The sequence below is a fragment of the Devosia chinhatensis genome, from assembly GCF_000969445.1.
GTDB classification, from domain to species: domain Bacteria; phylum Pseudomonadota; class Alphaproteobacteria; order Rhizobiales; family Devosiaceae; genus Devosia; species Devosia chinhatensis.
In genome coordinates this window covers 283,516-341,186 of the sequence record NZ_JZEY01000054.1, presented here as the reverse complement: position 1 = coordinate 341,186, position 57,671 = coordinate 283,516, and the positions used below count along the sequence as shown (strand labels likewise).

General features: G+C 60.4%; 47 protein-coding genes and 1 riboswitch (2 of these 48 only partly in view). Of the genes, 29 read left to right on the top strand and 18 right to left on the bottom strand.

Annotation, left to right across the window (positions count from 1 at the left end):
- Positions 1-604, top strand: the 3' portion of a protein-coding gene (locus VE26_RS01760; RefSeq protein ID WP_046104899.1) for a chromosome segregation SMC family protein. 2,861 nt of this gene lie to the left of the window's left edge; the window shows 604 of its 3,465 coding nt (coding positions 2,862-3,465); its start codon lies beyond the left edge, outside the window; it ends in the stop codon at positions 602-604.
- A gap of 386 nt (positions 605-990) precedes the next feature.
- Here the strand turns inward: VE26_RS01760 and VE26_RS01755 are convergent, their stop codons facing one another.
- Positions 991-1,260, bottom strand: coding sequence for a hypothetical protein (locus VE26_RS01755; protein ID WP_152658677.1), 270 nt, complete (start codon positions 1,258-1,260; stop codon positions 991-993).
- Positions 1,261-1,342: 82 nt separating this feature from the next.
- Between VE26_RS01755 and VE26_RS01750 the strand changes: the two genes are divergently transcribed.
- The 9 genes from VE26_RS01750 (at position 1,343) to VE26_RS01710 (ending at position 10,519) form a co-directional block, all read left to right on the top strand.
- Complete coding sequence (locus VE26_RS01750; RefSeq protein ID WP_046103507.1) at positions 1,343-1,888, top strand: metallophosphoesterase; 546 nt, start codon at positions 1,343-1,345, stop codon at positions 1,886-1,888.
- 20 nt (positions 1,889-1,908) lie between these two features.
- On the top strand, positions 1,909-3,063 hold the full coding sequence (locus VE26_RS16940) for a hypothetical protein (RefSeq protein ID WP_152658676.1): 1,155 nt from the start codon (positions 1,909-1,911) through the stop codon (positions 3,061-3,063).
- 130 nt (positions 3,064-3,193) lie between these two features.
- On the top strand, positions 3,194-3,646 hold the full coding sequence (locus VE26_RS01740) for a LexA family protein (RefSeq protein ID WP_244465603.1): 453 nt from the start codon (positions 3,194-3,196) through the stop codon (positions 3,644-3,646).
- The gene (locus VE26_RS01735) at positions 3,643-4,905 is read left to right on the top strand and encodes a Y-family DNA polymerase (protein WP_046103506.1); all 1,263 of its coding nucleotides are present in this window, start codon (positions 3,643-3,645) and stop codon (positions 4,903-4,905) included. The genes VE26_RS01740 and VE26_RS01735 overlap by 4 nt, the downstream gene beginning before the upstream one ends.
- Positions 4,906-4,997: 92 nt before the next feature.
- The gene (locus tag VE26_RS01730) at positions 4,998-6,794 is read left to right on the top strand and encodes a DUF262 domain-containing protein (protein ID WP_046103505.1); all 1,797 of its coding nucleotides are present in this window, start codon (positions 4,998-5,000) and stop codon (positions 6,792-6,794) included.
- Positions 6,795-6,841: 47 nt separating this feature from the next.
- The gene (locus tag VE26_RS01725; protein ID WP_084619848.1) at positions 6,842-7,363 is read left to right on the top strand and encodes a thermonuclease family protein; all 522 of its coding nucleotides are present in this window, start codon (positions 6,842-6,844) and stop codon (positions 7,361-7,363) included.
- The gene (locus tag VE26_RS01720; protein WP_152658675.1) at positions 7,357-7,617 is read left to right on the top strand and encodes a hypothetical protein; all 261 of its coding nucleotides are present in this window, start codon (positions 7,357-7,359) and stop codon (positions 7,615-7,617) included. Before VE26_RS01725 ends, VE26_RS01720 begins: the two co-directional genes overlap by 7 nt.
- Positions 7,604-8,170 carry a hypothetical protein gene (locus VE26_RS01715; RefSeq protein ID WP_046103503.1) on the top strand — a complete coding sequence of 189 codons (567 nt, stop codon included), beginning with the start codon at positions 7,604-7,606 and terminating at the stop codon, positions 8,168-8,170. Before VE26_RS01720 ends, VE26_RS01715 begins: the two co-directional genes overlap by 14 nt.
- A gap of 90 nt (positions 8,171-8,260) precedes the next feature.
- Positions 8,261-10,519 (top strand): hypothetical protein, encoded by a 2,259-nt coding sequence (locus tag VE26_RS01710; protein ID WP_152658674.1) that lies wholly within the window; start codon positions 8,261-8,263, stop codon positions 10,517-10,519.
- On the opposite strand, the gene VE26_RS01705 is transcribed toward VE26_RS01710, so the two are convergent.
- Positions 10,516-10,818, bottom strand: coding sequence for a hypothetical protein (locus tag VE26_RS01705; protein WP_046103501.1), 303 nt, complete (start codon positions 10,816-10,818; stop codon positions 10,516-10,518). The two genes, VE26_RS01710 and VE26_RS01705, sit on opposite strands and share 4 nt — an antisense overlap.
- Positions 10,815-11,246 (bottom strand): hypothetical protein, encoded by a 432-nt coding sequence (locus tag VE26_RS01700; RefSeq protein ID WP_046103500.1) that lies wholly within the window; start codon positions 11,244-11,246, stop codon positions 10,815-10,817. Before VE26_RS01700 ends, VE26_RS01705 begins: the two co-directional genes overlap by 4 nt.
- A 183-nt stretch (positions 11,247-11,429) precedes the next feature.
- Here VE26_RS01700 and VE26_RS01695 point away from each other — a divergent pair, with 183 nt between their 5' ends.
- A complete protein-coding gene (locus VE26_RS01695; protein ID WP_046103499.1) occupies positions 11,430-12,587 on the top strand; it encodes a hypothetical protein in 1,158 nt (385 codons plus the stop codon).
- Between the two features lie 352 nt (positions 12,588-12,939).
- On the opposite strand, the gene VE26_RS01685 is transcribed toward VE26_RS01695, so the two are convergent.
- The 7 genes from VE26_RS01685 to VE26_RS01655 form a co-directional block, all read right to left on the bottom strand.
- The gene (locus VE26_RS01685) at positions 12,940-14,481 is read right to left on the bottom strand and encodes an Eco57I restriction-modification methylase domain-containing protein (RefSeq protein ID WP_160297779.1); all 1,542 of its coding nucleotides are present in this window, start codon (positions 14,479-14,481) and stop codon (positions 12,940-12,942) included.
- A gap of 23 nt (positions 14,482-14,504) precedes the next feature.
- Positions 14,505-15,320 carry a phospholipase D-like domain-containing protein gene (locus tag VE26_RS01680; protein ID WP_160297778.1) on the bottom strand — a complete coding sequence of 272 codons (816 nt, stop codon included), beginning with the start codon at positions 15,318-15,320 and terminating at the stop codon, positions 14,505-14,507.
- Between the two features lie 14 nt (positions 15,321-15,334).
- Complete coding sequence (locus VE26_RS01675) at positions 15,335-17,446, bottom strand: hypothetical protein (RefSeq protein ID WP_244465602.1); 2,112 nt, start codon at positions 17,444-17,446, stop codon at positions 15,335-15,337.
- Between the two features lie 100 nt (positions 17,447-17,546).
- Entirely contained in the window at positions 17,547-21,752 is a 4,206-nt protein-coding gene (locus VE26_RS01670) for a DEAD/DEAH box helicase family protein (protein WP_046103494.1), read from the bottom strand.
- Positions 21,745-24,210 carry a hypothetical protein gene (locus tag VE26_RS01665; RefSeq protein WP_152658673.1) on the bottom strand — a complete coding sequence of 822 codons (2,466 nt, stop codon included), beginning with the start codon at positions 24,208-24,210 and terminating at the stop codon, positions 21,745-21,747. Before VE26_RS01665 ends, VE26_RS01670 begins: the two co-directional genes overlap by 8 nt.
- A 1,416-nt stretch (positions 24,211-25,626) precedes the next feature.
- Entirely contained in the window at positions 25,627-25,977 is a 351-nt protein-coding gene (locus VE26_RS01660; RefSeq protein WP_046103493.1) for a hypothetical protein, read from the bottom strand.
- Positions 25,978-25,993: 16 nt separating this feature from the next.
- Entirely contained in the window at positions 25,994-26,959 is a 966-nt protein-coding gene (locus tag VE26_RS01655; RefSeq protein WP_046103492.1) for a hypothetical protein, read from the bottom strand.
- A 397-nt stretch (positions 26,960-27,356) separates the two neighbouring features.
- Between VE26_RS01655 and VE26_RS01650 the strand changes: the two genes are divergently transcribed.
- From VE26_RS01650 to VE26_RS01615, 7 genes are all read left to right on the top strand, one after another.
- Positions 27,357-29,330, top strand: coding sequence for an AAA family ATPase (locus VE26_RS01650; RefSeq protein ID WP_052715595.1), 1,974 nt, complete (start codon positions 27,357-27,359; stop codon positions 29,328-29,330).
- Positions 29,323-29,550 (top strand): hypothetical protein, encoded by a 228-nt coding sequence (locus VE26_RS01645; RefSeq protein WP_046103491.1) that lies wholly within the window; start codon positions 29,323-29,325, stop codon positions 29,548-29,550. Before VE26_RS01650 ends, VE26_RS01645 begins: the two co-directional genes overlap by 8 nt.
- 439 nt (positions 29,551-29,989) lie before the next feature.
- Positions 29,990-30,691 (top strand): hypothetical protein, encoded by a 702-nt coding sequence (locus tag VE26_RS17710; RefSeq protein ID WP_152658672.1) that lies wholly within the window; start codon positions 29,990-29,992, stop codon positions 30,689-30,691.
- Positions 30,688-33,003 carry a Mu transposase C-terminal domain-containing protein gene (locus VE26_RS01630; RefSeq protein WP_046103488.1) on the top strand — a complete coding sequence of 772 codons (2,316 nt, stop codon included), beginning with the start codon at positions 30,688-30,690 and terminating at the stop codon, positions 33,001-33,003. The genes VE26_RS17710 and VE26_RS01630 overlap by 4 nt, the downstream gene beginning before the upstream one ends.
- Positions 32,990-34,060: a TniB family NTP-binding protein gene (locus VE26_RS01625; RefSeq protein WP_046103487.1), complete on the top strand. Its 1,071-nt coding sequence runs from the start codon at positions 32,990-32,992 to the stop codon at positions 34,058-34,060. Before VE26_RS01630 ends, VE26_RS01625 begins: the two co-directional genes overlap by 14 nt.
- A complete protein-coding gene (locus tag VE26_RS01620) occupies positions 34,057-36,084 on the top strand; it encodes a TniQ family protein (protein WP_046103486.1) in 2,028 nt (675 codons plus the stop codon). The genes VE26_RS01625 and VE26_RS01620 overlap by 4 nt, the downstream gene beginning before the upstream one ends.
- A gap of 108 nt (positions 36,085-36,192) precedes the next feature.
- Positions 36,193-40,137, top strand: coding sequence for a PIN domain-containing protein (locus VE26_RS01615; RefSeq protein ID WP_046103485.1), 3,945 nt, complete (start codon positions 36,193-36,195; stop codon positions 40,135-40,137).
- Here the strand turns inward: VE26_RS01615 and VE26_RS01610 are convergent.
- Complete coding sequence (locus VE26_RS01610; protein ID WP_046103484.1) at positions 40,108-40,689, bottom strand: hypothetical protein; 582 nt, start codon at positions 40,687-40,689, stop codon at positions 40,108-40,110. The genes VE26_RS01615 and VE26_RS01610 overlap by 30 nt on opposite strands.
- 162 nt (positions 40,690-40,851) lie before the next feature.
- Complete coding sequence (locus tag VE26_RS01605) at positions 40,852-41,172, bottom strand: hypothetical protein (protein ID WP_046103483.1); 321 nt, start codon at positions 41,170-41,172, stop codon at positions 40,852-40,854.
- A 316-nt stretch (positions 41,173-41,488) separates the two neighbouring features.
- Between VE26_RS01605 and VE26_RS01600 the strand changes: the two genes are divergently transcribed.
- From VE26_RS01600 to VE26_RS01555, 10 genes are all read left to right on the top strand, one after another.
- Entirely contained in the window at positions 41,489-41,878 is a 390-nt protein-coding gene (locus VE26_RS01600; protein ID WP_052715594.1) for an AtpZ/AtpI family protein, read from the top strand.
- A gap of 8 nt (positions 41,879-41,886) precedes the next feature.
- Positions 41,887-42,657 (top strand): F0F1 ATP synthase subunit A, encoded by a 771-nt coding sequence (locus VE26_RS01595; RefSeq protein ID WP_046103482.1) that lies wholly within the window; start codon positions 41,887-41,889, stop codon positions 42,655-42,657.
- Between the two features lie 66 nt (positions 42,658-42,723).
- A complete protein-coding gene (locus tag VE26_RS01590; RefSeq protein ID WP_046103481.1) occupies positions 42,724-42,951 on the top strand; it encodes a F0F1 ATP synthase subunit C in 228 nt (75 codons plus the stop codon).
- Positions 42,952-43,051: 100 nt separating this feature from the next.
- Positions 43,052-43,696 carry a F0F1 ATP synthase subunit B family protein gene (locus VE26_RS01585; protein WP_052715593.1) on the top strand — a complete coding sequence of 215 codons (645 nt, stop codon included), beginning with the start codon at positions 43,052-43,054 and terminating at the stop codon, positions 43,694-43,696.
- 5 nt (positions 43,697-43,701) lie between these two features.
- Positions 43,702-44,190, top strand: a complete 489-nt coding sequence (locus VE26_RS01580) for a F0F1 ATP synthase subunit B family protein (RefSeq protein ID WP_046103480.1) — start codon at positions 43,702-43,704, stop codon at positions 44,188-44,190.
- 355 nt (positions 44,191-44,545) lie between these two features.
- Positions 44,546-44,634, top strand: a riboswitch (glycine riboswitch).
- Between the two features lie 147 nt (positions 44,635-44,781).
- On the top strand, positions 44,782-45,942 hold the full coding sequence (gcvT, locus tag VE26_RS01575; RefSeq protein ID WP_046103479.1) for a glycine cleavage system aminomethyltransferase GcvT: 1,161 nt from the start codon (positions 44,782-44,784) through the stop codon (positions 45,940-45,942).
- An 11-nt stretch (positions 45,943-45,953) separates the two neighbouring features.
- Positions 45,954-46,319, top strand: coding sequence for a glycine cleavage system protein GcvH (gene gcvH / locus VE26_RS01570; protein WP_046103478.1), 366 nt, complete (start codon positions 45,954-45,956; stop codon positions 46,317-46,319).
- Positions 46,320-46,321: 2 nt separating this feature from the next.
- Entirely contained in the window at positions 46,322-47,665 is a 1,344-nt protein-coding gene (gcvPA, locus tag VE26_RS01565) for an aminomethyl-transferring glycine dehydrogenase subunit GcvPA (protein WP_046103477.1), read from the top strand.
- Positions 47,662-49,206, top strand: a complete 1,545-nt coding sequence (gene gcvPB / locus VE26_RS01560; RefSeq protein WP_046103476.1) for an aminomethyl-transferring glycine dehydrogenase subunit GcvPB — start codon at positions 47,662-47,664, stop codon at positions 49,204-49,206. Before gcvPA ends, gcvPB begins: the two co-directional genes overlap by 4 nt.
- 90 nt (positions 49,207-49,296) lie before the next feature.
- Entirely contained in the window at positions 49,297-51,087 is a 1,791-nt protein-coding gene (locus tag VE26_RS01555; protein ID WP_046103475.1) for a hypothetical protein, read from the top strand.
- A 5-nt stretch (positions 51,088-51,092) separates the two neighbouring features.
- On the opposite strand, the gene VE26_RS01550 is transcribed toward VE26_RS01555, so the two are convergent.
- From VE26_RS01550 to VE26_RS01540, 3 genes are all read right to left on the bottom strand, one after another.
- Entirely contained in the window at positions 51,093-51,683 is a 591-nt protein-coding gene (locus tag VE26_RS01550; protein ID WP_152658671.1) for a hypothetical protein, read from the bottom strand.
- A 16-nt stretch (positions 51,684-51,699) separates the two neighbouring features.
- On the bottom strand, positions 51,700-52,188 hold the full coding sequence (locus VE26_RS01545; RefSeq protein ID WP_046103473.1) for a peroxiredoxin family protein: 489 nt from the start codon (positions 52,186-52,188) through the stop codon (positions 51,700-51,702).
- A gap of 98 nt (positions 52,189-52,286) precedes the next feature.
- The gene (locus VE26_RS01540; RefSeq protein ID WP_046103472.1) at positions 52,287-53,018 is read right to left on the bottom strand and encodes a protein-disulfide reductase DsbD domain-containing protein; all 732 of its coding nucleotides are present in this window, start codon (positions 53,016-53,018) and stop codon (positions 52,287-52,289) included.
- Between the two features lie 233 nt (positions 53,019-53,251).
- Between VE26_RS01540 and VE26_RS01535 the strand changes: the two genes are divergently transcribed.
- On the top strand, positions 53,252-53,827 hold the full coding sequence (locus tag VE26_RS01535; protein WP_046103471.1) for a YqgE/AlgH family protein: 576 nt from the start codon (positions 53,252-53,254) through the stop codon (positions 53,825-53,827).
- 49 nt (positions 53,828-53,876) lie between these two features.
- Here VE26_RS01535 and VE26_RS01530 read toward each other — a convergent pair whose 3' ends face one another.
- From VE26_RS01530 to VE26_RS01520, 3 genes are all read right to left on the bottom strand, one after another.
- On the bottom strand, positions 53,877-56,756 hold the full coding sequence (locus VE26_RS01530; protein ID WP_046103470.1) for an EAL domain-containing protein: 2,880 nt from the start codon (positions 56,754-56,756) through the stop codon (positions 53,877-53,879).
- Between the two features lie 180 nt (positions 56,757-56,936).
- On the bottom strand, positions 56,937-57,560 hold the full coding sequence (locus VE26_RS01525; RefSeq protein WP_046103469.1) for a GNAT family N-acetyltransferase: 624 nt from the start codon (positions 57,558-57,560) through the stop codon (positions 56,937-56,939).
- 5 nt (positions 57,561-57,565) lie between these two features.
- Positions 57,566-57,671: the 3' portion of a M16 family metallopeptidase gene (locus VE26_RS01520; RefSeq protein ID WP_046103468.1), read on the bottom strand. Its footprint extends 1,157 nt past the window's final position; the window shows 106 of its 1,263 coding nt (coding positions 1,158-1,263); its start codon lies off the right edge, out of view; its stop codon occupies positions 57,566-57,568.

Here is a 57,671-nt window from a genome sequence, read left to right as displayed (position 1 = left end):
AGCCGAGGAGGTCCAGGCCCGGCTCGATACCATGGTGGCCGATCGCGACGACGTCATCGAGGCCATCGCCAAGCTGCGCGCCGGCATTTCAACGCTCAACCGCGAGGGCCGCGCCCGGCTCAACGAGGCGTTCGGCAAGGTGAATGCCTATTTTCAGGAATTGTTCACCACCCTGTTCGGCGGCGGCACGGCGGAGCTGAGCTTTGTGGAAAGCGAGGATCCGCTGGAAGCCGGGCTCGAGATCATCGCCCGCCCGCCTGGCAAGAAGCCGCAGACCATGACCCTGTTGTCGGGCGGCGAGCAGGCGCTCACCGCCATGAGCCTGATCTTTGCGGTCTTCCTCACCAATCCCGCCCCGATCTGCGTGCTCGACGAGGTCGATGCGCCCCTCGACGATGCCAATGTCGAGCGGTTCTGCAACCTCCTCGACAGCATGCGCCAGCGCACCAATACGCGCTTCATGGTCATCACGCACAATCCGATTACCATGAGCCGGATGGACCGGCTGTTCGGCGTGACCATGGCCGAGCGCGGCGTCAGCCAGCTCGTCTCGGTGGACCTGACGACTGCCGAAAGTTTTCGCGAAGCGGTCTATGTTCAGTGAAGCATAAGCTGCGCATGGAAGCATGAGATGAGTCAACCGGAAGCGTAAAATGCGATCCGAAGTACTCTAGAGTGGTCCCCTGCCCTGTGATGACCATGAAGCGCGTGTTGGTGCGCTGGCGCATCGAGTCGAGGAGGTTGCAGAAACGCTCGACATCGGCGTCGTCGAGGAAGGGTCTTGCCTGGAACGCAGATTGAACCGAGACGTCTAGGAGTTGACGATCGCTCTCAGCGATATCCGGTGAAGTCGCCTTAGCGCAAACCCTTGTGTCAATTCTCTATTGTCATCTGCCGACTGGTGGTTGGTGGTGATGGTGAAAACACCAAAGTTGTGCTTTAACAACCAATGTTCTGCACTGACCACCAATCGGTAATCATTGTTCACGCCTAACGAAAGACCCGGACGGAAGCGGTATCGGTCTGGTTTTCGGGTGTTTCAGCTCTTTTTTGCTCACTTCTTGGTCCAGTGAGTTCGCCTTCGAGCCGGTCCAGCGCTCTGACATCGAGGCCAACCGATTTCATGCGTTGGTAGAGCTCGACAAGACGAAGCCGTCGCCTGATCGTCTCGTCCATGGCATCTCCGCGCATTCTGCGCTGGAGCGCCCAGCCCAATGCGGCCAACACCGTTCCAGTCGCCGTTGCCAATATCTGCAGCATCTGCTTCCTCCTGATGGACAAAGCATAAGCCTTTGGCCGACGCCGGGGATAAACTGCACCACTGAATTGAGAGGCACCTGGCATGAGCAACGCCAACCTGACAGTGATCGACCATAGGCACTGGTTCGTCGGTGATACGCACTTCGGTCATACCGGGATCCTCGATATGGCGGCACGGCCCTACCCTGGCATCAAGGCGCACGATCGTGACCTTGTCCGCAAATGGAACGACCTGGTTCAGCCTCGGGATACGGTTTGGCACCTGGGTGACGTAGCCGGAGACGATGTACCATTCGATGAGGTAGCGACGAACTTCAAACGCCTCCACGGGATCAAGAGGCTGATCGTGGGCAACCATGATGGGGAGGAAGTGCGCACAAAGCTGGACTGGGCAAGCGTCGACGACATCCGCACCCTCGTGGCGCGCGACTGCAAGGTCGTCCTCTGCCACTACCCGCTTATGGAGTGGGAAGGCTACTTCTCGGGTGACCTGCACTTCCATGGGCATACCCATGACCGGATCCCCTCCACGCGCCGCCGGTGGGACTGTGGCGTTGATCACCAGTCGTTCCTGCCGATGACGTTCAGCCAGATTACGAAGCGCATGGCGATGTTGCAGGATGTTTAGGACATCTACGGGAGAGCAAATTGAGTAAGATGGTGGTGCTTAAGCCGATCGTGTGGAACTCGAACGGCTATCTCTTTCCAACCGGAGATGCCACGTCGAGCGGGTATGCAGGGGATCACGGCTATGGGCACGAGGAGTGGAACGGCAGATCCGATTGGGTTTGGAAAGGTTGGAAGGTATTCCATACCCAAGGCAAGGGTCAGATGTTCCAATATGCCGAGGACGGTGACCTTGGGATCGTGATGACCACGATGCTGGAGGGGCGGTTCTATGCCGTTGGGGTAGCTTGCGCTGTATACACCAACACGGATGAAGACCGAGATGCGATAGCGCGGGATCTCAAGTTACGTGCCTACGGCGCCGAGCTTTGGAAGCTTGAGGGGATAAGACAGCGAAAGTCCAGCAAGTCGGAGTTCGACAGGCATTGGAAAGGTGCGCACAAGTGGGTGCAGTGGCGTTGCCCGCAGACGCATTACGCTTGGTTCAGCAAACCTGTGCCGATAATCCCCGACGACCTCATTCCGTCCTCAGATCCCGCGAAGCCCCGTCAGGCGATCGTAAAGATGCACGGCAGCTACCAGGCTGTCAGGCCCGACCAGGCGCTTTCCATCATCGCCGACGCACTGCCGTCTTCCCACCCAATTATCGGTTGGCTTTCGACAGACGACTTCGACGAAGTCTCTGCGCCGCACGTGCGGAACGCGCCGCCCCCACGCGGCGGTTCTGGCCGTAGTGCCGCGACCGCAAGCGATCCCTATACGCGCTACCTACAGGAGAACGAGTTCCAGATTACCCCGAAGCACCACCACTTGCAGACGGCCTTCGAGGACTTCCTGGAGGCTTCTGGTGCAACGGGCATACTACCTAACCTTGAGCGCGTGGACCTGAGGTACGAGGATGCCGAGATCGGGACCGTGCTGGTTGAGGTGAAGCCGAGCGACCCTGCTACGGTGCGGTTCGCGATACGAACTGCTATCGGGCAACTTCTGGATTACCGACAGAAACAGGCTGGCGACCCGAAGCTCCTCATCGTCGTGGGCTGCAAACCCTGCGCGCACGACTTGGCGCTTGCAAATGAAAATGGGTTCGGCTTGGCCTGGCAAGCCGATGATGGCTTCGAGACGAGCTGGCCTGCTGTCGGAGTACGAACGCGCCGGCGGCCCCGTCATCTGTAATGCTCCGGCAGGACAGGTGCCCTTCGCTGGCCATCAATAGCCACTGCTGTCAACCGCATCAGCTCAAATAGTGTTCTTGTTTTGTTCGTAGCCATCGCTCATCCTGAAAGGAATCGACGACGGAGACGATATGGACCTCACCACCGCCATCGCTGACCACCGCATGCCGGTGCCCGTGTCCTCGCTGATCCAGCTGAGCGTGCCCCTCGTCGGTCAAACCGTCCACGCCGGCTTCCCCTCGCCGGCAGACGACTTCATCGAGGACATGATCGACCTGAACCAGGTGCTAGTTCAGAACCCGACCGCGACCTTCCTGTGGCGGGTCGTCGGCGACTGCATGATCGACGTGAAGATATTCCCCGGCGATGTCGTCATCGTCGACCGTTCGTTGGCGCCCAAGCATCGGTCCATCGTTCTCGCGATCATCGACGGCGAACCAACACTCAAGCGCCTCCATCGTCGTGGCGGCGTCTTCGTGCTGCAGAACGAGAACGCCAAGCTGCCGCCCTTCCTGATCTCGGAAGGGACAGAAGTATCTGTGTGGGGCGTGGTGACGGCGACCATCCGCGATCTCAAGAAATGACTGCCTTCGCGCTGGTCGACGGCAACAGCTTCTACTGCTCCTGCGAGCGCGTGTTCGATCCGCGGCTCGAGAAGCGTCCCGTCATCGTCCTCAGCAACAACGACGGCTGTGCCGTGGCGCGCACCAACGAGGCAAAAGCCCTCGGCATCCGCATGGGCCACCCGTACTTCCAGATCAAGGACCTGTGCCGGCGCGAAGGCGTGGTGGCGCTGTCCAGCAATTATGCTCTCTATGGCGACATGAGCCGGCGCCTGAACCAGATCTACGACCGCTTCAGCCCGGACGTAGAGATTTATTCGATCGATGAAAGCTTCATCGACGTCAGCCGGCTGCCGGTGAAGGACCGCACCACCTGGGCGAAGGACCTGCGGTCGACGGTCAAGCAGTGGTCGGGCATCCCGACTTGCGTCGGTATCGGCCCAACCAAGACCCTTGCCAAGCTCGCCAACAAGGTGGCCAAGAAGCTGGCCGATGGCGTCCTTGATCTCAGCGGCTCCACCGAACGAGAGCGAGTAATGGCCGACTTCCCGATCGGCGACGTCTGGGGCATTGGGCCCGCCAACCAAGCCAAGCTCGCCGCCATGGGCATTCAGTTCGCCGGTCAGGTGCGAGACCTGGAGCCGCGGCAAGCCCGGCAGCTCATGACCGTCGTCGGCGAGCGGCTAGTGCATGAACTCAATGGTCGATCGTGCCTGCCGCTTGAGACCGTACCGCCGGTGCGCCAAGGATGTGCCGTCACTCGGTCGTTCGGGCAACGCGTCACCCGCAAGCCGGAGATGGAGCAAGCCGTAGCCGGCTACGCCACTCGTCTTGGCGAGAAGCTCAGGCGCCATGGCCTCGCCACCGACCAGGTCACCGTCTTCATGCACACCAGCCGGTTCGACGACGATGAACCGCAGCGCAGCGTATCGATGACCGTGGATCTGCCCGAGGCCACCAACGACACTCTGACGTTGATCAAGGCCAGCCGGCGCGCCGTCGACCAGCTCTGGAAGTCGGGATACCGCTACGCCAAGGCCGGCATCGTCACGCAGGACCTGGTGCCGCCATCAGGATCGCAGCAAGCCTTGTTCGATGGTCTCGACCATGAGCGAGCCGCACGGGTCATGCAGGCGCTCGATGAAGCCAACAAGCGGTGGGGGCGGGCCACCGTCTTCCCGGCGGCGATGGGGATCAAGCGCGAGGCGTTCTCAACCAAGTTCGAGATGCGCACGCCGCGGTACACGACGCGGTGGGACGAACTGCCGGAATGCCGGTGAGGTTGTACCCTCTATCCTTACCGCAGCCCTCTGGACTTGCGATCAGAACCCCATGAATGTGCGTGCTGTCAGCAGCTTAGATCGAGTTTGAAATGCCCATCAGCATTGGCGCCAATACCGTCGGCGGGATATTCGCCACCAACTGTTTCCGCGTTCCCCATTACCAGCGGGCCTACGCCTGGGAGAGCGATCCTCAGCTGCAGGATTTTCTAAACGATCTGGTATCGCATCCAACGTCCGCCAGCCGCCCGTATTATCTGGGCACGGTTCTACTCACGCGATCCGAGTCCCAGCCGTATGCGCGACTGACGCAGTACGACGTCGTGGACGGGCAACAACGACTTACGACGATCTCAATCTTCACACGTTGCCTGCTGGATAGGCTGTCGAAGAACCCGGAACAGACCGAGACCGTCACCGAATTCACTTACGGGCTACTGTTCTCGATGGGCAAGCTGAGGTTGTTTCGGACGGTGGAGGAGGACGATGCGTTCTTTGAGCGCTTCGTGACTGGAGACGATCACGCAACCGACAGCGACTGTAACTCGCCCTCTCAGCACAGGCTCACATCAGCCAAACGCTTCTTCGATCACCAGCTCGAGCAGTTCAGCGACGCTCGGCTTGTTGAATTGTTGAACACTCTCTTCAACAGCACGATCCTGATCTACGCTGTAGACAGCCCGATCGAGGCAACCCAGATTTTCGAGTTCCAGAACGACCGAGGCAAGCGTCTCACCAATTTGGAAGCCTTGAAGAGCTTCCTGATGCACGGGCTTTATCTTCATTCCGATGAGAACACGGAGAACAATCTCCGGTATGTGCAGCAGCAGTTCGCCCGGCTGTATCGCACTGCTGAAGCGATCGAAGGTGAACCGCTGGCGCCAGGTGAGGATCAGCTTCTTGGCTACTACTGCGCCGCTTACCTGCCGCCAGTGTTCTTTGGTGATGAAGAAGGCTGGCGTAAGCCGAAGGAGCTGGTGCGGCACCTCCTCCAGACGCCAAAATACCTCAAGAACGGCGACCGCAGTGAGTTGATCAAACGCTTCTCTGCCGAGTTGGCGGACGCATTCGGTGATGCTCTGCAGATCCTGAGATCGCGCGCAGGAGCCAATCCGGTGGCCAGTCTCTCCGTACTAGGGCGGACCGCTATCTTTTGGCCGCTCCTCATCAAGACCTGGCGGCACTCACAGCTTCATCGGCCAAGTGAGTTCAGCCGTGTCACCGCCGAAATGGAGCGCTTCGCCAGTGCCAGTTCGCTCGCCGGTGTAAGAGCCGACACGGGCGAGAGTGCTGTCCGGCGGCTGGCCAACGAATTCTCAGGCAACCTCGACGCCGTCATAGCAGAATTGGTCGCAATGCGAGCCAAGCACAGGATCCCTGACAGGGTGCTTGCCACCATAGATGATCGCGAGTTCTATCAACTGGGTCGTACCGCTCGTTATGTTCTCTGGAAATACGAGAATCACCTGCGGTCGTTGCCTGGGTGCAGGGAGCAGCTACTCAGCTGGAAAGAGCTCGTCCAGAGTTCCAACACCGCCGAGCAATATGGGGTTGATCACATAACCCCCCAGGATTCCAGCGACGCGATGTTGGATGCCATGACCCGTTGGGATCCCACCAGCCTCGATGAGGTAGAGGGCCCTTTTCGTGACGTGTTCCTTCATCGATTGGGGAACCTCGTTCTAGATACACGTTCCACCGGTGCAGCGAAGGGGAAGAAGTCGTTCAGCGATCGGGTAGCCAACTATTCGAAATCGACGTTCGTCTCTCAAAACGAGTTACTGACCAAGTATGCCTCCAAATCAGTGGATGGTGATCTACTCTGGGACGCAGACTCCATCCGAACTCGACACAAGGACCTGAAGCAGTTTATCACCCAGCATCTTTGAGGCATGGATGAAAGCAAACGGAAACCCTTGGCGTATAGTCTTCGGCCATGTCGGTCATTCGTTTCAAACCTAAGCGTCGTCCTACAAGGCATCAGCAGAAGTCCGGTGACCACCTGACGACGGCGCTAGCCGTTGCGGCGTTGTTGAGCGTCTGCACCTTGGGATGGATCGCCGCCGACACCTTTCTGCCTGGCGGCGGACAGGCAGTCGTCGCATCCGAGATGCGTGTGCAGTTCCGCATGTATGGATCCGGTCAGCGCCACACATGCGTCGTTGATGGCGACACTGTCTGGCTCGACGGCATGAACCTCCGGCTGCAGGCTTATGACACGCCCGAGCCGTACAACGACATCTGCGGTGGAGCACAGGAGGTGGCCTTGGCCAATCGTGCCAGCGCCCGCCTGCTCGACCTGCTGAACAGCAACAGTTTCAGCGTCGAGACTTTCGGCACCGACCGTTACGATCGCACCCTTGCCACCATCCGAATTGGCGGCACCGATGTCGGCGATATCTTGATTTCGGAAGGCCTCGCCCGTCGCTGGCCCGATGGCAACGAGTTCTGGTGCTGATGCGCGTCCCCGTCGTCGATCCCAGGCGCGACAAGTTGATCCGCCATTTCGAGAAGAAGCTCGCCTACTTCCGAGGCATCCCCGCACACCGGCGCACCGATGAAGCCGCAGATGAAGGCGAAGCCACCTGCCGGTCGATGCTGGCCGGGCTGCGTGCTCCCAAGAGTGGGGATCGTGACGATGCCACCGGTGCGCTGACGCTGGACGCGTGGCTCGACGCGATCGAGAAGGAGAACGGCAGTGACCAGGGATGAGGTTATCGCCTCCGCTGCTACGGCGATCTTCGGCAAGCCGCTAGTGACCAACGTCTACCGGTCCGTGATCGTCGAAGCCATAATCGCCGGCGCGCTGACGGACTGGACCTGGTGCAGCGCGGACTATGCTGAGCACGACTTCATCAACGCCGATGGCATGAGGCTCGAGGTCAAGCAGTCGGCGATGAAGCAGACGTGGGTCACCAAGGGCGAGCCCAAGCCCTCCTGGGACATCGCTCCACGCAAGCAGGTCTGGCGGGATGACAGGTGGGTGGATGCGCCCGGACGGAACGCGGACATCTACGTTCTGGCCCTTCATGCCGTCATAAACGACACCGCGGACCACAGGGAGCCCTCGCAGTGGTCCTTCTTCGTGATCCCTGCCTACCGCCTGCCAGCATCGAAGCGGTTGAGCCTTCCTGCGGCTAAGTTGCTGGTGGAGCCGGTTGCGATCGACGAGCTGCCTCGGGCCGTGGGCGAAGCCGTTGCGCAGGCTTCTGCAGCGGAGCGGTTCACATGGAAACCTGGTGACCTACAGGTCACGATGAGATAGCTGGGGAAATCGCTCATCCAGCCAGGTAGTTAGCACTCCTTTGAATACGACTCGGCGACCTCGCGTCCTCCAATATTCCGGAGGACGCCAATGCCGAGAACCCGATCCCTCACGCCCAAGATGATCACGGACTTCTGCCGCCTGCGTCTCAAAGGTGTGCTGGACGAGCAGGAGGTGGCTGCGGTCTCCACCTACCTCAACGGCCTGCTCGAGCTGATGGCGTTCCCGCCTTATAGGGGCAAGTGGATCGACTGGGCCGAGGTCTCTGGCACAGCCGGTGTCGACGAGACCCGACTGCGCGCCGCACGGTATCAGCTGCAGCCCATCTTCGATGCGCTGTCGCGGAACGTGGCGCTGGAGGACGCCTCGGAGCCGGTGCGACCGCCCAAGACCAGGCTGGAACCCCGGACCTCAAATACTCTGGTGGAACCCAAGCGTTCGCGGCGCGGTCCAGCTCCGAAGCCGATCGTGGAGCACCCGGAGCCGTTCACTACAGAGTTCGACGACCTGCCCGGCTTCGGCGAGGCTTTGAACATGCACATGCGTCGGCACGGCGATACCGTGCGTCACCTCTACCTGGCGCTGGCGTCGCGAGGTGAGGCGCAGGACCAGCGCACATTGATGAAGTGGTGCACCGGTCAGTTGCTCCCGATGACCGCACGTAGCTTCGTCGTCCTCAACAACATTGAGCGGCGGTACCGCCTGCCGCTGGGCTACTTCAAGGCCAAGCTGCCGCACCAGGCGCGGGCGATCCGTGGCGTCACCCTCTCCGGGCTGCCGGCTGCCGAGCGACGCCGCCTCGCATGGCACCTGCCCGACGACTTCCTCACCCGACCGAAGGCGGAGCAGGAGGAAATACTGGAGTGGGTGCGACGGGTCATCATCTCGGGCTCAACCGACTACCGAGTATTCCAAGCCGCAGCCATGCGGCAACGCTACGCCGTGCGCTTTACCGCCTTCCAGAATGCTCCGCGCCCACCAGCACCCAAGCCGGAGGATGAGGTCAGCGATCTCGATGCCGAACTCGAATCCGCCGTGGTGGACGCGCCGGCGGCGCTTGACGCCGAGATGAACGCCTTGCTCCGCTTCAAGACGGCCACGCTCACGGCGTTCGGCTTCCAGCGCAACGGCGTCTGGAACGAGGAGACGGCCAGTCAGAAGGTGGAGCACCTGGGGTTGATGTTCGGCGCCCTGGCATCGGACCCGCGCAGCACGGTCAAGGGCGCTGGTGTGCCGCTCGATAGCGTCTGCTTCGCCATGCTGATCTTTCCCGCGGTCTGGGACTGGTACCTGCAGTGGCGCGAGCGCCGGCGTGGCTTCTACACCAAGTGGGAGGTCGACATGCTCAGCGTCGTGCTGAGCATGACCCGTGCCGAGACCGGCTGGATGCGCCAGACGCCGGCGCTTGCCGACCGGCTGAAGCCTGTCGCCAATATGATTGAGCAGGACGAGATCGACCGGGTTCGTGCCGATTGGGATGCCGCCTGCGACGCCTTCTACAAGCACGCGCGTCACCGCATCCGGGAGATCGAGCGCGTCGCACGCATCCATCGCGATCCTTTCGAACCGATCATGCCAGTGCTCGAGGCTGCCAGCCCGGTCGGTGAATACCGCAAGATCACCGAGGAGATCATGCGCCTCATGCCGGACGAGCGTCGCTATCCCAAGCCGGCTGCCGAGGCCGTGCGCTCCTTCCTTATGCTTCGCTTCGGCATGCACACTGGCTTGCGCCAGCGCAACCTGCGTGAGCTCCTGGTCTGCCCTCGGGGACGGACGCCGACGTCCGAGCGACACCTCGAGGACAAGAAGCGCGGCGAACTGCGGTGGAGCGAGCGCGACCAGGGTTGGGAGGTGCTGATCCCATCCGTCGCCTTCAAGAACTCGACGTCCTCGTTCTTCGGCTCGAAGCCGTTCCGCCTGGTGCTGCCAGACCTCGCCGGGCTTTACGACGCCATCGAGGCCTACATCGATCGTCATCGAGCACGTCTCATCGATAATGCCGCGGACCCTGGCACCTTCTTCGTGAAGTCGGTCAAGCGCACCAGCGCCGACGCGAGCTACAACCAGAACACGTTCTACGAGGCCTGGCGGCTCACCATCCAGCGCTATGGGATCTACAATCCCTGGACGGGTCGTGGTGCGATCAAGGGCCTGCTACCACACGGCCCGCACAACGTTCGCGATGTCCTCGCTACGCACATCCTCAAGCAGACCGGCTCCTATGAGCAGGCATCGTATGCCATCCAGGACACGCCGGCGATGGTCCAGCAGCACTACGGCCGGTTCCTGCCCCAGGACAAGGCGGCCATCGCCGCCAAGATCCTGAACCGGGTGTGGGAGGCGGCCTAGCTACATCCCCTGCCGAGCATGAGCGGCTCTGCCTCGGGTTCCGGCTCCGGCCACTGATAGCCGGCCGCGAAACGGGCGGCGAAAGCGTGTTGCTGGCCGTCCACCAGCTTGGCCGCGTAGGAGCCGTTCAGCTTGAGGCGCTCTTGCATGATCGCAAGACAGGCCACCGTGAAGGTCGGAATGATGGGATCTGCTGTGGAGCCGTTCCGACCATAGTTGGCCGAGGGCGCCATCTGGAACGGCCGCGGCTTGATGAGCAACGTGTCCGGTTGCGCAAAACGATCGTCGCGCATGATCATGCTGTAGAACGGGAATACTCCAGTTCGGGTGGTCGTGATGAAGACCGACAGGTCCTCCGACCCGAACCACCGGCGATCGTGGTGCATGTAACGCTTGCCATCAGGCGAATTTTGCAGACCGCCTCCATCACCTCGCGCTCGACGTCGCGCGAGAAATGAGGCGCTTCCTTGAAGCCCTTGCTGATCAGCAGCTCGTTGATCTTCGTGCCGGCGGGGTGGCCGGCACTGTCGAGCGCCGTGGCGAAGATCTGCGCCTCGGCAGCACTCATGCACTGCGCGATCCTCGTCTCGACTGCGATGCCATCAGACGTCCAGTGGGTCAAGTTCAGGCCTACCCGGTCCTCGAAGTACGATGACGTGATCGTCCATCGACGGTTGTGCGATCCCTCGCGAACGACCCACCCGTTTCTCTTCTCCAGCCAGTGCATCCGTCTTCTCCATCGTTGATGGGACGGTGCGGGATGGACATGCATAGAACCAGAGGTTGCCTGCCGCGGGATCAGTCTGCCAGCGCATTGCTCCGAAGAACCGGAAGTCGGATCAAGTATTTCCAGGCCTTGCAATGAGTTCGTGATGACCTCATGCTGATCTCACCTGAGGGGGGACGGAGAATGAGCAAGGGTGCTGCTCGCAACATGCAGCGAATTTCGCTGAAGATTGCCGCGGGAACCGCGCCGCCTCAGAACCCTGACGTGAAGCAGGCTCCAGTCTACAAGCAGGTGCGTGCGCTCGAACTGCGTCGACTTGCCCGTATCCGGCATGTCTTCGAGATCGAGGAAGAGATCGCCAAGAAGCATGCCGCCGGCGAGAGCGTGGGCCTGCTCCGCGAGAAGCTGCTCGGCGTTAAGAACGGTACGATCGAGCCGCCGCACTATCGAGATATCCGACCGACCAGCGACACCCAGCGCCATCGCTCGATGACGTCCAGCAAACCCCAGCGCGATCAGCAGAAGAGCGATGGACGTGTTCGGCACCACCGGCTGTATCGCAGCGATCGTGAGGTGATCTCGGATCTGAACGATCTCAGCAAGGGCAAGCTCACTCCCACCGGCATGGCGACGATCAAGGGCCTGCTCGATCGCTTCGACGAGGAGACGGTGATCGGCGCTCTGGAGCTGAAGGCAGACTTTGTACGCAAGGTCGCGGCCAGCGCATTGTTCGCCATGGTTCCGGCCATGTCGCCGGCGGACGGGATATTGCTGGCAAGTGTTCTGGAGGCCCGTCTTCCTCCGCTTCCCCAAGAAGGCCGTCGCGAGGAGCGCCAGCCGGAAGAGATTGCCCCAGCACAAGGCCCTGCCGTCAAAGCCATCAGCGTCGACGCGATCGCTGGGGCCGAGTATATGGAACTCCGGAGCAAGGGGTGGACGATCTCGGGTAGTTGGATGCTGCCGCCCGGCTCCAAGCAAGCGCCCCCTCCTGCTCCTAATCCTGTTCCTGCCAAGAAGGAGGTCGAGCCGCTTCCGGCCAAGCGACCGCGCACAGCGGTCGCACCAGCGTCTGCCAAGCCCGATAAAGAAAAAAAGAAGAAGGGGCGCGGCAGGAAGGCCACCAAGCCTGTTCATCAACCTCGGCACGTGCCCTTATCGGCAGAGGCCCTCGCTCGGCTGCGGAGCAACGAGGCGTTCCGGACCAGTTCAGCCGAACCGCCGCGAAAGATCGGAACGATTACCTTGCCGCCTTCGACGAGGGCTGGCTTCGTCGCTCCACCGGCCAGCCCGAAGATCAACTGGAGGGACGAGTCGGAAGATGGGTCGATGTGGGATCGGTAGAGTTGGCGAGGCCAGGACTACAAATTTAGCGGCCACACTTGAACGCAGTCACGCTCCGATTAGGTCTGCCAAACAGCCGTAGCATAGCGGCAACATGAAGAAGACGTATCGATGCGTCTCTGTTCGCGCGGCCATCTTGAGCAGGCCCAGGTGCACCTTTCGATTATTCCTAGGGTTCACGGCGGCAAAGGTCTCAGCGCCGACAAACCCATGCACAGCGGCATGCGCGCGCCAGTCTGCCATCGCTTACAAGATCCTGAACCGGGCGTGGGAGGCGGCGTGATGTGTCGCGAACCATAGCAACTTCGGTACAAGTGCTCACGTGTTAACAGGAAGAGGTTGTTGTAACACGTCAAGCACCCGGCGGGACTGGAGGCATTGGCAGAACCGACAACAGTCGGGCCGGAATCGACGCGGAGCCGCACATGCGATCAAGCTGTTTGCCCACGGCTGTGGTGTTCAAAGCTGCGGCCAGCAGTTTTGCTGGTACTGGGTCATCACGGTTTGGAACCAGTAAGATCACATGATTTTCCGCAACAATACCGCCATGCCGAGAGACGAAATCTTCCGGAATTTCGGCCGCCGTTATTCGACGCTTTTGATTGCGCGCGGAGGTACGCTGAATGGCGACACACCCTGTCTCGATGAGATAACTGGCGTCAGGTAGCACGTCCACCCAACCATGTTTTCGGAATAGGGCACCGCGTCCAAAGTCAAAGGTGCCATCCTGACCGATGGCCTTGGCCCAGATGAGCGGTACGCGGCCTGGGGCAGGCCCCTCATGTATCCGGTCCTGCTGGCGATTCGCGACAAGATAGCCGATCCGAGGGGTGTAACCCCACTCAGACAGCGTGGAGGGGAGGTTCTCAGCTTGTCCCGGCAACACCCATGGACCATCACCGGGCGGCAGGCTAATTGCGCCCTCCGAAAGAACCTGACCGGCTCCGGATACGTAGTTGGATAGTGCTGTGTCAGCTTCTACGGTGTCGATGTCGGACCCACGGCGCCGCAGTACTAGCACACAGGTGTCCTGCACCACATCGGTGAAGACAGTTTGCCTACCTTCGATCATGTCGACAGCCATCACCTCCGCCAACTGACGAATGCGCAGTCGAAAACGCCGGAACTCGGGACCACCAATGAATGAAGCCGGTATAATATAGGCGAGGATCCCGCCAGGGGGCAGCGCGGCGAGACCACGACGTACGAACACGGAGTATAGATTCAGTCTCCCGGCGACGATGTCGTCAAATCTGGATGCTTCAGGGGGCGCGTCCTTGGCCGCCAATCGCAGAAATGGTGGATTGCCGATTTCATGATCGGCTTTGTCGTCGACGCCAGCCGCCAGGCTGTCGCCAGTGGCAATAAGTTCAAGGCTGGCGGCCAAATCGGGGGACATACCGTATTCGACCGTCAAGCACCGATGCAGCAGGGCGTTGGCAAGCTTGGCAAGGTCAGGATCAATCTCTCGTCCCATCAAATGGGACGAGAGCAGTGCAATGACTTCGCGATCGCTCTTGCCGGCGTCGCGCCAGCGCTTAACCATCTCACGGGCGATAGGAACGATGAAAGCAGCCCCACCAGCCGCAGGATCCCGAATGCGTTCACTCGCGATGTCGACACCGAAATCGGCGGCGCGACCCAGCAAATAGCGGACCAGGCCCGGCGGAGTAAAATAGGCACCGAGCCTTTTTCGACGCTCTTTACCCATAAGCGCCGCGTAGACGCTGGCGGCAGCGTAGTCCACCCACGCCGCATCGAGCCCCAACAGGAGTTCTGCAGCCTCAACAGAGCAGGTCTGGTGCACAATCGACAAGCTGGCAGATAGAGCAGTGCTACCATTGGCACGACGGTGCAGATTCATGATGCGGGTGACACGTTCTTCAAGTGCCATCCCTACGGCGCGTGAATGGAGCATTAAGGCATCCCCGCAGGAATAGAAATCCGCTGCACGCTGCGCACAAGCGCCGCCACGGCATGGGCTGCCTTGCCCTTCACGATGATGCCGAGCTCCATCGAATGCCGGTTGTACATCGTCATGTTTGCGCTGCCTACATAAGCAAGATCACCGTCGGCGATTACGACCTTAGCGTGGAAGGTCTCATAACCTTCACCGGCCGGGATGAAATAATCTAGGACGCGGATGCCCCGCTGTCCCATTTCTGTCAACAAAGGCCGGACGACATGACCCGTCTTGCCTGCCAGCCTGGTGATCAACGTCTTGTCTTTCGCCTGGCTCTGATCGAAGACGCGCATCGCGAAATCGGCGCCCTCCCTGTTCACGAAGGGGCTCATGATCGTAATTGAAGTCACGGCAGATTTGGCTATCCGGGTGATTTCATTGTCGGTGGCTTCCATGCTCGCATGGACCGGCCCTTCAATGGGCAGGACTTGCGTCAATCGGCTCGGCGCCCCCGGCAAAGTCACAACGGCCACCGAAGCCGTCTCTGACAATGCTTGGACGCGCATTTCCGCAGCGCCGGCAAGAAAGCTTGCCAGCCCTTTTGGGATGGCCATTTGTGTCAGTCGCCAGGCCGAACCATCTTTGACCAGCCAACCTCTGCTCTCAAAATTTCGGGCGACCCGCTCGACGGATGCTGCCGAGAATCGGCCGACGAGCGAGGCGGCAGTAATTGACTGAACGCCCTGCTCAAGCCGTTCAGCCAGTGCGGCTCCAGTAGCGCAGTCTTGCCCCAAGGTCGCGATGAGAGATCGGCCAACATCAAGACCCAACGCAGTTTTCCCGCTCATGGTCTACCGGCAGCGATGTCGAGATAGCCGACCAAGTGCCCCTGCGTGCTGTCAAAGCGTGGCTTGCCGCGGCCAACCAGAACCGAGCGAGACAGCAGCTCGTTGCGGGTAACGCAGGCATTTTCCGGGATCAGCACGCAATCGGGGCATGCGCCACCCCGGTGGTTGCAAACGCTTTCCGATCCACAGCGCAAGCTTGAGGGATTGAGCATGTGTTCAAGCACATGATTGCCCACGTCCGGGTCGCCTTGGTCGCGCCACATCGAAGATAGGTTACCCAGATCCATAGTGGTGCCGCGACGGTACACCAGAAAGGACAAGTCCGGCACAAACAGGTGTTCACCAAACGAGCCAAGGTCGAGGCCCGACATCGACGAGCAGGTATCGATCAGGTGATGCGCCATGGTGTGCAGCAGGGTGTAGACGTATGGATAGGCTTGGCGTGGCAAGGCGCCCTCACGCCGATACTCATCCAGAAACCTAGTGAAACGGGTGTTGCGGTCGCTTTGCAGGGCGTGGAAGTTCTCGATGAGCTGGCCGCCGAGCCGCACGCTGCTCGCTGCCGGTGGCAGCGGTATGTTGTTGGCATCCAGCCATTGTCGAACAAGATCCTCGTCAAGCTTGACGTAAAAACCTTCGTTCTGTTGGACCGAACAGAGGATCGGATGTTTTGAATCGTCCGAAACTTCAACCTTATCGAAGAGCCGGAGGCGCACCGGCATTTCTGCATCTCCGGCCTTGTCACGCATGACGAAGGGCGAAGCAGAAGTGCGGCTATAGGCGAAGCTGTATTCACAAATGCCTATCCCGCGCAGTAGACGCATCTCGGCTATCCCGAGGCCGGCCAAGCGCTGCCGCGACGCGGTCTCCTGGCGGCGCAGGTCGGCCTCGCTCAGACCGTCAGGACGCAGGAAGGCATCGAGAATGGCGACGTCCACCGAGACGGCCTTGCCATCGGCCATCTCGCCCCCGCGAAGCTTCTCTTCCTGGAGCGTGAGGTGCTCGACGGCCATCCGCAGGGGATCGTGCTTGCGAACGTAATCACGCCGTCCGCGACAGGCCGCCGTAATCGACTCTGGTGCCTGGGCGTAGGACTTGAAGATCGATCCGGCCCATTCTTCATCCTGCTTTGCAATTTGCCCGCGCTGAGCTTCCAGCATCTCTGCTGTGACGCCTGGCATCATCTCGACAGTTCGCAGTAAGCTTCGCAGCTGCTCGTAGCTCTCCCACTCTTTACTGCGCCCGGCCTCTCGCAGGATGCGCTCACGATCGGTGTCATCAAGGGAAGCGATCGGGTAGCCATATTGGGTCGAAATGATGCGCTCTAGATCGGCGGTCTGCCTGTCGTTAAGCTGGGCGAGGTATTTATCGTCCTGGAATACCAGAAGACGATCGCCGTGGACGTAATACGCAGCGGACGCTCGGTACGAGACCGGCTCCATATTGACTTCGGCCCAGATCGCCAGCTTGGCGTCGATAAGCGGACCAAGAGTTTTGAGCGTTTCGCGGTCGCGTTGCAGAATCTGCCGTGGTTGCTGGCAGGAAACGCACTCGAAATACCAATTGCCCAATGGCCCTGGCGGGCGCCGGAGCTTGAAGCGATCATTGCCGCAGTTGCTGCAATTGTTGATCGACTGGATCTCTTGCCGGCCAGAATGCCAATGCCTGTACTCAGGCGTTATGGGCTCAACTGCGCCTGACCAATGCGCCAGAACGACGTCGAGCTGTTCCCAATCGTCAGCACAGTTGCGTGCACCACCATCCGGGCACGCCGATCTGAAGCGCTCGGCGTCACGCTGGAGTGTGTTCGCATCGCGGCTGTTTCGGTAGAGGCCGCACCGACCGCACACGAAAGCCAAGGGGAACGGCTTGTATTCAGCGCGATCCGGAATTTGAAACTCAAATTCACCGATCGCGACCCTTACGGCTCCGTCGACGATGACGCGCTTGTCGACAGCGAGCTCCAAAGGCACGTCATGCGAAAGATTATCGCCCTTGGTGGCACGATCGGCCCATGTGCTGAAATATTCCTGTATTTGCTCGCCAATTGTGTGGGCCGTCACGTTGGACAGCACCTGGCGCATGTTGTGACCGGTGGGCAAGGCCATGCAGGCGCCCCGCCCACCCTCGAACGTGAAAAGACTGTGGGGTGCATATGCAGTCGCGATTTGTCCGCGCGACCTTTGCATGACTGGAGCCTTGGCCATTTTAGTTCTCCCGGTCCAGTTCATTGCCAGCAGGGCGACCAACCCCACGGTTACGCACGAAGGCCATTGCGTCGGCCAAAGTCTCTTTGTCGATGTATTGGTGCGGTTCGATCAGGCCGGCTGCATCTACATCGCGCAGGCTCGACATAGGTTTTTTTAGACCTGTCAGCCTGTTGTCCCAGAACCTATCCAACTGACCTGTAAATCGCCCCGACGAAGCTTCGTTCAGGATTCGCCGAAGCTCCTCTCGGATCAGATTTTGATAGTAATCCGGGTTCAGCGCCCATCCCTCAAGCGCATGAATGCCAATCGCTTCCTGAATAAAGGCCGTGCAGTCACGAAGCGCGCTCGGATCGGACAGAACGCGGTCCAATTGCTCCACACTTCCGGGAAATGCCACCGAGGCTTTGGCCTGCGGTGCGCTCGCCGCAAATCGGTTCTGGAAGTGGACCCCGGCTAACCAGGTTTGGAGAAGCGATGGCACCGTGCGCGCGATGGCACGATCGGCCCAACGCTCCACCGCTGGAGGAGAAATCATCCGCTCGAGCAGACGGTGGAAGGACTCATGAACCTCGACGACGAAGCGATCTCGCCGGGTCTGCGGGGTCGGTACCAGCAGAGAAAAGCCGACGTGTGTTCGGCCAACCCGCGAAGACGCCTGGATATACTCGGCGATGTCCGAGGGCATGCCGGCGAAGGACATCGAATTGAATGCCTCAACGTCGACACCGTGCGAGATCGCACTTGTAGCGACGATAATTCGGAGCGCATGAGAAATGTCTTCAGTCAAAGGATCGAAGGGCGCTTCGGCCGTGCGAATGACGCGCTGGATGCCACCAATATCAACCCCGCCCGAGATCAGCTCGGTAAAGAAGCTGGAGATTTCATACTCCGGTCCCATCGCCGCATGGGCCTCTAGGGCCTCGGCATTGAGTGCGGACAGAATTTGGTCACCGCCCTTTTTATTGGTTACGTAAGTCAATTCGATGCGGTGCAAGTCGATTAGCGCTGCCAGGCGCCTGACATCAGCTTGCCCTGCTGCGCGCACTGCTGCGCGTCGACCGGTCGCGTAGGGAGCATCGGAAATGCAGTCCTCGATCTCATCGACAGCGCGCTGACGTCGTGCTTGGTCTGTCGAGGCGAGGTCTCTCTCCCAACGCGTGATCGTGGCCGCGTGGGCGGCGAGAACGGAGATGGTCGTGACCGTGTGCAGACGTCCATTGGTCATGATGCTCGCATAGAGCCTTGCCCAAGGCGCCGCCATTTCCTTATCTCGGGCCTCGCTCGCTGGGTCGCCCAGTACGCGGGCACGATCCCCACCGGCACCATCGGCATCGAAGCCAGCCATCCCACTATAGAAGGTGGAGTAAAGTGAGGGCCCCGGGTGAGGAAACTGGCACACTCTGCGTTGATAGAGGGCCCGCGCGTGCTTGGCCGCGTCGGAAACCGTTGCCGTCGCACCAATGACGTGCGGCAATCGCGGCAATTCAGGTGCACCGGGAATATGGGCTGCTCGAGTGCCAAGCAATACAGCGAGCCTTTTGAGCCAAGCGAATAGCCCGGTCTCGAAGATGCCGCCGAACGTACCTAGGCTTTCTTCTAGCAGGTGCATTTCGTCCTGGATGATCAGGCTCGGAAAGGGGTCGACGAACAGCTCTCGCCCACCGGAATAAGCCGGGGCCACGGCCTGAAGGGCACCACTGTCGATGGCGGCGAGCGCCGTGCCAGAAGGGCGGTCGAGCAACTGAGCGCCGGTGGTTTCGACCGCTCTGGCCAGCCCGAACATACCAGCGATGGCATCGATGGTATGAGGGTTCTGCCCAATCAATGCCAGCTTATCGATCGTACCCAGCAAGATCGACGGCGCCCGCCGATAGATATCGGCGTCCGTCAGCAGGAACGGCAATGCAACCGGTCGCCCCGCAGAACGGTGCAACATATTCCAATCGCATTGTGGGTTGAGACAGACAATACCAAGCCGGTGATGCTCATCTGGAAAGAGACGTAGGGCAGTCGGCGTATCGGAGCGGCAGAAGGGGCAAGTCGGCAGCTTGTTCCAGGCGGCATTGGCCGCGCGATAGCCGCTGACCCCAGGCGCCGAACCGTCGAGGAGTGCCTGTTCATCGGCACCACGTGCCGAGTTCCAAGCTGGGATCATGGCGATATCATCGAGGACGCCACCGCCTGGTTTCTCTACTCTATTGGGCGTATTGCCACCACCAACCCAGAAGCCGATCTCGAATGGCGAGCCAGGCACGTTCTCCCGCACGCGGACCATCTCGGCCTGCGCGAGGAGTCTGGCAAGTCGCTGGGCTTGCTGCACCGTCAGTAGGCGAAGCGGATAATGCATCATGGCCGTCACGCCGCGATGTTTGCCGCGAAGTCGGTCGAGAAACAGTCCAAAAACGACAGTGCCGAAGAAGGCCTCGGTCTTGCCGCCACCGGTCGACATGTAGAGAAGACTGACCGCCTCTTCGTCGAAGTCAGCGCGGAACATGTCATGGAATTCCGGGAGCCTGGATGCCAGCGTCGGAATGTGCGCCAAAATGAAGGCCAGTTGGAACAGTCGCCAGCCTGGCTGCTGTTCGCCTTCCCTCAGGGGATTAGCCGTATTGAACGTCTCGTTCAACAACAACCAGGCGGCGTATGGGATCGCCTCACGAGAGGCAGGGCTACTCAACCAGACGTGCTGCGATCGCTCCAGCATGTCGATGCCAAGTTCGACACGCCGAGCCTCATAGTCCCAAGCACCGAGATCGGTCTGGAACTGCTCTCTTTGACGCAGTTCATCATTGGCATCGCCTTCGTCAGGGCGAAGTGACAGGTTCGTCGACGCCGTCACCTGGGCGCGCCAAGCGTCCATCTCGCTCACCAGTCCACGTAGATCGCCGACCTGCAGAAGAGGATCGGCGAGACGGGCGTAGGCTGTCGGTACGGAAGGTATGGCTCGAGCCAGCATCCTTGGTAGTACATAACGCGGTGACCAGGTCGTTCGCAGGCTGCGGATGCCCCCAATCTGCCCCAAGTCTTCGACCCCACCATTTACACCAATGGCCGGCATGTTCATGAAGCCGTTCAAGTGATAGCTGCGCTTGACGCGTTCCAGCCTCATCGTCGCCAAAGCGCTGTCGGGCAGCCGGACAACCAAACCTACGGTGAACAATCCGCTTTCGAGCTTGGGATCCGTCTCACGAAGATTTTCGAGTGCAATGCGGAGCGAATGGCAGCCTGGGGCTGTCACATCTGGAAGCGCCTGTACGAGCAGACCGACCTGAATTGGCGGGATAAGATCGGCCGGCACCGCCGCGTCGGCGCGGACACGTGCGAGGAAGGCATCCCATGCGTCTGGGGCCCAAAAATCTTCTGACTCTGGACGGCGTTTGCGCCATGCCCAATCCTGTCCTTCGCCGCTGGCGATGAAATCCATGCAGGCTTGACGGATGGCGGCGGTCAGTCGCGCACTGTATGCATCAGCAGATCGTTCCCAAGCTAAGCGATCGACCGGGAGGTCGAGGACAAGAGGTTCGACCGGGACGTCGATACGACGCCACTTGGTGGGCGCTTCATACTGCCGCGAGAGCCGGTTCGGAATTCGGATTCGGGCTCGAACGGGGGCCCCTGGTGGAACCTCCTGTCCTTGCTCGGAGGCATCATCGATGTCCTCGTCACTGCCTTGTGGTATGAGCGCTCCGGTTGGCACAACGATGCCCATGGCTTGGTAGACTTCCGCCGCCATCGCCGTTTTCATTTCTGCTCGAGCACGCCCAGATGGCAGCTCTGGCACATTGCTCATGCGCTGTTTGATCTGTTCCTTTACCATGAGCTCAGCCTCTTTAGAGAGCTCAGCCCTGGGCAGCTGCCGACCGTCACGCTCGAAGAGGTCATCGGCGGTGGGAAATATCCGGATATAGACCGACAGGGTTGGCGCGATTTCGATTTGCCCAGCGTCTCCACGGACGCGCAAATCCAGGCCGTGAGCCGGCAAGCGGATGTCGCTGGACTCGTCGTCACCGTTCTGGTCGTGACGCGGTAGGATAAACCCGCTGCTGAGAACCCTGGAGGGCTTCGATCCGAGGATATAACGGCCTTGCTCGCCCGCACCTGAAACAACGCGACGAGTTCGCTCGACAATGGCGTCGCACACCGCTTCTTTGAGGATCTGCCGATCATCCGGGGACATGCTGCGCAGCGGCAATGGCTCAGCCATGGCGGGGGTCCTCTTTCAAAATTTCGATGTTCTCGACCTCATCGACAGCGTCCTGGAGCGAAAGCCACAGCTGTCTCAGGCCGACTGTGTTAGCTTTGGCGCCATGAGTGCTTTCCGGATCAAGCACGAACTGAACAACGCGTTGATTGAATTGGAAGCCCTCTTGAACCCGATAGGAACGCGTGGGCACGATTGCGAAATCCCAGAATGTTTTCGCCAGTAGCTCGTTGACCTCATTGGCTTCCATAAACAACTTGAAGCGGGGCCAGTCACGCGCGGCACCAGGCTGTCTTGTACCTTCGCCTGTCGCTGGAGCAGTGTCCGCGGTCAGCCAGCGGTGGACATTATGGATTTCGCTGTCCACCACATCGGGATCGATATCGCGCATGCGGCGCAGAACAGCGCGAGCTTTGTCCAAATTTCTCGCACCAGGGATCTGCTCGCGCAGCCGCGCAATGGCCTGATGATAGTTAGCCAACTGCTCCAAACTCTTGTGAGACGTGGCCAAAGATGCGCGGATCCGGTTTCGGGTGGATTCATCCAGAACCAGAATGTAATCGCCACGTTCGATCTCACGCGCGGGCAACTTTTCAAACAGTCGTGCCTCCCCAGACGTGAACACCAGCACGTCACTGCTCGGACGATAGACGATCCGGTGCGCTGAGGTGTGAAGGCTGACGCGCTCACCAGAATAGCGTTCGCCCTCACGGCTCAAATCGATGTCCTTCGATCCCGCTGCGGGAGAAATGCGGAACTCGGCCTCCCCAAGGTTAAGCTTTTCGTCGAGCCCACCACGTTTGAGCGCAGCCTGTAGCCCAGACGCTCGCTCTGCCACCGCTGAGAAACCATCCAGTCGGGTCAGCGGGAGAAGTTCTCCTGCCAACAATCCCGCGCCAGAGGCGTCGCCCAGCAGCACCACGTCGGGGGGTGTACTCTCACTGACCAAAATGGTGCGAAGTGCCTTCGAGGTCGGGCCGGTGACAATGAGCTGGTCGTAGTAGGATCGGTCCAATACCGTTGCTAGTTCGTGATGGTCGCAGACTGCACAGTCCCATCCGATCGCCCTATCCGATCCCAGCGCAATCTCCGCAATTCGACGGTCGGGGACGGAGAGAAGAATGCGCTGTGGCTTATTCTGCGGAGACAGCAATTCGTTGAGCTTGGCGGATACCGGGGTTTCATCCTGCCATTCTGCCACGAGCTGCTCGATGCGGTGCATAATGGGCCGCGCCCGACCATTGTCAGCACCGCTTGATTCAATCGCGGCCAGATCGGCTAGGGCCATACCTTCAAGGAACATGGCGCGGATCCCGCTATCCACATCATCATCGGCATCGAATAAGATGCCGGAAGCGATGCGCGCCTCATTAAGGCCAAGGGGAAGGCAGGCTATTCGACGGACAAACGACAGCGCGGTCGCGACAGCCCGGAGACCTTCGAGGTTGCCTGCCTCCTTGAATCTCCTGAGAAGATCGAGCAAGTCATTGCGCAAGCTCTTAAGCGACGCATCTTTGATGTCAGCGTGAAAGACAACTTTAGGCAGCTGGTCAGGTAGATCTGGCGATGAGCTGAGCAGTCCGCGGTCGGCTAGGTACAGGCCAATCTCAGTGGGAATCGCGCGCTTGGGCTTTATCTTGGCGTTATGCGAACGGATGAGGCGACTGGAGGACTTGAGCGTGAACGGGTCGTCGCAGATCGCAACGATCGCAGGACGCCTTCGCTCAAGGGTATCCAGCGTCTCGAGCAGAATTTCCAAGCGCTTTTCCCAGTTCTCGCCAAGATCAGTCCTTGAAGCCCTGGTCAAGTCCACAACAATCAGCTCGATTGGGCGCTCTTCCAAGAGATGATGATTGAGATAGCGACTAAGTCTTTTTGTTGATCGTTCGCCTGGCACTCCCAAGACGGCGAAAGGCGTGGTCTTCGGATTGCCAATCGATGCTCGTGCGCTGGTGAGACTGGCACCCGCTTCGTTGAGGTGGGTGTGTTGACTCACCCTGCGCAAAGTGTGCTCGGCGTCTGGCGAGTAGCCAGCAGCAGATGGTGGAAAGACAGCGGTCGTTTCGAGAAGGGTCGGATTCTTCACCACAACCTCAATGCGCGGACGCCCGCGAAGTCGACGTCGAGGCGCATTCTCGGGAAGCAGATCCCGCAAACGCATCTCCAGCATGCACAACTCGATATGCGCGAGACCATCGCTGTTCATCCAAGCTGCACCAGCACGGTGATCGTTCATTGCATGCTTTGCCGTATCGGCGATGTCTTGCGGATGAACGAGGATCGATCGAGCAGCTCGCGTCAGACCATTGCGCCACGGCCAGACCGCAACCGTCGCAGATGCAAGCCGACCAGAGGAGCGAGCCTCGCGCATTGCCAAAGCAGCCAAGGTAAAACCGTTCCCTGGCTTCTCTGGCCAGGCAAGGACAATGCGATCCTTGCCATCTTCAATAGAGTCGAGCACGGCTCCCACGGCGGGTCGGCCTGCAGAGATTGTCAACCAAGCATCAGGAAATGCAGTGGTTGCGTAACGCGTAGCAGTGGATGTCGTAACGCCTGGGCGAGAAATGCGAACATCTTGCGACGCAGACAGGCGACGAGAATCTCCGAGTAGAGCGCGAATGCGCTCCCCCTTGGACTTTTCTCCCTTCGCTAGTCTCTCGCTCCAGCCACCTGCAGACCAGTCGCGCCCCGAACCCTTACCCAAATATACTGCCCCCCGAACGGCATTATTGGTTCTCCGGCAAAGAAAATCGAGCCTGGATTACGATTTTTGAAGGTCATTTGAGGGTGCCACTGCTTCGCCCGAGCTAGCCACCCTACCTTCGGTGAAGTATCGTGTATATGAAAAGGTTTAACAAGTCTTTCCTTTGGACAAGGATTTGCGCTCAGTGGATCATGGATCCAGCATCAAGGATAGGAGCGTCGAAACTTGGTCAGCGCTTATGGGTGACGTCTCAGAAATCAGGGAGCCAATGACACCTGCAGTACACCACTGAACGACACGAGTGCGGGCATCACCGACATTTGCATCAAATGTGCTTGCTACCCAAGCTTTCCAAATTTCGTCGAGACAAGCCTCTTGCCAAGGAATTTCTGATTGAAAATAGGCCGATGTCACAGGTAGGCACTTTATGATGACCGCGCTCCTGGCATTCGCACCGTCTGCATCACTCAGCTGACGTTTGAGATCATTTAGATGGCGAGAAAAGCGCCATCGCAAAACGTCGGCATCTTGGCGCTCATCCTCTGTCACTACGTTGCTCCGATATCGCGGTTAATGGATTTACATGTATATGATACCGATGGATTGAATTTGCACCACTGTCAAAGATCGTCGATCTTCGTTCTGGTAGGGTCATATCGTGGAACTGATGCGCGCCGATCATCTGCGTCCGCGAGCGAATGTCTCGTCAGTAGTCTAGTCAAACTACCGGCTCTTATTGTCGTGCATCCCAAAGTTTTGAGCTTTGGCAGTTGCTGAGCCGTTCTCAAACGCATGGTCGTTGACGACTCAGTCGTAAGCCGCCCATTTGGTCGCATGGGTCGACCGAAACTCTTCACCGAACGAATACAGCTGCCGCTTGCCGATGGCACCACTGCACGAATTGATGCCGTGCTGTCAGAGGGCGAGTATCGCCTAGATTTTGTTAGAACTGCTATTGAAGCCGAGATTGCAAAGCGATCGGCTAGGATCGCCAAGAACCGTAGCGCTACTGGTTTTCGATCTGACCAATAGCAATCGGAGCTGTGCTTATCCGAGTAAGCGAAAGACCCGGCCACCGAAATGGCCGGGCAAGTTGGCCCTGATGGGCCGTGCAACAACACAGAAAGATGCGGTCTTCCCCGCCGCCAGCCTTCACCCCGACCCGGGAAGAGGTCATGCGCCGGCGAAGTAGTCGACGAGTTGCTGCGCCTCGCTTCGGTTGCGCGGGTAGAAGCGCATCAGCGGCTTGCCCTTGAGCTCGGGCACGTTGAGGTGGTGATTGCGGGGGCGTTCCGAAGGATAGAGCTCACGATCCACGGCGGGCGCCAGCGTTCCAGGCGACAACCGTGCCAGCGCCCAGATGGCGGACTTGCCGCCTGAGCCAAGGTCGAGCGCGATGACGTCACCCCGTCCGTTCACGAAGGTGGAGATGTACTTGGTGCCGCCGGCGCGGCGGTCCTGGTGCGGCGTCCAGCGCGGATCCCGCAGCATGCTGGCGTTGAGCGATTCGATGATGTTCGGCATGGGTCGGTCCTCAGGGTCAGATGCGGGCAGTGACGCCGCCGCAACGGGCCACGAGGTCGGTGTAGAATTCGGGGTCGACGCCGGCGGCCTCGGCAATGGCGGCGGCGTCTTCGGTGGTGGTGAGTTCGCCACGCGTCCAGCCGGCGATCAGTTCAACCGGCAGGCTGGATCGATCCGCCAGCATCTCGGTGGTGATGCGGTTGGTCCAGGCATAGATGCCGATCATCGCGCCGGTCTGCTCGGGGGTCTCAACGCGATCGGCGACCTGGTGCAGCCAATCACTGCTGAGCGGGCCCGGGTTAAAGTTGCGGCGTCCGGCGAGCCACTGAAGGGTGTCGAGCGGCTGCCCATAGACACCGGTGCTATCCTTACTCGGCATTGAGCGGATGGGCTTGTTGCCTGCGGGGCCGATGAAGTTGCGAACCGATGCGATGTTCATGCCGGCCATGGCCGCAATCTCGTAAGGCGCGAAGCCGATGCCGTGCTCGAGCTCGCCTGGGAAGGACTGCAGGAACTCGACGAGATTAGCCTTGGCCGATGCCGCCAAGTGAAGGCCGGGCAGCGGGAACTCCCCTCCCTTGTCGGCATGCTCAATGAAGCGGCTGGAATGTACACCCAGCTGGGTGGCATACTCGTCGTGCGGGATGGCTGACAGGAAGTAGGTCATCCAGTTGAGCGTGTCGCTCTGCAGATCGCCGACGTCGAGCTGATCAAGCGGAGTGCGATCGTTGACGAAGTCGAAGCAGAGGCGAGCAACCTGGTGGAAGTGCGTGGTGGTGACGTCGAAGTCGAGCACGTCCTCGATCTCGTCGGCCTGGGCCATCGCCGGCTCGTCCTCCCTCAGGCCGGCTCCAAGTGCCGCCTTGCCGAATGCCTTGGCTGGCTTGCTGCGGTCTCCGATCAGGGACTGTGCCGCCACCGTGATCAGGAAGACGCCCAGCTTCAGGTCGCGCTCAATCTCGTCCCAACTCGATATCTGCATTCTACTGCCTCTATTTGTGATGTTGGAGGTATCATAATCTCATCGGCATCCGCAACGAAAGAATGATGTTGACAGTATCATATTTTGGCGTTTACCACGTTTGGAGTGATCTGTGATCTCGCTTGACAGACTGTCAAAGGGTTCACTATTCGTTCACACCTGAACCGAGGAAGTCGCCATGTCGCTCTCTGCGCACATCGCCGATTTGAGCCCCTGCCGCAGCATTGCCGCTGGCCGGCTCCCTCGCGCGTTCGCCGTTTCCGCATCGATATGTGGCCAGGACATACGGCGCTCCTAAGCGCCTTCATCCAAACCTGAGACAGCAGCCCCAAGGGCTTGAAGGCCAGCAACCACCGAGTGCTCGAACGCGCTCGTCTGCCGGCAGCGGAGACCATCAATGGACAACGACAGCACTTATGACGCCGCTTGGGACGCCGTCATCATCGAGGACAAGGGCAGGATCAAGCCTCCGAAGCGCAAGCCGATTGGCAAGGAACACCTCATCGACGCGCACATTGCACTTCCGAAATTGATGCTGGAGAGCGCGCTCAGCAAATCGGAGCGCAACGAGATCAGCGATCACGACGCTTATTCCCTTGTCGTGCAGGTGCCCGGCGCGGATTACGTCAAACCGATTTATGCGGCGGTGAAAAACCTTGCCGATTGGGACGATGGCGTCGCTCCCACCGAAGCGGCACGCTTCAAAACGGGCGACAATGACGGAAACAAGTTGATGCGCCTGCTCGTCGAAGGCGGGCGTATCTTCGCGGTTACTCAGCAGGCGAGCTACCTCTCGCCTGCCCTGCTCACGACTGCCGATCGCACGGTGATGTTGCCGCCGCCTTCGCCGGAACTCCTGGCGAAAGTCATCAAGTTGGTCACGGGAAAGCTGCCGATCGACGTGCCGGCGCGACTGGGTGCTGGCCTGACCTTCGACGAGATCACGTCCTGCATGCGTCGCGGCTCCACCGCCGCCGAATGCGTTCATCGCTTGAAGGGTGCCATGGAAGCCAAGCTCGGTTCGGTCGCATCGGACGTTCCAAGCCTGGAAGAGCTCCACGGCTATGGCAAGGCCATGGAGTGGGCTAAGAATCTAGTCAACGACCTCGGCCAATGGCGCCGTGGTGAAATTCCATGGTCGTCCCTTTCCGCCGCCGTCGTTTTGACCAGTGCTCCTGGGCTCGGCAAGACATCGATGATGCGCTCCCTGGCGAAGTCCGCTGGTGTGCCGTTGATCGCCACTTCGGTCGGCGGATGGTTTGCCGAGGCCAGCGGTTATCTCGACGCTATCGTCAAGCGCGTGGACACTATCTTTGCGGAAGCGCGTGCCCAGGCACCTTGCATCCTGTTCCTTGACGAGATCGACGCCCTGCCCTCGCGTCAAAACCTCGATTCTCGCAACGCGGATTACTGGAACGTGCTGATTGCGCGGATCCTGACCCTCCTCGATGGCGCCGTGGCCGGTCAGACCGAAGGCATCATCCTGGTGGGAGCTACCAACCACAGTGCTCGACTTGATCCTGCTTTAGTACGTCCCGGCCGCTTCGGTACGATTGTCAACATCGATCCTCCCAACGAAGCTGATCTCGCTGGCATTCTTCGTCAGCACTTGCGCCAGGACCTCGCTGGACAGGACCTGACGGGGGCGGCTCGTCTCGCTCTTGGCTCAAGCGGCGCCATGGTCGTTGACTACGTCAAGAACGCACGCCGTTCCGCGCGGCAGCAGAAGCGTCCCATGCAGATGCGCGACTTGGTCAATGCCATTGCGCCGCCGGAGGAACGCGATGCCGGGCTCGTTGAAAGAATTGCTACTCACGAAGCCGGCCATGCTGTGCTCTCTCATGTGCTTGGACTTGGCGAGGTAGCAGCGATTAGCATCGTGCAGCGTGGCAACACCGGCGGCTACGTCATGACGGAGTTCAGCAACTACTCGCCGCGTCGCCAGGACATTGAGAAGATTGTCCTGAGAACCCTTGCCGGTCGTGCTGCCGAGGAGGTCATTCTCGGCGATCCCAGCATGGGCGCAGGTGGCAGCGATGACAGCGACCTGGCCGTGGCCACGCGCTACGTCGGCATGCTCCACGTCAGTGGTGGCCTTGGAGAGCGCTTCCTCTATCAAGGCGGAACCTCGGAACTGCCACACGTGCTGGCCATCAACCCGCGCTTGGCAGCGGCCGTGGAGGCAGAACTGCGTCAGCTCTATGCACGGACGATGCATTTGGTCCGCCAGCATGCCGACAGGATCGTGGCCGTGGCCGAAGAACTCATGGCGCACCGCCAGCTCAATGGAGCGCAGTTCCTGGCTGCAATTACCAGTATCAAGGCGCCACGAGAATGGCCGGCCGCTTCGGAGGGCGCGCAGAATGGATGATCTTCTGATCCGCGTGCTGACGCGCCTCGTGCGCGTTCACGACGAGCTAGGCGAGGAGAGCTTCGAGCATGCGGCCAACCGCGCGCTCGTCTCGATCGCCCGCTCGGTCCAGCTCGATGCCGAGCGCCAGGTCCGCCTCGAACGTCCTGCATTCGATGAAGGCGTGATCCCGTTCCCGGATGGCGGCAACCGACAGAACTTCAACCTGCCGCGGCTGTAGGCAATTTGAATCAAACCGGAGCATCGCCGTTCATGGACGGCGATCGCTTCTGCTCTATGGAGACCGCATGAGCCAGATTCTCCTCATATCGCCCCTTGGCGCGCGGCAGGACCGCGGTGCAGCAGTGCACGCTTCGGGGCAGGATCTCGCCCGGGCGTAGCGCCGCCCTCACCCTTCCCAGCCGCACCCTTCAATCAGCCCACGGTCACCCGACCGCTGGGCCGCTACGTCCTTGCGTCGCAGGCTGCTGGCCTGCCCCGCACAACCATCAAGGTGAAAACAATGAACTCCGACCGTCAGGCACAGACCTTCCACGCCTCCATACCCGCAGAACGCTCTCGCTCGCGGACGCCATTCCTATGGCCAGCCGCACCCAGTGATCTGCGGCTCTCGTCCTATTCAGCAACAGGGCCGCCATCCAACCCGATGGAGCTCGCTCATGCCTACAGCCGTTTCAAAGCCGCGCGTTGTGCGCGCGAACACCCCCAGCGACAATGGCCGACATCAGCCTTTTGGCGGCCGGGGCAGTCGCGCATCCCATCAAGGTTGGTTCTACTCCTCGAAGCTTCGCCAAAACGTAGCCTATGAGGGTCTCGATTCCTTCCACTTCCTCTGCTTGGCGGAAGTCCATCCATCGGTTGCCTACGTCTCGAAGGAGGCCGAACCTCTTCCTTGGTTCGATGGCTTCGCGCGGAGGAATTACCAGCCGAGATACGCCCTTGCCTTGCGTGGACATAGATCTGAGGCGCATCGCATCGTGGACATCGAGGTGCTTACGAGCCTGCAGAAGGCTGCCTCCCATCATCGTTTGCGACGCTTGAAAAACGAGGCACGAGAAGCCGGGCGTCACCTGCTGATCTTCACCGAGAGGACGATCAACATCGAACCTCGGCTGACCAACGCCAAGCTCATCGTTCATCAAGCCGGAGAGGGTTTGGTAACCGAAGAAGAACGAAGTCTTGTCGCCCAGATCGCAGACGGCACCAAGCAGTTCACCCTTAACGAAATTGTCGGCACTGCAGTGCTTACCTATCCTCGCGCCTACGCCACCGTCCTGAACATGGTGGCGACAGGCGAGCTGCAGTTCTCCCTCGGACGATTGTTCGATGGAGACACCATTCTCTGGCGGAACGTCCGATGAATTACATGGGCAACCAGCCTTCGCAGCGTGAGGAGGATGACAACGACGTCTACCTCCGCACCGGCGACGCGATCGAGCTGCACGGCAAACGCCTCATTTGCGAAGGCGGCTCTCGCAAGCCAGTCGGCTTCATCTTCTCGGACCCGGACGCGCCGGACGCCCTGCACAAGATCTCCAGCGCCGACATCAAGGCCTGGTGGCAGGCCGAAAAACTGTTCTTCGTCTCCCGTGACGAGTTCGGTCTTCCTATCGGCATCCAGCAGTCGCTGCGCAGGTCGCTGAGGGCGTTCAACGCTTCCGAACGACGCGAGATGCTGCGGCGCCTTCGCTACTGCAAGGCCATCGATGATCTTGGTCCGGAATTCAGCCGCTCACAGGCAAGATTGCAGCCCGTTTGCGACTCCGTTGCGGCAGCTCATTCCGACACCGGATCGCATTCCTGGAGCACTGTCTACCGCTGGTGGAAGGATTGGGCTCGAGCTGGCCGCGACATTCGCGCTCTCAATCCATCCTCTCGTCGGAAGGGCAACAGAACCGACCGGCTTGCCGAGTACATGAAGACGGCGATCGAGAAAGGCAAGACGCGGTGGCTCCAACTCGACAGGCCAACCAAGGCAACTGCCTACAAGGTGGCGGTTGCGCACTGCGTCAAGTATCTCGGAGGGCGAGATGCTGTGGAGGCCTTGCTGGAGGAGGATCCAGAGGCCCAGCTTTGGCCTACCTACAGAACGTTCTGCACGGCCTGCAGCAACGTCAACCGAGCAGAGCGCCTGCTGAGGCGGCACGGGAAGGCTGTCACGCGCCAGGAGATGTACCCGGTCGGCACAGGGCCCGAACCAACGTTCCCCTTCGAGCGAGTGGAAGCGGATTTCAAGTATCTGAGATTGATGGTGGTCGATGACAAAACCGGGCTTCCCCTCGGCACGCCGTACCTAATGGCAGCCATCGACTGCTACTCCGGGGTCATTGCTGGCTTCGACATCGGTTTCGATCCGCCATCGTACGTGGCGGCGGCGCGATGCTTGAAGCACGTCATCGAGATGAAGGACCTGGACTGGGTCCCTGATGACGAGGACGGTCGAAGGGTGGTTCGCAACGACTACCCGGTCAACGGGGTGCCCTTCCAATTCTTCATCGACAACGATGCCGCTTTCCATGCTCGCTCCTTCGAGGAGTCCGCGAAGGCACTTGGCTGCAACGTGGACTACATCCCGCCCGGCGAGCCTTGGAAGAAGGGCAAGATCGAACGCTTCTGGGGAACGGTGCAGACTTCGTTTCTGGACATGTTTCCCGGCAAGGTTCTTCGCATGGGCGACAACGTCCGCGATTACGATCCGGAGAAGGATGCCGCTCTCACCTTGTCCGCGATGAAGCTGATCGTGACAAAGGCCATCGTCGATATCCATCATCAGGATTTTGAGCCTCACACGGATCAGTTGCGGATCAACCTTTGGAGAGAGGGCGTGGCGATCCGTCCACCGCGCCTCGTGCGGCAGCACTCCAGCCTCATCGAACTGGTCGGCGCCTATGAGGAGCGACTCGCAGAGCGACGCGGCATCGCGTTGTTCGGGCTCCGGTACAACTCGCCGGAATTGGCGCTGTATCGTTCGGGATTCGACAAGGACCCGCGCGTCGTCATTCGGTACGACCCTCAGGACATCGGGCATGTGTGGATCGTTGACGACGATCGCGGCATCAGTTTCTCGGTTCCGTGCACCAGGTTCGACTATGCCGAGGGCTTGTCTAAGCATCAGCACTACGTCATCCGCCGACATGCCTCGCGAAACGTGCCTGGCGGCCGTCGCCTGCACTTCAAACACCTCTTGCTGGCCAAGGTCGAGCTGTTCGAGTTGGGTGAGAAGCTGATCGGATCACGCAAGAACAAGCGAGCCAACCTGGCGGTGGCCCGTTATCTCGGCAAGGGCAAGAACATTATCGAGGACCTGCGCAAAGCCATCGTTGATCAGAACGAGGACGGTCACCTCGACCTCACTCTTCATGACGAGGAGGATGAGGACGCAGCCAAGCAAGATGAGGCAGCGACCGACGCCCTGATCGAAGAAAGAAAGCGGCGCAAGAAGCGCAACACTGGCAGGCAGCACACTGAGAATCCCTTTCCATCGAAAGCGGACGAGCAGGTCTCCGTTGCCGAGTCCGACGATGAAAAGGGCGAGGAACAAGGCTCCAGCGTTCCAGAAGAGGAGCCGAAATCAGCTACTGGCAAACCCGAGGAACCTGTTCAGGCGGTGCCTGCCAGTCGCCGAGGGCGGCGCGAGAGAAGACCACTGAGGTTCATCAATGCTGAATCTTGAGCTGCTGAAGAATATCGATGGCATGTATCCCGATGACATCGCGAAGATCCTGACGACGCAGGACCCTGAAAAGAAGCGCATCCTCACGGTCATCGGCACGAAGGTGATCGAATATTCCCAGTACAACGAAGCCTGGGACTGGCTGGAGGACGTGTTGAACGAGGCGGGCACGGGCATGGAGGCGACGGCAGGGCTGCTGTATGGACCGTCCGGTGTTGGCAAGACCACCGTCCTGCGTCAGTTCGTCGGTCATTATGGCGGGCCGTTCAAGACGCCGAGCGGGATCAAGCGACCCGTGGTCCGCGTATCGACGCCGGCGAACCCTACCCTGCCCAACATGCTGAAGGCCATGGTTCTGGCGCTCGGCGCGGAAGAGGCCAGCAGTGACAACGTCACGGACCTGAAGTCGGTGCTTCTTCGGCAGATGTCGCAACAACAAGTCAAACTGCTGATCTTCGATGAGTTCACCCACGTGGTGGAGGACAGGACCGAGCGGTTCGCCAGCAAGGCGGTCCGCGGTCTCAAGGAATTGCTGGGGGAGAATATCTGTCAATGCGTGTTCGCCGGCACCGAGCAGCTCGCAAGCCTGCACGACATCTACAAGCAGTTCCGGCGCCGGAGCGGCGGTGATCTCCCCATGCTTCCGTTCGACTGGAACGATGCCGGCGACAAAAAGGAATGGACCGAGATCATGGAGGGTCTTCAGGGCGAACTTCCGCTCCCCTGCGCCTCCCCCTTGGGTGATGCCGCTATGGCCAAGAAGATGCATCTCGCCACGGACGGATTGCTCGACCACGTCATGAAGCTGCTCTTCCGAGCGACTTCCTACGCCTATGACGATGGGAAGGAGGCAGTTGACGATCCAAGCTTGTCGTCCGCATTCGAGGTTCTTCGTCGTGGTGATAGGAGGCGAGCCAATCCATTCGGTCCAAGTTCTCGGCGTCGGCGCGAGCTCACCTTTCGGAAAGATGTGGCCGCCACCGACGTCCACCCCCACGCAGATGATGTCACCAACCTGCGTTCGGCCAAGCAGAAGTTGCCGGACTTCGCCAAATGACCGGGGTCGACACGACATCAAGACGGCCCTTTCCCCTACAGGTGGCTCATCAAGCCGATGAGCCGGCGCACGCGCTTCTGTTGCGGACTGTCGCCCATAATGGCTCATCCAGCTTCCGTCGAGTGCTGCGCAACTGTGGCGTGCCGTCGAACCACTCGGTAGCGAAGGCCGACCTGATGCTAGTGGCTCACCTTTGCGGAGCCGATGAGGAGATGCTTCGGCATGCGACGGCACAGCGGCTCGATGAAGGCGTCGAACTACTGGGGCAATGGCTGCGATCCGAGTACTTCAGCGAGATGTGGCGGCGTTGGTGTCCGGCTTGTCTTGCCGAGGAACCATATCACCGGGTGTGGTGGGATGTGACCACCGTGACCGCTTGCCCGTTCCATGGTGTCGAGCTCGTCAATCGATGCGGTTGCGACAAGCCATTGCGCCATGGCGAGCACGCCATGACCCATTGCCGATTGACGCACGACCTTCGAGAGGTCGAAGCATGCTCCGTGTCGGCTGTGGATGCCGAGGTGGACAGCTACGTCGTGCACCGGCTGCTGGGCACCGGTCAGCACCCTCATCCTCTGCTCGACAGCACGAGTCTGGGCAAGGCCCTGCATGTTATGGAGCGCCTTGGACGCAGCCTCCTTGCCGAGACGATGACCGTCGACCAGGCTCGTAGAGCGTTCGGCATCGGGCAACTGCTGCGGGCCGGATACCGTGCGCTTGCCGAATTTCCAGTCAACCTGGACCAATTGCTGGACGAACTGGTGAGCAGGCGCACGGAAGCCGATAGAACCAGCACGATTCGAACCTATGGAAGCCTGCTGCGCTGGCTGAGAAACGAGCCTGGCATCCGCTCGGACTGCCCGTTGGCATCTGCCATTAGGCAGGAGATCGATCGCCATGCCGAAAAGAATTTCATCGTCCCTCATCGCATCGTTGTTGATGGTGCGCCGGCGGTGGGAGTGCCAATGGGCGTCATCGCCTCGCAACTCGGAATGAACGTCGAGTTGTCGATGCGGCTTGCGAAGACGCTCGATTATCCTGTCGCATCGGATCATCCCATCGGCAACATGATGCCGCCGGCCGTTGTGGGACCCTACCTTGAGCGCGTGCGCAGCCTTGAGACCATGGATGCGGTGATGCAAATCCTTGGCGTTCGTCGGCAGATCGCCATCGAACTGGCCGACCTGGGTCACCTCGCCTACGTGTGCCGCCCATTCGACAGGAATAAGCCAGCGAAGGGCAAGCGAGGCGACAAGCGCGATCGGCGGCTTCGCGATGCGCAGTGGAACAACTGGTACTTCGAGCCCGGAACGGCAAGCGCGTTCCTTGACGGTCTTCGCTCCTTGGTGAGGCCTGACGTGTCGGTCGCGCCGGAGGATCTGGTCAACATGTACTGGCCAACGAAGATGTTCGCGACGCGGGCCGAGGTGCTGCGGTTAGTGCTGGACGGCACGCTGCCTCTCAGGGCTATCGATCAGCAAGCATCCGGCATGTCGGGACTGATGGTGTCTCGAAGCGAGGCCCAGCGCATCATGAAGCTGGAGAGGCGTGACGGATACCCGTTGCGGGAAGCCGCGCCGATGATGGGCATGAACTACAACCAGCTTCGCAGCTGCATCTCCAACGAACTGGTAGTGCCTGTCGGCGAAGGTACGAACCTTTCGATCACGCAGGCCATGATCGACGCGTTCAAGGCGACTTACATCCGTACCGCCGAACTCTCGTCGATGCTGGGGGTGAAGGGCCCAAGGGTAGTCATTCGCCACCTTAGCGAGAACGGCGTCGATCCGATTGAGACGACGGGCGAGATCGCTCTTACGCTGTATCGTCGCGAGGAAGCCGTGCGGGCCGCGCTCCGATCGCCCAGGCCAAAGGTCTTCAAGAACAGCACCGAGCGCTTGCGGCACCAAAACGCTTTGGGGCTGCCTTTGGCCCCCAGCTTCAAGCATCATGCAATTCGACCGGATTGGAACAAGAGGTCGAAAGATCGCTCTGGGAGAGTTCGGACTACCGATTGCAAATAATAAGACCTCAGTCGGCTGATTGGTCAAAACCGCGCCGCTCTTTACTTATGCTTCTTGCGCTCGCACCTTCTTGGTGGCGGCAGATTCGTGCCGAAGTTGGCATAGGTCATGGCTGCGTCTGCATACTCACAAGTACAGGTTCCTAAGCCTAAGAACTGGCAGGATTTCGAACAGGGCTCCAGCATCCTGTGGCGAAAGGTTCTGAAGGACGACTCATTGAACCGCTTTGGCAGAGGAGGCCAAGAGCAGCACGGCATGGACATGTTCGGATACCGCGACGCGGATCCCAGCAAAATCGTCGGTGTTCAATGTAAGTGCAATGGTCATCACAAGATGCCGACCGAGGAGGAGTTCCGAAGGGACTTCGAGAAGGCTCTGAAGTGGGAGCCGAAGCTTTCAGAATACTTCTTTACCTACACTGCCGATGATGACGGTCCGCTCCAGACCTTTGCGGCCAAGCTGACCGAAGAGCAGCGCATGCTCGGGCGGAGAATCATCGTTCGTGCATGGGGATGGGGGACAATTGAGCAGCGGCTTGCGGAGCATGAATGCGCCGACGCTTTCGATCCAAACCACAGTGCAGTGTCCAAGCGACAGGACCTGCAAAATCAGGAGATTTTGGCCACCCTAGGTTCGATTCAGGCCACCCTGTCGCAAACCGCGATCATTTCAACTGACGCCACGACCGGCGCTGCCAACGCAGCAGACGCCCAACTCGACCTCGAGATCGATCGCTATAGGGACCTCATGATCTCGGGTCACCCGAAGTCGGCTCTCAAGCTTTTGGAAGTGTTAAAATCTTCGCTGACCGAAGCCAACTCGGGGCACGTATGGTTCCGCGTCAAAGCCAACATCGGCCATTGCTACCTCCACATGGGCGACGAGCAAAAGGCGTCGGATCTTCTGGCGGATGCGGTGACACACGCGCCGGATGATCCCAAAGCATGTGCCAATAAGGTTCTGTCCCTAATCCTGGATTCTAAAAATCAGGAAGCGCTTGATCTCGCCCTGCAGGAATTGGGCAAGGACGGCACCAGCGAAACGCTTGCAGCATATGCCGTCCAGGCAGCTGGAAACCTCGACTTGGAAGACCCACTCTCGCTTATACCCGAGAGACTGAGGGAGACGCCGGATGTGCAGCAATTCCATCTGGCCAATATGCGCGCCCAGGGCGGACTGGATTGGGTTGAGGTAGCACGCGCTGCGGCAGAACGATGGCCAGGTGAGGAGACGTTCCGTCGGAACTTGGCTGAAGGTGAGATCGAGACCATCGTGACGGGGCAGCATTCCCGCACTTGGCGCCTTGACCCGAGCGAAAAGGAGACTGTGAGAAGGGCGACCGATGAGCTCATCGCCTTGTGGAACCAGGCGAGGCAACAGGAAGTGCCGGAACGGCAAGACAACCTGGCGCTCTGCGTCAATGCTGTTGTCGGACTGCTTCTGCTTGCTGACCACCAACGGGCAAAAGAGATCATTGAGCAAGGGCTGGCAGCAGCCGGCAACGATCCTGACGTGTTGATCCGAGCCGCCGCGGTTGCTGTCGAAACCGGAGATCGAGCATACGCCAAGTCTCTCGTGCCTCGCCTTCCGCAGGAGGGCCCTGGGTTGCTTCTTCGGGTCCAAATTTCGGCAAGAGAAGCTGACTGGAAGTACCTGGCATCTCTCTACGGGCTCGGTTCGCTGGACACTGTTCCGGAACCAGAGGTCGCGACCGTGAAGGCGATGGTCGACAGCGCTCATGCCAGGGTTTTGGCGAAGCGCGATCCTGCAGGTGCGGAGAAGTTCTTGATCGCTCGGATCGGCGACAACGTAGGTGCGGCACGGCCATCCGTGCTCTTGGGGCAGATGGCCGATGATCTAGGCCTTGAGAAGGTGGCAAGAGCCGCTTACGACCAGGCCGTTGCAGCGATTACCCCCGAAAGCCACATAGCCAGTCGTCAAATGGTGGCGAACTATGCGAGCCGTAGGCGCGATCACTCGACAGTCATAACGCTGCTCGATGGTTTCGTCGACTTGACGGTCCCATCCGATGAGCTCGACGAGCTTTCGGCGGCCTTCGCTTATCAGTATCCACCCAAGGCTCGCGGTCTTGGCTTCTTCAAAGAGCTTCCCGAGGAAATCCGCCAGACCGAACGCATGGCGGTTCTGGAAGGCATCCTGCACATCCATCGTCAGGACATCCCTTCGGCAGAGGAACGCTTCAGAACCGCAGTGCAACTCGCTCCGAGCAAACTGCATCCCCTGCTGATGCTCGCGCAGGTACTGCTTCGTCAAAAGAAGAAGCCTGAAGTGATGCAGTTGGTCGCCCTACTTGACCCTAGCCAGATGACCGGCACTCCGCTCGAGCACATGCAGTTGGCGCAACTGCTTGGCATGGCCGGGCGCTACGATGACGCCTTCGAACATGGGTATCAGGTGCTTGAGGACAACAAGAACGATCCCAGCGTGAACCTGAAGTGGTTAGGCCTGGGTTTGACCCACATGCCCTACCTTGCTCGCTTGAGCGATGCCTCGGTCGACGTAGGCATGTGGACTCGTCTGGTGTCCAATGATGGACAGGTCAACGAATTTACGATCGTAGACGGTCCGAACCGCCCTGCAGATGGACGTTATGCAAAGGATCATTCCTTGGCAGGGGCGGCCATTGGGCACCGCGCCGGCGAGACGTTCACCCTAACGGACGGGATCGGGCGAGAGCGAGAATGGACCGTCGAGCAGGTCCGTCACCGATACCATCATGCCTACGAGGACACTGCCGAGCACTTCAACGATCGTTTCCCGAAGGAGGACGGCTTCTGGGTCATCAGAACGCAGGACAACGATATCCAACCGCTGCTCGATATGGTTCGACGTCAGGGTGAGAGAGCAGAGAACATTCTCGGCCTCTACAATGACAATGCAGTTCCGCTTTCCTTCATCGTGGAAATCGCAGGTGGTAGCGTAATCACCTTCGCCGAGACATTGAGGGTGCAAGGTATCGATATCGACACCTGCGAGAACACCGAACCCGAGCGATGGCGCGCGATGGCCATGATCCGCGCGTTCAAGGGACGCGGTGCGGTGCTCGATACTCTCACCCACTGGACGTTGGTTGGGCTGGATGCCGTCGATGTGTTTCAATCGGTATTTGGCCGACTGCTGGTGGCACGCTCCACACAAGACGATGTGCAGCAGCTTTCGGATGATGGGGAGCGGTTCGAAGGTACTGAGCGGGGCGGGACGGCATTTTTCCACAAGGGCCAGTTCCATTTCGACGAGATGACACCAGAGCGGGAACTCGCTCGAGCAGAGGCATTGGAGAAACGCGAAGCGTCATTCGCCTCCGACTTCGAAGTCATGCCAGTGCACGCACCTGACGATCTCGATACGGACCTGGTCGACCACGTCAACCGAGGAGCGTTGGATCCGATATTCCTGGCGAAGGAGCACGACATGCTTCTTGTCAGCGACGATCGGCGTTACCGTTTGGTCGGGAAGGCCATGGGTGTGGATGGAGCATGGCTGCAGGCAGTGTTCTACTTCGCTCGTCACAACGGCATGCTCTCGCCCGACCGATATGCGCAACTTACGGCTGATCTCGCTTCGCTTCGCCATCAGTCTATCGCATTCGAAGCAGGCGACGTGGAGCGGCTGGTGGCGCTCGTCACCCCGGAAACGAAGTATCGTATTCATGCTATGGCGAGCGGCCTGGGCACGAAGAACGCGGGCATGGCCAGTCACATCCGAGTGCTGCGTGAGACCATTGAGAGACTGTGGGAAGGTGGCCCCACCATCTACGGAAAACTTGCGACCGGGCTCCTGATCCAGAACGCGATCCGCCATCAGCCGAGGTATCGATCTATGGTGCTGAGCGTGGCCGAGGGCACGTTGTCGAGGTATATTGGCGGGGAGGAGTACTTCCGAAACTGGAAGATCGGTCACTTCCTCATCGACTCTAAGCCTGCCGACAGACTATCGGTCACCTCGGGTAAGCGTGCAAAGCCGAAGCGGAGGCGCGGCAAAGAACGCAAGCGGAGAGACTGGTTAGGGCACAATGGGCCGCCCAGGCCCTAGAGAGCCCGGGAATTGCCAACCCATATGGGTTACAACGTCGATGACGGTCGCAATAAGCTCGGACGTGTACTGTTGCACCCTGATCAGGTAGGCCACGTCGATCGGATCGGTGAAGATCTCCATCTTCTTATTGACGAAGAACGGGACCGATCTACCGTCTTGGTCCGGTGCACGCCAAGATCCGTGACATAGAACATTCCGCAGCTTGGCCAGCTCCCTCATGTCATCCAGCAGGTCTGATAGGTTCGAAATGGTAGAGTCTTCGTGCTTTCGAAGCGCCGCTCCAAAGTTGTCGATGAGACCTCCTAGCGGATCGTACAGCGCCCTTTCCAGCGTCGGCAGCCATTGAGCAAACGCCTCGTCGATCTCATCTGCAGGATATCGCCTGGTAGCAGTCAGCGCGAATATGGCTTTCCCCAAAACTTCCTCCAAGAAGCCCAGTGTGGCGACCGCTCTGCCCAGGGCCTCCCAGAACTTTGGCTCATGCAAATGAGTGGGGAACTGCGCCGGCACCGCGGAACGGTCGATGACATGAGCATGCGGAATCGTCATGATCGTGCTCGAAGCAAATTTGGACCCGAGTCATCTTATGATGCGCGCGTGTGCTCGGGGAGACGTTTTATGCTTCCGGCTGAATGAACATATGTTTCCCCGATTCCGCTCAGAGGCCCGGGAATCGCGAGTCGCTGTTGCAGGTTATGCTTCACTGCACATCTAGGCTTCCGGCGCGATCTGGGCACGGAGATCGGCGATGGTGCGGTGTGCCGCCTCGAGTTCGGCACGCAGCCGCGCAATCTCGGCATGAAGCGCTGCCTTATCGTCGCCCGCCTGTGAAAGACCCGATGGCTCCGTCTCGGGGGCGCCAGCCGACAGCAGCCGGGCATGAAGCGCCGCCAGATAGTCGACATCGTCGGCATGGGCTTGACCGGCGCGGGCTTCGGCCAGGATGCGCTCGAGATCGGCCCGCGTGTCCTCGTTCATGTCGCCGGTGGCGAGAAGCTCACTGACCAGGCGTTCGATTTCCGGCAGATTCATCTATGCTCTCTTGTGCTAGGGAAATGATCGGTGACTGACTTGCCTCAATCGCGGCCAAAGCACAACATCAGGGTGGCGCTGGCGCTGCCCGAGGCATCCCGCGCAGGCCGAGAATCCCCCCGCCTTGCCACGACTCCGCCACCATCTGGGTGTGGACAGCATGCCGCACCCCCTCCCCGTCACAAATTGCTCTGTGGAAACAATAATTTAGAGCAAACAAGGTCGCCTTGACACCAAATAGGGCCACCACTATGTTGCGCGCGACTTAAAGGGCACCCGTCACAGGCGGGAAGAAAGCCGGTCGAGGGAGCTGCGGATGACCATACCGCCGGATGACCACGGCCCGGACAAGGCCCAGGGGGTAACGCGGGATCTCGCATCGCGCATTGCCTCTGCCAAGCGGGAGCGCGACCGGCAGGCCAACAGAGCCTCCGAGGAAGCTTCCACGGACATGAACGGGCTGGCGCGCGGTATGCGCATGGGCACCGAATTCATGGCCGCGGTGCTGGTGGGAGCCGTTGTGGGCTATCTCATCGACCTTGGCCTGGGGACCAGCCCCTGGGGCTTGCTCATCATGGTTCTGATGGGCTTTGCCGCTGGTACGATGAACGTCATCCGCGTGGTGGCGGAAATGAACGCCGCATCGTCTGTGGCTCCGGGTGCCGGGGCCATGGGGGAGACGCGGAACAATAATGATGACGCTTAGAGGGCTCCATGGCCGGTACTGACCCGATCCACCAGTTTGTCATCTACGATCTGTTTCCGATTCATATCGGTGACGAGGCTGCGGGCACGGCCCTCAATCTCTCCTTTACCAATTCGGCCCTGTTCATGGTGGTCACCGTCGCGGTGCTGACCGGGTTCATGGTGCTGTCGGCGTCCAAGGCATCGCTGGTGCCCAGCCGGTTCCAGCTGGCGGGAGAGCTGCTTTATACATTCGTGGCCAATATGCTGCGAAGTTCGGCCGGCAAGGAAGGCATGAAGTTCTTCCCCTTCGTGTTCTCGCTGTTCGGCTTCGTGCTGATCGCCAATCTTCTGGGCATGTTCCCCTATTTCTTCACCGTGACCAGCCATATCATCGTCACCGCCGCCCTGGCGTTGCTGGTGATCTCGGTGGTGATCCTCTACGGGTTCTTCCGTCACGGCTTCAAGTTCCTCAAGCTTTTCGTTCCTGCCGGCGTTCCCGCCTATGTGCTGCCCATCGTGGTGCCGATCGAGATCATCTCGTTCCTGTCGCGCCCGATCAGCCTGTCGGTTCGTCTGTTCGGCAACATTCTGGCCGGTCACATCACCCTCAAGGTGTTTTCCGGTTTCGTGGTCAGCCTCGGCGCCCTGGGTGCATTGGGCTGGCTGGGTGCCTTGCTGCCGCTCATCATGACGGTTGCCATTTCGGCGCTCGAACTGCTCGTCGCGGTGGTGCAGGCCTATGTGTTTGCAGTGCTGACTTCGATGTATCTCAACGACGCGGTCCACCCCTCTCACTAAGACGTTGAGTCCCCTCAAACGGCGGCTTTTCGCCGGTAAAACTTTGACCCTCGAAAGGACAAACAAATGGACGTTGAAGCCGCAAAGATGATCGGCGCTGGTATCGCAACCCTGGGCATGGCCGGTGCCGCCCTCGGCGTGTCGAACATTTTCGCTAACTTCCTGTCGGGTGCCCTGCGCAACCCGTCCGCTGCTCCCAGCCAGACCGGTAACCTGATTTTCGGTATGGCCATGACCGAAGCTCTGGGCATCTTCTCGTTCCTGGTTGCCCTGATCCTGCTGTTCGTCGCCTAATCGGCCCGAACGCAAGCATTTCGCAGCCGGGTAATCATCCGGCTGCGCTTCTATCTGGCCTTCAGGGCCAGGTGACCGGATTCAACGGGACCTCGACCAGATGGTAACGCAAGCATACGCTCAAGAAGCGGTAACGCCGACCGAGGGCAACCTCGAGAATGCGATCGACACCGAACACGGTGAATCTCTGGATCTGACCACGGATCCGACAACGGATACGCATGCCAGCACGGCGGCGTATGGCGACGATCATCATTCGGACGTCTTCCCACCTTTTGATCCGGCAACGTTCCCCAGCCAGCTTCTCTGGCTCGCCATTACCTTTGCCGCGCTCTATGTGCTGATGAGCAAGCTGGCCCTGCCCAAGGTTGGCCAGACTCTCGAAAAGCGCCAGGCCGCCATCGACGCGGACCTTGCCGCTGCCGATGCCGATCGCCAGAAGACCGATGCTGCCATTGCTGCCTATGAAAAGGCACTGGCCGAAGCCCGGTCTAGGGCCCAGGGCATTGCTGCCGAAACCCGTGACGCCATCCAGGCCGATCTGGCGGGCAAGCGCAATGCTGCCGAGGCCGACCTGACCGCCAAGGTCACTGCCGCCGAAGCCCGCATCGCCCAGACCAAGGCAGAGGCTCTCACCCATGTCGACGAAATCGCTGCTGAAACGGCCCAGGCCGTCGTCGGCCAGCTGATCGGTGACGTTTCCGCCGATAGCGTCCGCGCTGGCGTTGCCAAGGTTAAGGGGTAAGCACCATGCCAGAATGGTTCGATAACAGCTTTACCGCCCTTGTCGGTCTCATCATCTTCATCGGCGTGCTGATCGGTGTCGGTGTTCCGCGCATCATTGGCGGCATGCTCGACAAGCAGATCAAGAAGATCGAAACCGAACTCAGCGAAGCCAAGCGCCTGCGCGAGGAAGCCGCTGCCCTGCTGGTGGAATATGAACGCAAGCGCGTTGCCGCCGAGAAGGAAGCCGAAGGCATCGTGACCGCTGCCAAGGAAGAAGCCACCCGCCTCACCGCCGAGGCCCAGGCCTCGCTGGCCGATCTCGTCGCCCGCCGCACCAGGTCGGTCGAGGACAAGATTGCCCAGGCCGAAGCCCAGGCTATCGCCGAAGTGCGTGCCCGCTCTGCCGACATCGCCATCGAAGCGGCCAAGGTCGTTCTTGCCGACGAGATGAACAACAAGGGTGGCCGGATCATCGACGCCGCCATCGCTGATGTGAGCAACAAGCTGAACTGATCGGTTCGGCACTCGAGATTGAAAGGCGGGCAGCAATGCCCGCCTTTTTTGTTTAGGACGTGCGGTCTGGCCGCTGCAGCCTTATCCGCTCAGCCTGCCGCTGCAGCAGCGCAATCTTGAACTCGGACTCATCTTCGTTGATCGGGTCGTTCCCGCAAGGGGGGGAAACCCCTGTCTGCGGAGATCCCGGCCTTCACGGGGCTGACTCGATGGAAGAGTTCAAGTCTCCCGCGAAACCTTCTCCCGACTTCAGCGCGAGGTTAGGTGAGGGTTTCGGTGGTCGCATATCCCTGCTCCCTCGATCGGGGACAAATCCAAACCGCAATTGACGCCCTTCGGATTCTCCACCATGGTGCGCAGGACTGCGGGAGAGACTGGTCCAGCGCCAGCGCCGAAGGAGCAACCGCCCCGGAAACTCTCAGGCAAACGGACCGCAGTCAGGTCAAACACTCTGGAAAGCAGGCTTAACGGCCTCTCCGAAGGAGCAACCGGCGCTCAGCCGGGAAATCTCTCAGGGCAAGGACAGAGGGGGCACGCATTCCCGCCATTCGGCGGAGCCTTGTCGTGTCGCCGTCCAGCCAGAGAGAGTTCATGGCCCAAGCCAGTTCCGCAGACCTCAAACAGACCCCGCTTTACGACCGCCATGTTACCGCCGGTGGCCGCATCGTGCCGTTCGGGGGCTATGCCCTGCCCGTGCAATATCCCACCGGCATCATGGCCGAGCACAAATGGACCCGCGAGCAGGCGGGCCTTTTCGATGTCAGCCATATGGGTCCGAGCTTTCTCGTGCTCACCAATCCCAGCGGCGATGCCGAAGCCGACCATGCTGCAATCGCTGCCATCATCGAACCCCTGATCTGCGGTGACATTGCCGGCCTCAAGCCCGGCCAGATGCGCTACACGCTCCTGCTCAACCAAAGCGGTGGCGCGATTGACGACCTCATGGTCGGGCGCTCGCCCACGACGCCCGGATCGCTGCTCATCGTGGTCAATGCCGGCACCAAGGACAACGACTTTGCCCTGATTGCCGCCGCGGCTGGCGACAAGGCGCAATTGCACCGCGCGGACGATGGCGGGCTTCTGGCCCTGCAGGGCCCCGAAGCCGTCAATGTCATGGCCAGTCTCGTGCCCGAAGCGGCGGAGCTGGGCTTCATGCACTACGGCACCTATGAGTGGAACGGGGTGCGCGTCACCATTTCCCGGTCCGGCTATACGGGAGAAGACGGTTTTGAGCTCCTCGTGCCTGGCCATATGGCCGTGGCCCTCTGGGACGAACTCCTGGCCGATCCTCGCGTTCAGCCCATCGGGCTGGGCGCCCGCGACAGCCTGCGTCTCGAGGCCGGCCTGCCGCTTTATGGCCATGACCTCGACGAGACCGTTTCCCCCATCGAGGCCAATCTTGGCTTTGCGGTCTCCAAGCGCCGCCGCGACGCCGCCGATTTTCCGGGTGCCAGCCGCATTCTCGCCGAGCGCGATGGCCAGCTCAGCCGCAAGCGCGTCGCCCTGATCGTCGAGGGTGCCCCCGCCCGCGAAGGCGCCGAAATACTCGACGCCGAAGGCAAGATTATCGGCGTCGTCACCAGTGGAGGCTTTGCCCCCTCGCTGGGCAAGGCAATTGCCCTGGGCTTCGTGCCCCCTGCCCTCGCCACCCCCGGCACGGCGCTTCAGGTTTCGGTGCGCGGTCGCGCCCAGCCCGCCGCAGCCGTCGACGCTCCCTTCGTTCCCCACCGCTATTTTCGCAAGCCAGCCTGAGGCCCGCTCCCATGACCACCAAGTTTACCCCCGATCACGAATATATCCGCGTCGATGGCGAGACCGGCATTGTCGGCATCACCGATTACGCACAGGAGCAATTGGGCGACATCGTCTTCGTCGAGCTGCCGGCCATCGGCAAGGTGCTCAACAAGGGTGACGAGGCGGCCGTGGTCGAATCCGTCAAGGCCGCCTCCGAAATCTACGCTCCGGTGTCCGGTGAGGTTGTCGAGGTTAACAGTCTGCTAACATCAGAGCCCGGAATGCTAAACACGGACGCCGAAAATGGCGGCTGGATTTTCAAGGTCAGGATCGCCGACGCAAGCGAGATCGAAACCCTGCTCGACGATGCAGGCTACGCGGATCTGACGAAGTAATCATGCGCTATCTCCCCCATTCCGACCACGAGCGCGCCGACATGCTCGGCGTCATCGGCGCTGCCGATATCGATGCCCTGTTCAGCGCTGTCCCAAAGGCTGCGCTCAACAATTTTGTGCTGGATTTACCAGCACATAGCCCCGAATTCCTGGTCGAAGCCCATATGCGCGCGCTGGCCGGAAAGAACCATGCGGCCGGCGACGGCCCGTTCTTCGTGGGCGCCGGAGCCTACCGGCACCACGTCCCGGCCAGTGTGGATCATTTAATCCAGCGTTCCGAATGGCTTACCGCCTATACGCCCTACCAGCCGGAGATATCGCAGGGCACCCTGCAGATGCTGTTCGAATTCCAGACCCAGGTCGCCAAGATCACCGGCATGGACGTCGCCAATGCCTCGCTCTATGACGGATCGACCGGCACCGCCGAAGCCGTGCTTATGGCTAGGCGCTTGACTCGCAAGAACAAAATCGTCCTCTCGGGCGGTCTGCACCCCCATTATCGCGACGTCGTGAAGGCCTATCTCAAGAACGATCCGGACCTTGTCTGCCTGTCTCCCTCCCCCAATGGGCAAGGCGATATTCTCGAACAGATCGACGGCAACACGGCCGCCATTGTCGTGCAAACCCCTGATTTTTATGGCCATTTGCGTGACCTCAAAGCTGCCGCCGATGCTGCTCACGCCCGGGGCGCGCTGCTGATTGTGGTCATCACCGAAGTGGTGTCGCTCGGCCTGCTCGAAGCGCCCGGCGCGCTCGGGGCCGATATCGTCGTCGCCGAGGGGCAATCGATTGGAAATGCTCTTAATTTCGGCGGTCCCTATCTCGGTCTGATGGCGACCAAGAAAGAATTCATCCGCCAGATGCCCGGCCGGCTCTGCGGTGAAACCGTGGATGCCGACGGCAATCGCGGCTTCGTCCTGACCCTCTCCACTCGCGAGCAGCATATCCGCCGCGAGAAGGCGACGAGCAATATCTGTACGAATTCAGGGCTTTGCGCCCTGGCTTTCTCCATCCACATGGCGCTGTTGGGCGAAGCCGGCTTCACCCGCCTCGCCCGCCTCAACCATGCCAATGCCATTGCGCTGGCCGACGCGCTGGACGGCGTGCCGGGCGTCGACGTGCTCAACGACACGTTTTTCAACGAAATGACCATTCGCGTCACCCAGCCGGCGGCACCCCTGGTCGAACGGCTCGCGCGGCGGGGCATTCTGGCCGGCGTGCCGGTCAGCCGCCTTTTGCCAGGCGATGCGAGCGTGGACGACCTCATCATCCTTGCGGCCACCGAACTTACCACCAAGGCTGATATCGCGGCCCTGGTCGCCGCTCTGACGGAGGAACTGGCATGAGCATGAACACTCAGGGCCGCCCCACCGGCATCGGCACCCTCGGTACCTCCGCATCGGGCTCGGCGCTCCTGCCCGAAGAGCCCTTGCTGTTCGAAATGGGCGATACCGAGCATTCCGGCGTTGACCTGCCCGATGTCGAATTGACTCGCGACCGGCTCGGCGGCTTCGGCCGAAAGACCAAGCTCGATCTTGCCGGCGTCACCGAGCCGGAGGCCATGCGCCATTATGTGCGCCTGTCCCGCCTCAACCACTCGATCGACAGCGGCATGTATCCGCTGGGATCGTGCACGATGAAGCACAATCCGCGTCTCAACGAGAAGATGGCCCGCCTGCCCGGCTTTTCCGATATCCATCCCCTTCAGCCGGTTTCCACGGTTCAGGGCGCGCTGGAACTGATGAACGAACTCAGCCACTGGCTGATGACCCTCACCAATACGGCCGCCGTGGCCCTCTCCCCCAAGGCAGGTGCCCATGGCGAGCTGCTCGGCATGATGGCGATCAAGGCGGCCCAGGAGGCCAAGGGTGAGGCGCACCGCACCATCGTGCTTGTCCCCGAAAGTGCGCACGGCACAAATCCCGCCACGGCAGCCTTCCTTGGCTACAGCGTCAAGCCGGTGCCCGCGCGCGATGATGGCACCGTGGATGTGGAGGCGGTCAAGGCTGCGCTTTCTCCCGAGGTCGCCGCGATCATGCTGACCAATCCCAATACCTGCGGCCTTTTCGAACCCCAGGTTATCGAGATCGCCCGGGCTGTGCACGATGCGGGTGCGTTCTTCTATTGCGACGGCGCCAATTTCAACGCCATCATGGGCGTCGTGCGGCCCGGTGATCTCGGCATCGACGCAATGCACATTAACCTGCACAAAACCTTCTCGACGCCCCATGGCGGTGGAGGGCCAGGTGCAGGTCCGGTCGTGCTGTCAGAAGCCCTCGCACCGTTCGCGCCAGTGCCCTTCGTCCGCAGAGGCGACGCCAGCCTGGAATTGGTGGAGCATATCGAGGATCAGGCGCTTGGCCGGGTCACGGCCTTCCACGGGCAAATGGGCATGTATGTGCGTGCCTTGACCTACATGCTCAGCCATGGCGGCGACGGGCTGGCGCAGGCGGCGCAGGACGCGGTGCTCAATGCCAATTACATCAAGGCGCGGCTGCAGCACCTGTTCTCTGTACCTTTCCCAGACTATCCCACCATGCACGAAGCCCTGTTCGACGACAGCTTCCTCAAGGGCACGGGCGTCACCACGCTCGATTTTGCCAAGGCGATGATCGATGAGGGCTTCCACCCCATGACCATGTATTTTCCCCTTGTCGTGCATGGCGCAATGCTCATCGAGCCGACTGAAAGCGAAAGCAAGCAGACCCTCGATCGGTTCTGCGACGTCATGGCCGAACTGGCGACAGACGCCAAGGCCGGCAAGTCCAATCGGTTCACGTCCGCCCCGGTGAAGGCACCCCGCCGTCGCCTCGATGAAACGCGCGCTGCCCGCCAGCCGATCTTGCGATGGGAACGGCCTGCCGAACTGCCGCGCGCAGCCGAATAGATCGCATTTTAATCAAATTCGACCGACCGCTTCAAAGGTCGGTCGAGTCCTGACAAGCCATTGTGTCCGCATAGAAAACGTGCGGATACAATGGTTTCGGTCAACTCCTCCTCTCAAGCCTATTTCCAGCGGATGCGCGGCAATGCCAGCGCCCTGTTCGCGACGCTTGGGCAACCTGCCGCAAATCCGTTCAAGGACGCCCTCGACAAGCAGAACCAGGGCCCAGCTGCCCTTGCCACCCAAGCGCGTCACCTCGCTGTCACCGGAGCGCTGAAGAAACTGGGCACCGCACTGGACGGCGCCGCGTTCAACGCGACTCGCTCGTCGGTATCGGCACCGGAAGCCATCATGGAGACGCTGCCACGCTGGGTGGAAAAGGACGTCTTCACGACGCGACGAAACCTGATCGAGACACCGGTCTATGGCACCCGCCCGGTGTTCGAGACCCAAGACATTTATTCCAGTGCGCCTGTCTTCGAGACCCGACCCAAATTCGAGCGTCAGGACGTCTACGAGACGCGCGACATTATCGAAACGCGCGACGTCTACGAGACCCGCGACGTCGTCGAGACACGCGATATCTTTGAAGCCCGCGATCTCTACGAAACGCGCGATATCGTCGAGACGCGCGATGTCTATGAAACTCGGGACATCACCGAGACGCGTGATGTCTATGAGACGCGGAATATCATCGAGACGCGCGAGATTTTCGAAACCCGCCCGGTCTATGAGCAGCAGGCCATCCAGGAAGCAGTGATCGATGGCAATCGTGCCATCGGCACTTTCGCGTCCCATAGTGCTGCAGGCATCGACAATGGTGCCGATTTTTCCATCTCAATCGGTGGCAGTTCAGCGGCGGTGATCCGCTTCACCAATGGCCAGGTCGCCCTGACTCGAGATGGCTCGACCCGCAATTTCAGCTATAGCAACGGTTCGGGCAATTTTGCCGCCGCTCTGGTTCAGGCGCTCAATGCGGTTCCCGATCTGAAGGCCGAGCTCAGCGACGGTCGCCTCAAGCTGACCGGGCGCGAAAATGCTTCGATCGCCATTGCCGAGGTGGCAAACGGCTTCTTCGATTTTTCAGGCAGCCCATTGTCCTCGCTGGGCCTGCGCGCGGGAACCGTGGAGCCACAAGTCACCGGCTATCGGCAAGTGCAAGTGGGCACCGAGCAGGTGCTTGTCGGTACTGAAGATGTCGTTGTCGGAACCGAGGAGGTGCTGGTGGGCACCGAGGACGTCGTGATCGGCACCGAAGACGTCCTCGTCGGAACCGAGGATGTCGTTGTGGGCACCGAAGAGGTTCTTGTTGGAACAGAGCAGGTGCTGGTTGGTACCGAAGACGTCGTGATCGGCACCGAGGAGGTGCTGACGGGCACCGAGGACGTGATCGTCGGCACCGAAGAGATGCTGGTGGGCCAGCGCGATGTCCAAGTCGGCACCGAGAGCATCCAGACGGGCTGGGAACAGGTCAAGACCGGGACGCGCCAAGTTCAGATCGGAGAAGAGCGCTACATCGAGCGCGTTGAGACCAGCGAGCAGGAAGAACGTGTCAAGACTGGCACTGAAATGGTTGTTCAGGGCTCGACCAGTCAGCTTGTCGGCTTCCGCGAGCCCGCTCCGCTGCAGGAGGCAGACCGGCAATTGTCTCTCGACAGCCAGCGTCGCATTCGTGACGGCGTGCTGCTGCTGCAACAGGCTATCGGCCCGAGTGAAACCGGCGCCAAAGGCAGCATCAATCCCTATGCAGAAATTCGCAACGCCATCGATCTCGAGCGGCTGCAGCGCGCGTATGGCCAGTCCGACATCGGCGCCAGCCCGGTTCAGGTGGCCGCGCTGCTCAAGCAGCTGAGCGGCTCCCAGAGCGTATCCCGAACCGCCTAGAGACCTCAGCTCCTGGTATCGAAGCCAACCCAGATGGTGATCGCCTCACCGCCGAGATAAGGGATGGTGACATTGTCGACCACCTTGACGAACTCTGCCATCTGCGCGGGCGGGGTTATGGCCACAGGCAGGGTGTATTTTTCCGTAAAGACCGCCTGCCCGTCTCGTTCGACCGCAAAACGGATCGGAGCATTGACCGAATTCTGCTTGCCGGCGGGGCCAAGAAGCACGCGCCCGGACACACCCATATTGACGGTAATCTGACCGTTGGAGACCACGCAATTGCGGGTCGCCTCGTCGATGACGCCTTGATATTGCAGGGCCTGCGGATCGCCTGCGCGACCGCCGCCGTAATAGTACATCGCCTCGCCGCCCAGTCGCACCTTGATCGGCGGACATTCGGTAGCAATAACGGGAAGCGCGCTGGTCTGGGCCTGCGCCACCGATTGCGGTGTTGCGACGGCGTTCTGCAAATTGGCGTTGCTGTTTGCAGAGCCGCCGCCCATGAGACCGCCCATCGAGCACCCGGCCAAAAGCGACGACAGGCCGAGCGCAGCACTTATTCGGAGCAGGCTGGATGAGGTGGTGTTGATCATGGCGGGCTCCTGAAAATTAGGCGGCTTCGAGAGCCATGAGAATGGCTGGGGCGCCGCTGCTATTGACGCCGGGGCCGTCCTCGACGAACACGGCCGTGACCACACCATTGTCGATGATCATTGCCGCGCGGGCAAAGCGCGTCCCCATACCGAACTGGGAAAGATCCTTGGCGAGGCCCATCGCCTCGGCCAGCGAGCCGTTACCATCGGCCAGGAAGGCGACATCCTGGAGCGCGCCGGATGCTTCGGCCCAGGATTTCATGACGTGATGATCATTGACCGATGCGCACACGATCCGCTCGACCCCGGCAGCGCGCAGCTTGGCGGCATTGGCGACAAAACCCGGCAGGTGGTTGACGTGGCAAGTGGGCGTAAACGCACCGGGCACAGTGAACATCACCGACTTGCCCTGGCCGAACAGGGTCTGCGTCGTCGTGTCCTCGGTGCCCGTGTCGGTGACGAGCTTTATCCCCATTTCGGGGACCGGATTGCCGCTTTCGATCATTGGTGGAATTTGCCCCATGCTCGGCGGCAAGGCCGCCCTACTCCAAACTCAGGCCCTGCGATATGCGGCTTTGTTCATGCACACAAGAGAGCGGAGGCTTATTCGCCCTCGCTCGCCCCGTCCGCATTATCACCGGCTTCTATGGTCCGGCTGACCACATATGCTCCCATGTCGGTCATGAACGTCACTTCGACATCCATGCCATCAAGGGCACTATTGTCGCTTTTGCCCAAGATGGGAAGCACGACTAGATCGCCATGCGGGCTTTTTTGCGGCGCGCCGAAGAGCGGATCACCGGCCGGCGTGGCGGCTATGACGCTGGAGGCGTCGATGTCCTCGTGCAGATCCCTGATCGCAATGGCGTCTTCCTCGGGCAGAAGTTCCACGTCGCCCAAGGCCCGTTCCGGCCCGGTCCAGGCAATTGGCACTTCGGCCAGCGCCTGCCGTATCCGCAGGCCGTTCGACCGATCAGGCTCGTTATCGGCCAAAGGCAGGTTGAGACGCAATTGCGCAGGCATGCAGATTTCAGAGCAGATGCCGAGCGTGGCCGTTACATCGATCATGCCGACAGGGTCGGTAAGGTCGAGCTCGATGGGCAGGATCGTGTGACCATAATAGACATAGTCGAGGACCTGCCCCTTTTGCTCGCGCAGCGGATAGGGCCATAGCACCGTGTGACCGGCAATTCCGCTTGATGCCGAAAAGTCCAGATCCACAGGCAGACCCGACTCGCCCGGCACGCGCCAATAGGTTTTCGTGGTGTCCGGCATCCGGATTTCGAGCGCCACCAGCGCCTTGCCCTGAGGCGACACCTGACCGGCGCTGATCATTCGTATAGAAACGTCCGGGGCCACGTTCTGCCAAGGCGTCTCGGCCGCTTGGATCGGCAGGCCGGAGCAGAAAATCAGGACAAGAGGGAAAGCCAACGAGCGCATGGGTTGGCATTAACGCAGGCAATTGTGAAGGAATAGTCGCCACACGTTCAGGCCTTCGTGATGGACTGCGCGCTTTCACCACCGGGCCAGAGCTTGGCACCTCGCCCGCCGCCGCCTACATTAAGAGCATGAACAGTCTAGAAGGCCAATTTCTGGTCGCCATGCCCGACATGGACGATGAGCGCTTCGCTGAAAGCGTCATTCTTGTCGTAGGGCATGGAGAAGAGGGTGCGATGGGCCTGGTGGTCAACCAAGAAATGGCCAATCTTCGCTTTGCCGACATTCTCGATGAACTCGACCTGGGCGATCCCGACGCGGTGATCCGCCTGCCCGCCTCCATCAGGGAGCGCGTGGTGATGCGGGGCGGCCCGGTGGAGAAAGGCCGGGGCTTCGTGCTGCATAGCGGGGATTACCACAGTGGCAATACCTATAAAGTGGCAGAGGATCTGGGCCTCACCGCCACACTCGACGTCCTCAAGGCGATGGCCTTCGGTCCGGCGCCGCGGGCGTCAATGTTTGCGCTGGGCTGCTGCGGCTGGAGTGCCGGGCAGCTGGAGGATGAGATCGGGGCCAATGGTTGGCTGACCGTCCCATTCAGCCGTGAATTGCTCTTCGATACGCCGGTCGAAAAACGCTACGAAAAGGCACTGGCGAGCCTGAATATCACGCGCGCCACGCTCAGTTCCGAGGCTGGCCACGGTTAACGCGATGCATGGCAACATGATCAGCGCATGAGTGAAAGCCCGGAGGGCGCTACTTGCCCATCTGCGCGGCCAGTTTCTTGCCCAGCTCGCTCCCAGTCATTGCAGCACCAAAAGCGAAGCCCTGCGCGTAGCGGCAATTAAGCTGGCGGAGGCGTTCGATCTCGTCTGGGCTTTCCACCCCCTCAGCAATGACCATGAGGTCGAGATCACCGGCAAGCGCGACGATGGCCCGGATGATCGGTGCCTGGGTATGGGCGATGCCGCTATCGGCCCCCATGCGGACGAAGGGCGCCGCAATCTTGATCGTGTCAAACGGGAAGCGGTGCAGATAGCTGAGTGAGGAATGACCGGTCCCGAAATCATCCAGGGCCAGACCGAGTCCCATATTGCGCAGAGCTTCGAGCATATAGGCCGAGTGCTCGGGATTGGTCATCACCTGGCTTTCGGTGATCTCGAGCTTGAGATGCGCGGCAAGATCGCGGTCCTGGGCCACCAGGTTGCGCATGTCGTTGAGCAGCGTCTCGGTGGCCAATTGGGTCGGCGAGAGATTGACGGAAATGAAGAATCCTTCCGGCAGGCCGATCGTCGCCAGCCAGTCCTTGGCCTGCGCGGCAGATTGCTCAAAGGCCAGCCGACCCAGTTTCTCGATCTGCCCCGAGCGCTCGGCGAGCGGCACGAACTCGTCCGGAACGACCGGGCCCCGGGTGGGATGGTTCCAGCGCATCAGCGCTTCGGCGCCAGCAATCTGGCCCGATTGCGTATCGACGATGGGCTGGAACTGGACATGCAGCTCGCCTTGCTTCATGCCGCGTTCCAGATCTTCCTCGCTGGCGCGGTTATAGGAGGCGATCGAACGGGCCGAGGCGCGATAGGCTTCGATCCTGTCGCCGCCCAGACGTTTGGCGTAATACATGGCCAGTTCGGCATCGCGCAGCACATCGCCGGCGGTTGACGGGTTGCTGTCATAGATGGTCACGCCGATCGAAGCGGTCAGCACCAGATCCCGATCACCGAAATTGAACGGAGACTTCAATGCCTTGCGGATCTGCTCTGCGGTTTCGGCAATCTTGCTGGCGGCCTGTTCGGAGGCGAGGATGACCGCAAACTGATCGCCCGTGATCCTGGCCACGGTGTCGAGCGGGCGCATGATGCGGGCGATGCGCCGAGAAATTGCCAGCAGCACCGAATCTGCGGCGGAGTGGCCGATGCGCTCCTCGAGCTCCATGAAACGGTCGATATCGATGAGGAAAACCGCCGGCTTGGTGCCGCCCGGCGTGCGGGCCCGGACGAGGGCTCGTTCCAGCCGGTCGAGCAGTAATTGTCTATTCGGCAGGCCGGTGAGGCTGTCATGGACAGCGTCGTGCAACAGCCTCTCGCGCGCCGCGCGGTCCTCGGTCACGTCCTGCAATGTGCCCACGATGCGGTTGACCTGGCCGTCGCCGCCGAGCACCGGCTTCACACGCATCCGGAAGGTGCGATAATTGCCATCGTGACCGGCGACGCGCATATCGGCGGAGACCTTACCGCGCCGCAGTTCCACCAAGGTATCGAAGGCCGTCCGAAACCGGTCACGATCATCTGGATGCACCCGGTCGAGCCATCGCTTGATAGCGCCGCGCAGCGCACCGCGCTTTTCGCCCAGCCGGGTCGCCATCTCGTCGCTGACGGTGACGCGATCGCGCTCAATGTTCCAGTCGAAAACGAAATCGCCGGATCCGGTGAGCGCCAGGGCGCGGCGCTCGACCTCGCTCAGGGTGCCGACCGACACCTGCCCCTCGGAGAAGGCGTGCTGCACGGCAGTAAAGCCGAGCAACATCACGATAAGCACCAAGCCGCCCGCGACTGCCGGCTGGGCTACGTCGTTGCTCACCCGCCCCGACACCACCATCCAGGCATAGAACAGCCAGGCGATGAAGATGATCCAGGTCGGGACCAGCAGCACCGCGCGGTCATAGCCGCGCAAAGCCAGCAGCAGGATCAGGAAGAAGCCGGAAAGGCCCAACAGCGCCAGCACCAGCCGGGAAATCGTCGAGGCGATATCGGGTTGGAAGAAGGCAAAGCCGAAAAGGGCGAGGAACAAGGCCGCCAGACCGAGCGCAAGATGGATGAAGCGCAGATGCCATCGGTGGAGGTTGAGATAGATGAACAAAAAGCCTGCGAGCGTCGTCGCTATGCCCGCCTCGGCCGCAGCGCGCAAAGGTTGCATGCCGCTCGCTGACAGCCCCAAAAGTCGACCCATGAGGCCGAAATCGATCAAGAGATAGGCCAGAACCGCCCAGGCAAAGGCGGCGGTAGCCGGAAAGACGCCTCTTCCCTTCACCACGAACATGATTGTGAGAAACACCGCTGCCAGTGAGGCGACGCCCAAAACCACGCCGCGAAACAGCGTGAAGGCATTGACATAGTCGCGATAGGCGCTGGGCTCCCACAGATAAAGCTCGGGCAGCCGCGAGGACGACAATTCGGCAATCACCGTCATCGTGGCGCCCGGATCGAGCGTCACCTCGAAGACGTCCGCCTCCGGATCGACCAGGCGCACCGGGCGAATGCCGGCGCTGGGCGTCACCGCGTTGATGCGGGAACTGCCCAGATCGGGCTGAAACACACCCGAACCGGGCAGACGATAAAAAGGGGCCACGAGCAGGCGTTCGATCTGCTGGTCGCTGTCATTACGCAGCGCGATCAGCGCAAAGAACGGGTTCGTTCCGGGATCGTTGGCCAGCACCTCGATGCGGCGGATGATGCCGTCGGCATCGGGCGCAGTAGACAATTGGATACGGCCGCTTTGGCCGGGCACCACTTCGATGACCTCGGAAAGGTTGACGGCATTGACGTCTTCGGGGACGGAAATGACCTCGAATGCCCTGGCAGGAAGGACAGCGACTAGCGCGAGCATGAGACAGATCGCGATGACATGGAGATGACGCATCAGAGGCAGCTACATCCTGCGCTAGGCTTCATTATGGCGGCAGTCACGGGCGCTTGCGCAATGCCCGGACAAGCCCTTGTCTTTTTGACCTCCGGCGGAGCGGTAACTTGGTACGAGAGATTGCCGTCTGCGACAAGCACTGCCCAATGTGGCCAAAGCGCAACACACAGGAATGCGCGATCAGGCAACCCAGTACTGCCCGCCATGCCCCATCCGCACCGCCTCCCAATGCTCGCGGGTGAGGCCCATCAGGACGTGATCCTCCCAGCGACCGTTGATCTGCAGGTAGTGCTTGGCATAGCCCTCCTCGACAAAACCATTCTTCTCAAGCACCCGGCGGGACGCAGTATTGGTGGGCAGGAAGGCGGCGTGGGCACGATGCAGGTCCAGCGTCTCGAAAATAAAGGGGAGCGTCACCCCCACGGCCTCGCTCATGATGCCCTTGCCCGCATGAGCCTGACCCATCCAATAGCCCAGATTGACGAACTGGGCCGCACGCCGCCGAATGTTGGAAAGGGTAATGCCGCCGACAAGCACCTCGCGCTGCCCTTCGGTCAGAAAGATAAAAAACGAATAGTCCGAGCCTTCCTCGGCCTCCTGCCGCGCCCGGCGCACGCGCATCGAATAGACCCGACGCGCCAGATCCAGTTCGGTCCAGCGCGGTTCGAACGGGCGCAGAAAATCCTGGCTGTTGCGGCGCAGGGTGGACCATTCCTCATAATCGCGCTGCTGGGGAAGGCGCAGCAGGACCCTGGACCCGCGGAGGGCGATCAGGGGCGCTGGTGACGACCAGGGCCAGAGCATTTGCGCTAGCGCTGCAAGGTCTGGCCGATGCTTTCGACATCGGCGAGGCGGTCGATAGGCCCGATGCCGGCCAAAGTCGGCGATCCGGCAGTGAAAATCTGTTCGGCAACG

Excerpts from the sequence above, each read along its gene's own strand:
- VE26_RS01755 (WP_152658677.1), bottom strand. The coding sequence starts at position 1,260 with ATGCTGCAGATATTGGCAACGGCGACTGGAACGGTGTTGGCCGCATTG.
- VE26_RS01750 (WP_046103507.1), top strand. The coding sequence starts at position 1,343 with ATGAGCAACGCCAACCTGACAGTGATCGACCATAGGCACTGGTTCGTC.
- VE26_RS01740 (WP_244465603.1), top strand. The coding sequence starts at position 3,194 with ATGGACCTCACCACCGCCATCGCTGACCACCGCATGCCGGTGCCCGTG.
- VE26_RS01735 (WP_046103506.1), top strand. The coding sequence starts at position 3,643 with ATGACTGCCTTCGCGCTGGTCGACGGCAACAGCTTCTACTGCTCCTGC.
- VE26_RS01730 (WP_046103505.1), top strand. The coding sequence starts at position 4,998 with ATGCCCATCAGCATTGGCGCCAATACCGTCGGCGGGATATTCGCCACC.
- VE26_RS01725 (WP_084619848.1), top strand. The coding sequence starts at position 6,842 with ATGTCGGTCATTCGTTTCAAACCTAAGCGTCGTCCTACAAGGCATCAG.
- VE26_RS01710 (WP_152658674.1), top strand. The coding sequence starts at position 8,261 with ATGCCGAGAACCCGATCCCTCACGCCCAAGATGATCACGGACTTCTGC.
- VE26_RS01705 (WP_046103501.1), bottom strand. The coding sequence starts at position 10,818 with ATGATCATGCGCGACGATCGTTTTGCGCAACCGGACACGTTGCTCATC.
- VE26_RS01700 (WP_046103500.1), bottom strand. The coding sequence starts at position 11,246 with ATGCACTGGCTGGAGAAGAGAAACGGGTGGGTCGTTCGCGAGGGATCG.
- VE26_RS01695 (WP_046103499.1), top strand. The coding sequence starts at position 11,430 with ATGAGCAAGGGTGCTGCTCGCAACATGCAGCGAATTTCGCTGAAGATT.
- VE26_RS01685 (WP_160297779.1), bottom strand. The coding sequence starts at position 14,481 with ATGGCACTTGAAGAACGTGTCACCCGCATCATGAATCTGCACCGTCGT.
- VE26_RS01675 (WP_244465602.1), bottom strand. The coding sequence starts at position 17,446 with ATGGCCTTGCCCACCGGTCACAACATGCGCCAGGTGCTGTCCAACGTG.
- VE26_RS01670 (WP_046103494.1), bottom strand. The coding sequence starts at position 21,752 with ATGGCTGAGCCATTGCCGCTGCGCAGCATGTCCCCGGATGATCGGCAG.
- VE26_RS01660 (WP_046103493.1), bottom strand. The coding sequence starts at position 25,977 with ATGCCGAACATCATCGAATCGCTCAACGCCAGCATGCTGCGGGATCCG.
- VE26_RS01655 (WP_046103492.1), bottom strand. The coding sequence starts at position 26,959 with ATGCAGATATCGAGTTGGGACGAGATTGAGCGCGACCTGAAGCTGGGC.
- VE26_RS01650 (WP_052715595.1), top strand. The coding sequence starts at position 27,357 with ATGGACAACGACAGCACTTATGACGCCGCTTGGGACGCCGTCATCATC.
- VE26_RS01645 (WP_046103491.1), top strand. The coding sequence starts at position 29,323 with ATGGATGATCTTCTGATCCGCGTGCTGACGCGCCTCGTGCGCGTTCAC.
- VE26_RS17710 (WP_152658672.1), top strand. The coding sequence starts at position 29,990 with ATGCCTACAGCCGTTTCAAAGCCGCGCGTTGTGCGCGCGAACACCCCC.
- VE26_RS01630 (WP_046103488.1), top strand. The coding sequence starts at position 30,688 with ATGAATTACATGGGCAACCAGCCTTCGCAGCGTGAGGAGGATGACAAC.
- VE26_RS01625 (WP_046103487.1), top strand. The coding sequence starts at position 32,990 with ATGCTGAATCTTGAGCTGCTGAAGAATATCGATGGCATGTATCCCGAT.
- VE26_RS01620 (WP_046103486.1), top strand. The coding sequence starts at position 34,057 with ATGACCGGGGTCGACACGACATCAAGACGGCCCTTTCCCCTACAGGTG.
- VE26_RS01615 (WP_046103485.1), top strand. The coding sequence starts at position 36,193 with ATGGCTGCGTCTGCATACTCACAAGTACAGGTTCCTAAGCCTAAGAAC.
- VE26_RS01610 (WP_046103484.1), bottom strand. The coding sequence starts at position 40,689 with ATGACGATTCCGCATGCTCATGTCATCGACCGTTCCGCGGTGCCGGCG.
- VE26_RS01605 (WP_046103483.1), bottom strand. The coding sequence starts at position 41,172 with ATGAATCTGCCGGAAATCGAACGCCTGGTCAGTGAGCTTCTCGCCACC.
- VE26_RS01600 (WP_052715594.1), top strand. The coding sequence starts at position 41,489 with ATGACCATACCGCCGGATGACCACGGCCCGGACAAGGCCCAGGGGGTA.
- VE26_RS01595 (WP_046103482.1), top strand. The coding sequence starts at position 41,887 with ATGGCCGGTACTGACCCGATCCACCAGTTTGTCATCTACGATCTGTTT.
- VE26_RS01590 (WP_046103481.1), top strand. The coding sequence starts at position 42,724 with ATGGACGTTGAAGCCGCAAAGATGATCGGCGCTGGTATCGCAACCCTG.
- VE26_RS01585 (WP_052715593.1), top strand. The coding sequence starts at position 43,052 with ATGGTAACGCAAGCATACGCTCAAGAAGCGGTAACGCCGACCGAGGGC.
- VE26_RS01580 (WP_046103480.1), top strand. The coding sequence starts at position 43,702 with ATGCCAGAATGGTTCGATAACAGCTTTACCGCCCTTGTCGGTCTCATC.
- gcvT (WP_046103479.1), top strand. The coding sequence starts at position 44,782 with ATGGCCCAAGCCAGTTCCGCAGACCTCAAACAGACCCCGCTTTACGAC.
- gcvH (WP_046103478.1), top strand. The coding sequence starts at position 45,954 with ATGACCACCAAGTTTACCCCCGATCACGAATATATCCGCGTCGATGGC.
- gcvPA (WP_046103477.1), top strand. The coding sequence starts at position 46,322 with ATGCGCTATCTCCCCCATTCCGACCACGAGCGCGCCGACATGCTCGGC.
- gcvPB (WP_046103476.1), top strand. The coding sequence starts at position 47,662 with ATGAGCATGAACACTCAGGGCCGCCCCACCGGCATCGGCACCCTCGGT.
- VE26_RS01555 (WP_046103475.1), top strand. The coding sequence starts at position 49,297 with ATGGTTTCGGTCAACTCCTCCTCTCAAGCCTATTTCCAGCGGATGCGC.
- VE26_RS01550 (WP_152658671.1), bottom strand. The coding sequence starts at position 51,683 with ATGATCAACACCACCTCATCCAGCCTGCTCCGAATAAGTGCTGCGCTC.
- VE26_RS01545 (WP_046103473.1), bottom strand. The coding sequence starts at position 52,188 with ATGATCGAAAGCGGCAATCCGGTCCCCGAAATGGGGATAAAGCTCGTC.
- VE26_RS01540 (WP_046103472.1), bottom strand. The coding sequence starts at position 53,018 with ATGATCAGCGCCGGTCAGGTGTCGCCTCAGGGCAAGGCGCTGGTGGCG.
- VE26_RS01535 (WP_046103471.1), top strand. The coding sequence starts at position 53,252 with ATGAACAGTCTAGAAGGCCAATTTCTGGTCGCCATGCCCGACATGGAC.
- VE26_RS01530 (WP_046103470.1), bottom strand. The coding sequence starts at position 56,756 with ATGCGTCATCTCCATGTCATCGCGATCTGTCTCATGCTCGCGCTAGTC.
- VE26_RS01525 (WP_046103469.1), bottom strand. The coding sequence starts at position 57,560 with ATGCTCTGGCCCTGGTCGTCACCAGCGCCCCTGATCGCCCTCCGCGGG.